The sequence below is a fragment of the Parasphingopyxis sp. genome (assembly GCF_028279465.1).
Taxonomy (GTDB): Bacteria; Pseudomonadota; Alphaproteobacteria; order Sphingomonadales; family Sphingomonadaceae; genus Parasphingopyxis.
Window position 1 is genome coordinate 115,344 of the sequence record NZ_JANQNS010000005.1, and the last position, 57,671, is coordinate 173,014.

Annotated in this window: 51 protein-coding genes and 1 tRNA gene (2 of these 52 cut by a window edge); 17 read left to right on the plus strand and 35 right to left on the minus strand. The window is 61.2% G+C overall.

Features of this window, described 5'->3' with window-relative positions; genetic code table 11:
- Positions 1 to 223 carry the 3' portion of a hydroxyneurosporene dehydrogenase gene (locus tag Q0974_RS03040; RefSeq protein ID WP_299322487.1) on the plus strand. 497 nt of this gene lie to the left of the window's left edge, so 223 of the gene's 720 nt are visible here — the last part of the coding sequence; its start codon lies off the left edge, out of view; its stop codon occupies positions 221 to 223.
- A 131-nt stretch (positions 224 to 354) separates the two neighbouring features.
- Here Q0974_RS03040 and bchO read toward each other — a convergent pair whose 3' ends face one another.
- The 14 genes from bchO to Q0974_RS03110 all read right to left on the minus strand — a co-directional run bounded on the left by bchO (position 355) and on the right by Q0974_RS03110 (position 15,482).
- On the minus strand, positions 355 to 1,260 hold the full coding sequence (gene bchO / locus Q0974_RS03045) for an alpha/beta fold hydrolase BchO (protein WP_299322490.1): 906 nt from the start codon (positions 1,258 to 1,260) through the stop codon (positions 355 to 357).
- The gene (locus tag Q0974_RS03050) at positions 1,257 to 3,014 is read right to left on the minus strand and encodes a magnesium chelatase subunit D (protein ID WP_299322492.1); all 1,758 of its coding nucleotides are present in this window, start codon (positions 3,012 to 3,014) and stop codon (positions 1,257 to 1,259) included. Before Q0974_RS03050 ends, bchO begins: the two co-directional genes overlap by 4 nt.
- Positions 3,011 to 4,012, minus strand: a complete 1,002-nt coding sequence (bchI, locus tag Q0974_RS03055) for a magnesium chelatase ATPase subunit I (RefSeq protein ID WP_299322495.1) — start codon at positions 4,010 to 4,012, stop codon at positions 3,011 to 3,013. The genes Q0974_RS03050 and bchI overlap by 4 nt, the downstream gene beginning before the upstream one ends.
- A 46-nt stretch (positions 4,013 to 4,058) precedes the next feature.
- Positions 4,059 to 4,505, minus strand: a complete 447-nt coding sequence (locus Q0974_RS03060) for a DUF1330 domain-containing protein (protein ID WP_299322497.1) — start codon at positions 4,503 to 4,505, stop codon at positions 4,059 to 4,061.
- A gap of 14 nt (positions 4,506 to 4,519) precedes the next feature.
- Positions 4,520 to 4,903 (minus strand): adenosylmethionine decarboxylase, encoded by a 384-nt coding sequence (speD, locus tag Q0974_RS03065; RefSeq protein ID WP_299322499.1) that lies wholly within the window; start codon positions 4,901 to 4,903, stop codon positions 4,520 to 4,522.
- Positions 4,893 to 6,425 carry a polyamine aminopropyltransferase gene (locus Q0974_RS03070; protein WP_299322500.1) on the minus strand — a complete coding sequence of 511 codons (1,533 nt, stop codon included), beginning with the start codon at positions 6,423 to 6,425 and terminating at the stop codon, positions 4,893 to 4,895. Before Q0974_RS03070 ends, speD begins: the two co-directional genes overlap by 11 nt.
- The gene (locus Q0974_RS03075) at positions 6,418 to 6,633 is read right to left on the minus strand and encodes a DUF350 domain-containing protein (RefSeq protein WP_299322504.1); all 216 of its coding nucleotides are present in this window, start codon (positions 6,631 to 6,633) and stop codon (positions 6,418 to 6,420) included. Before Q0974_RS03075 ends, Q0974_RS03070 begins: the two co-directional genes overlap by 8 nt.
- A 37-nt stretch (positions 6,634 to 6,670) precedes the next feature.
- The gene (locus tag Q0974_RS03080) at positions 6,671 to 6,838 is read right to left on the minus strand and encodes a hypothetical protein (RefSeq protein ID WP_299322506.1); all 168 of its coding nucleotides are present in this window, start codon (positions 6,836 to 6,838) and stop codon (positions 6,671 to 6,673) included.
- 12 nt (positions 6,839 to 6,850) lie between these two features.
- Positions 6,851 to 8,257, minus strand: a complete 1,407-nt coding sequence (locus Q0974_RS03085) for a DUF4178 domain-containing protein (protein WP_299322509.1) — start codon at positions 8,255 to 8,257, stop codon at positions 6,851 to 6,853.
- Positions 8,247 to 8,921 (minus strand): DUF4178 domain-containing protein, encoded by a 675-nt coding sequence (locus Q0974_RS03090; RefSeq protein WP_299322511.1) that lies wholly within the window; start codon positions 8,919 to 8,921, stop codon positions 8,247 to 8,249. The genes Q0974_RS03085 and Q0974_RS03090 overlap by 11 nt, the downstream gene beginning before the upstream one ends.
- A gap of 27 nt (positions 8,922 to 8,948) precedes the next feature.
- The gene (locus Q0974_RS03095) at positions 8,949 to 9,965 is read right to left on the minus strand and encodes an SPFH domain-containing protein (protein ID WP_299322514.1); all 1,017 of its coding nucleotides are present in this window, start codon (positions 9,963 to 9,965) and stop codon (positions 8,949 to 8,951) included.
- A 187-nt stretch (positions 9,966 to 10,152) separates the two neighbouring features.
- Positions 10,153 to 12,876: a TonB-dependent receptor gene (locus tag Q0974_RS03100; protein ID WP_299322515.1), complete on the minus strand. Its 2,724-nt coding sequence runs from the start codon at positions 12,874 to 12,876 to the stop codon at positions 10,153 to 10,155.
- A gap of 76 nt (positions 12,877 to 12,952) precedes the next feature.
- Positions 12,953 to 14,527 (minus strand): hypothetical protein, encoded by a 1,575-nt coding sequence (locus Q0974_RS03105; protein WP_299322516.1) that lies wholly within the window; start codon positions 14,525 to 14,527, stop codon positions 12,953 to 12,955.
- A 181-nt stretch (positions 14,528 to 14,708) separates the two neighbouring features.
- Positions 14,709 to 15,482, minus strand: a complete 774-nt coding sequence (locus Q0974_RS03110; RefSeq protein WP_299322518.1) for a type II secretion system protein N — start codon at positions 15,480 to 15,482, stop codon at positions 14,709 to 14,711.
- A gap of 162 nt (positions 15,483 to 15,644) precedes the next feature.
- On the opposite strand from Q0974_RS03110, the gene acs reads away from it, so the two are divergent.
- Together acs and Q0974_RS03120 are read left to right on the plus strand one after the other, a co-directional pair.
- On the plus strand, positions 15,645 to 17,585 hold the full coding sequence (gene acs / locus Q0974_RS03115) for an acetate--CoA ligase (RefSeq protein WP_299322519.1): 1,941 nt from the start codon (positions 15,645 to 15,647) through the stop codon (positions 17,583 to 17,585).
- Between the two features lie 69 nt (positions 17,586 to 17,654).
- Entirely contained in the window at positions 17,655 to 18,197 is a 543-nt protein-coding gene (locus Q0974_RS03120) for a hypothetical protein (protein ID WP_299322520.1), read from the plus strand.
- 28 nt (positions 18,198 to 18,225) lie between these two features.
- Here Q0974_RS03120 and Q0974_RS03125 read toward each other — a convergent pair whose 3' ends face one another.
- Together Q0974_RS03125 and Q0974_RS03130 are read right to left on the minus strand one after the other, a co-directional pair.
- Positions 18,226 to 19,284, minus strand: coding sequence for a cupin-like domain-containing protein (locus Q0974_RS03125; RefSeq protein ID WP_299322522.1), 1,059 nt, complete (start codon positions 19,282 to 19,284; stop codon positions 18,226 to 18,228).
- Positions 19,285 to 19,368: 84 nt separating this feature from the next.
- Positions 19,369 to 20,385: an aldehyde reductase gene (locus tag Q0974_RS03130; protein WP_299322524.1), complete on the minus strand. Its 1,017-nt coding sequence runs from the start codon at positions 20,383 to 20,385 to the stop codon at positions 19,369 to 19,371.
- Between the two features lie 79 nt (positions 20,386 to 20,464).
- On the opposite strand from Q0974_RS03130, the gene Q0974_RS03135 reads away from it, so the two are divergent.
- Positions 20,465 to 21,589 carry an FAD-dependent oxidoreductase gene (locus tag Q0974_RS03135; protein WP_299322526.1) on the plus strand — a complete coding sequence of 375 codons (1,125 nt, stop codon included), beginning with the start codon at positions 20,465 to 20,467 and terminating at the stop codon, positions 21,587 to 21,589.
- Here Q0974_RS03135 and gorA read toward each other — a convergent pair.
- The 5 genes from gorA to Q0974_RS03160 all read right to left on the minus strand — a co-directional run bounded on the left by gorA (position 21,586) and on the right by Q0974_RS03160 (position 27,391).
- Positions 21,586 to 22,935 (minus strand): glutathione-disulfide reductase, encoded by a 1,350-nt coding sequence (gene gorA / locus Q0974_RS03140; RefSeq protein WP_299322529.1) that lies wholly within the window; start codon positions 22,933 to 22,935, stop codon positions 21,586 to 21,588. The two genes, Q0974_RS03135 and gorA, sit on opposite strands and share 4 nt — an antisense overlap.
- A 102-nt stretch (positions 22,936 to 23,037) precedes the next feature.
- On the minus strand, positions 23,038 to 24,519 hold the full coding sequence (gene pgi / locus Q0974_RS03145) for a glucose-6-phosphate isomerase (protein ID WP_299322531.1): 1,482 nt from the start codon (positions 24,517 to 24,519) through the stop codon (positions 23,038 to 23,040).
- A 40-nt stretch (positions 24,520 to 24,559) separates the two neighbouring features.
- Positions 24,560 to 25,912, minus strand: coding sequence for a HAMP domain-containing sensor histidine kinase (locus tag Q0974_RS03150; RefSeq protein ID WP_299322534.1), 1,353 nt, complete (start codon positions 25,910 to 25,912; stop codon positions 24,560 to 24,562).
- On the minus strand, positions 25,909 to 26,628 hold the full coding sequence (locus Q0974_RS03155; protein ID WP_299322536.1) for a response regulator: 720 nt from the start codon (positions 26,626 to 26,628) through the stop codon (positions 25,909 to 25,911). Before Q0974_RS03155 ends, Q0974_RS03150 begins: the two co-directional genes overlap by 4 nt.
- Before the next feature lie 136 nt (positions 26,629 to 26,764).
- Complete coding sequence (locus tag Q0974_RS03160) at positions 26,765 to 27,391, minus strand: EF-hand domain-containing protein (protein ID WP_299322538.1); 627 nt, start codon at positions 27,389 to 27,391, stop codon at positions 26,765 to 26,767.
- A 170-nt stretch (positions 27,392 to 27,561) separates the two neighbouring features.
- On the opposite strand from Q0974_RS03160, the gene lepB reads away from it, so the two are divergent.
- The 3 genes from lepB (at position 27,562) to era (ending at position 30,212) form a co-directional block, all read left to right on the plus strand.
- Positions 27,562 to 28,419, plus strand: a complete 858-nt coding sequence (gene lepB / locus Q0974_RS03165) for a signal peptidase I (RefSeq protein ID WP_299322541.1) — start codon at positions 27,562 to 27,564, stop codon at positions 28,417 to 28,419.
- A 216-nt stretch (positions 28,420 to 28,635) separates the two neighbouring features.
- Positions 28,636 to 29,307 carry a ribonuclease III gene (gene rnc, locus Q0974_RS03170; RefSeq protein WP_299322542.1) on the plus strand — a complete coding sequence of 224 codons (672 nt, stop codon included), beginning with the start codon at positions 28,636 to 28,638 and terminating at the stop codon, positions 29,305 to 29,307.
- The gene (gene era / locus Q0974_RS03175; RefSeq protein WP_299322545.1) at positions 29,304 to 30,212 is read left to right on the plus strand and encodes a GTPase Era; all 909 of its coding nucleotides are present in this window, start codon (positions 29,304 to 29,306) and stop codon (positions 30,210 to 30,212) included. Before rnc ends, era begins: the two co-directional genes overlap by 4 nt.
- 1 nt (position 30,213) lies before the next feature.
- On the opposite strand, the gene Q0974_RS03180 is transcribed toward era, so the two are convergent.
- Complete coding sequence (locus Q0974_RS03180) at positions 30,214 to 30,918, minus strand: NAD-dependent deacylase (protein WP_299322547.1); 705 nt, start codon at positions 30,916 to 30,918, stop codon at positions 30,214 to 30,216.
- A gap of 79 nt (positions 30,919 to 30,997) precedes the next feature.
- Here Q0974_RS03180 and Q0974_RS03185 point away from each other — a divergent pair, with 79 nt between their 5' ends.
- The 5 genes from Q0974_RS03185 (at position 30,998) to Q0974_RS03205 (ending at position 35,134) form a co-directional block, all read left to right on the plus strand.
- Entirely contained in the window at positions 30,998 to 33,010 is a 2,013-nt protein-coding gene (locus tag Q0974_RS03185; protein ID WP_299322550.1) for a sulfatase-like hydrolase/transferase, read from the plus strand.
- A gap of 129 nt (positions 33,011 to 33,139) precedes the next feature.
- The gene (dapB, locus tag Q0974_RS03190) at positions 33,140 to 33,865 is read left to right on the plus strand and encodes a 4-hydroxy-tetrahydrodipicolinate reductase (protein ID WP_299322625.1); all 726 of its coding nucleotides are present in this window, start codon (positions 33,140 to 33,142) and stop codon (positions 33,863 to 33,865) included.
- A complete protein-coding gene (nth, locus tag Q0974_RS03195) occupies positions 33,866 to 34,537 on the plus strand; it encodes an endonuclease III (protein WP_299322552.1) in 672 nt (223 codons plus the stop codon). It begins immediately after the preceding gene.
- A 49-nt stretch (positions 34,538 to 34,586) separates the two neighbouring features.
- On the plus strand, positions 34,587 to 34,994 hold the full coding sequence (locus Q0974_RS03200) for a hypothetical protein (protein WP_299322555.1): 408 nt from the start codon (positions 34,587 to 34,589) through the stop codon (positions 34,992 to 34,994).
- Positions 34,995 to 35,057: 63 nt separating this feature from the next.
- Positions 35,058 to 35,134 (plus strand) — tRNA-Arg (locus Q0974_RS03205).
- A 457-nt stretch (positions 35,135 to 35,591) separates the two neighbouring features.
- Here Q0974_RS03205 and Q0974_RS03210 read toward each other — a convergent pair.
- The 6 genes from Q0974_RS03210 to Q0974_RS03235 all read right to left on the minus strand — a co-directional run bounded on the left by Q0974_RS03210 (position 35,592) and on the right by Q0974_RS03235 (position 41,964).
- Positions 35,592 to 36,980, minus strand: a complete 1,389-nt coding sequence (locus Q0974_RS03210) for an FAD-binding oxidoreductase (RefSeq protein WP_299322627.1) — start codon at positions 36,978 to 36,980, stop codon at positions 35,592 to 35,594.
- Entirely contained in the window at positions 36,902 to 37,351 is a 450-nt protein-coding gene (locus Q0974_RS03215) for an SRPBCC family protein (RefSeq protein ID WP_299322557.1), read from the minus strand. Before Q0974_RS03215 ends, Q0974_RS03210 begins: the two co-directional genes overlap by 79 nt.
- 11 nt (positions 37,352 to 37,362) lie before the next feature.
- Positions 37,363 to 38,388, minus strand: coding sequence for an aromatic ring-hydroxylating dioxygenase subunit alpha (locus tag Q0974_RS03220; RefSeq protein ID WP_299322560.1), 1,026 nt, complete (start codon positions 38,386 to 38,388; stop codon positions 37,363 to 37,365).
- 32 nt (positions 38,389 to 38,420) lie between these two features.
- Positions 38,421 to 38,873: an SRPBCC family protein gene (locus Q0974_RS03225; RefSeq protein ID WP_299322565.1), complete on the minus strand. Its 453-nt coding sequence runs from the start codon at positions 38,871 to 38,873 to the stop codon at positions 38,421 to 38,423.
- Between the two features lie 5 nt (positions 38,874 to 38,878).
- Entirely contained in the window at positions 38,879 to 41,245 is a 2,367-nt protein-coding gene (locus Q0974_RS03230; protein WP_299322566.1) for a TonB-dependent receptor, read from the minus strand.
- A gap of 158 nt (positions 41,246 to 41,403) precedes the next feature.
- On the minus strand, positions 41,404 to 41,964 hold the full coding sequence (locus tag Q0974_RS03235) for a TetR/AcrR family transcriptional regulator (RefSeq protein ID WP_299322567.1): 561 nt from the start codon (positions 41,962 to 41,964) through the stop codon (positions 41,404 to 41,406).
- 188 nt (positions 41,965 to 42,152) lie between these two features.
- On the opposite strand from Q0974_RS03235, the gene Q0974_RS03240 reads away from it, so the two are divergent.
- Genes Q0974_RS03240 through Q0974_RS03250 form a run of 3 tightly spaced genes read left to right on the plus strand, consistent with a single transcriptional unit; the run spans position 42,153 to position 44,839 of the window.
- On the plus strand, positions 42,153 to 42,533 hold the full coding sequence (locus tag Q0974_RS03240; RefSeq protein ID WP_299322568.1) for a RidA family protein: 381 nt from the start codon (positions 42,153 to 42,155) through the stop codon (positions 42,531 to 42,533).
- Between the two features lie 39 nt (positions 42,534 to 42,572).
- Positions 42,573 to 44,603: a dehydrogenase E1 component subunit alpha/beta gene (locus Q0974_RS03245; protein ID WP_299322570.1), complete on the plus strand. Its 2,031-nt coding sequence runs from the start codon at positions 42,573 to 42,575 to the stop codon at positions 44,601 to 44,603.
- On the plus strand, positions 44,603 to 44,839 hold the full coding sequence (locus tag Q0974_RS03250) for a biotin/lipoyl-containing protein (RefSeq protein WP_299322572.1): 237 nt from the start codon (positions 44,603 to 44,605) through the stop codon (positions 44,837 to 44,839). The genes Q0974_RS03245 and Q0974_RS03250 overlap by 1 nt, the downstream gene beginning before the upstream one ends.
- A 357-nt stretch (positions 44,840 to 45,196) precedes the next feature.
- Here Q0974_RS03250 and Q0974_RS03255 read toward each other — a convergent pair whose 3' ends face one another.
- The 3 genes from Q0974_RS03255 to Q0974_RS03265 are packed head-to-tail and all read right to left on the minus strand — an operon-like array spanning position 45,197 to position 48,269.
- Positions 45,197 to 45,514: a 2Fe-2S iron-sulfur cluster-binding protein gene (locus Q0974_RS03255; protein WP_299322574.1), complete on the minus strand. Its 318-nt coding sequence runs from the start codon at positions 45,512 to 45,514 to the stop codon at positions 45,197 to 45,199.
- A 23-nt stretch (positions 45,515 to 45,537) separates the two neighbouring features.
- Positions 45,538 to 46,785, minus strand: a complete 1,248-nt coding sequence (locus tag Q0974_RS03260) for a cytochrome P450 (protein ID WP_299322579.1) — start codon at positions 46,783 to 46,785, stop codon at positions 45,538 to 45,540.
- A gap of 26 nt (positions 46,786 to 46,811) precedes the next feature.
- Entirely contained in the window at positions 46,812 to 48,269 is a 1,458-nt protein-coding gene (locus Q0974_RS03265; protein WP_299322582.1) for a coniferyl aldehyde dehydrogenase, read from the minus strand.
- Positions 48,270 to 48,485: 216 nt separating this feature from the next.
- Between Q0974_RS03265 and Q0974_RS03270 the strand changes: the two genes are divergently transcribed.
- Complete coding sequence (locus Q0974_RS03270) at positions 48,486 to 49,004, plus strand: MarR family transcriptional regulator (protein ID WP_299322584.1); 519 nt, start codon at positions 48,486 to 48,488, stop codon at positions 49,002 to 49,004.
- Positions 49,005 to 49,024: 20 nt separating this feature from the next.
- On the opposite strand, the gene Q0974_RS03275 is transcribed toward Q0974_RS03270, so the two are convergent.
- Entirely contained in the window at positions 49,025 to 49,441 is a 417-nt protein-coding gene (locus tag Q0974_RS03275) for a nuclear transport factor 2 family protein (protein WP_299322587.1), read from the minus strand.
- Between the two features lie 29 nt (positions 49,442 to 49,470).
- Positions 49,471 to 51,915 (minus strand): TonB-dependent receptor, encoded by a 2,445-nt coding sequence (locus Q0974_RS03280; RefSeq protein ID WP_299322590.1) that lies wholly within the window; start codon positions 51,913 to 51,915, stop codon positions 49,471 to 49,473.
- A gap of 317 nt (positions 51,916 to 52,232) precedes the next feature.
- Between Q0974_RS03280 and Q0974_RS03285 the strand changes: the two genes are divergently transcribed.
- On the plus strand, positions 52,233 to 52,595 hold the full coding sequence (locus tag Q0974_RS03285) for a hypothetical protein (protein ID WP_299322593.1): 363 nt from the start codon (positions 52,233 to 52,235) through the stop codon (positions 52,593 to 52,595).
- Between the two features lie 341 nt (positions 52,596 to 52,936).
- Here the strand turns inward: Q0974_RS03285 and Q0974_RS03290 are convergent, their stop codons facing one another.
- Positions 52,937 to 56,617, minus strand: coding sequence for an SDR family oxidoreductase (locus Q0974_RS03290; protein WP_299322595.1), 3,681 nt, complete (start codon positions 56,615 to 56,617; stop codon positions 52,937 to 52,939).
- Between the two features lie 41 nt (positions 56,618 to 56,658).
- Positions 56,659 to 57,671, minus strand: the 3' end of a protein-coding gene (locus Q0974_RS03295) for an AMP-binding protein (protein ID WP_299322598.1). Its footprint extends 4,432 nt past the window's final position; 1,013 of the gene's 5,445 nt are visible here — the last part of the coding sequence; its start codon lies beyond the right edge, outside the window; its stop codon occupies positions 56,659 to 56,661.

A 57,671-nucleotide genomic window follows, 5' to 3' on the forward strand; every position in this document is an offset into this window, starting at 1 on the left:
CAACACATGGTGGCAGATGGAGCGCAAAAGCCGGGCCGATCGTGGCCATGCCGGCGTCATCAAGACCTGGGAGGATTCGCCCTTCTATGCGCGTTCGACGCTCGCGACGCGGCTCTATGGCGAACCGGTGACGGCTGTGCAGGAAAGCCTATCGCTCGACCGGTTCCGTTCGCCCGTCGTCCAGTGGATGCTCCCCTACAAGATGCCCCGCCGCAGCCTCTGATTCTTCTTGCGCCGCCTTTTCCTTGTCTTTGCGGATTTCGCGGTTGACCGACCAGAGCTGCCAAAAGGCGATGCCCAGCACGACCGTGTAGGTGAAGGCGATCTCGATCCAGCCGAAATTGTCCATCGCTGCTATGTCCCTTCGTCGATGCGCGCGTCGCCTATAGCATGATCGGCGGCAAATCGCTCGATGAGAGCAACAGCGAGGTCGGGCCGCTCTTCATGCGCCAGATGACCGAGCCCGTCGAGCATCTCGGTTTTTGCGTCCGGGATCAGGGCCGCGGCCTCGCCCATGGCCGATGCCGGAATGGCCGTATCGGCCGATCCGTGGACCAGCAGCATCGGAACATCGATCTGCGGCAAACGCTTTTTGAGCGTTTCGAGATCCCAGCTCGCCATCATGGCAAGCGCGCCACCGACATGCCCCGAACGACCGAGCAACGCCGCGTAACAGCGCAATCCTTCGGCATCGATATGCGACCCCGTGGATCGGACGATAAACTGCTCCACTTCGCCCGAGCGCCGCGCCACACCCGCGAAGATGCGCGGCACCAGCGGATTGACGAACAGCATCTTGGCCATGGCCGGGAACAGTTTCGCAGCCAGCCCGGGAAACGGCAGCAGAGCGGCATTAAGGGCAATGATGGGTACATCCACCGCCCCATCGAGCGCCATCCGCACGGCAATGGCGGCGCCCGCCGAATGCCCGACGATCATGGCCGGACTTGTATCCAACGCCTCCAGCAACGCCGTCACACCGCGCGCCGTCGCCGGGAGCGATTGACCGCCTCGCTGCCGGCCGCTGGTGAAACCATGGCCGGCCAGATCAGGCGCGATGACTGTGAACTGCTCCGCCAGCAATGGCGCCAGGGCGCGCCAGCTATGAGTCGCCGCGCCGGTGCCGTGGAGCAGCAGCAGGGCCGGCCCCTCCCCCATTATCTGGACATGCCAGCGCAGTCCGCCCGCCTCTATAAAACGGCTATGCGCGCGGTTGGGCCAGTCGCGCCCATCGCTCTCCCATTGCGGCGCGCTCGTCATGCGGCGACGGCCTGGTCCTGCAGGCTATCGACCACATCGTGCAGGGTCGCAGCGTCGGCACGTGGCAGGGCGAGATACTCCATGCGCAACGCCTCGGCGAGATCGGCCGCTTCTGGCTGAGCGCGCGGCGATATATCGACGACGACGCCGGACACACCCATCGCGGCGATCCGTTTCGCCACCGCCATGCTTTCATCACGCGCCTGCGCACGGCCCGGCGCGCCATCCCGGCCGACATTGGCCTTGCCATCGGTCAGCAGCACGAGGAACGGCGTGCGGCCGCGCCCCTGAACCATCTCCACCAGTTCGCACACCATATCGAGCCCGGCCGCAAGCGGCGTACCACCCCCGCCCGGCAGCTCGGCCAGCGCCCGGCGCGCGCGGGTCAGCGAGCGCGTCGGCGGCAGGAGCAGCTCCGCGCCCTCGCCCCGAAAGGCGATCATCGCGACTTCGGCGCGCTTCACATAGGCCTGGGCCAGCATGAGTTCGACAGCGCCCTTGGCTTCGGCGAGCCGCGCCAATGCCGACGATCCGGAGGCATCGACGGCAAAGATCGTCACGATGCCTGTCCGCTCCTCGAACCGGCGCACGCGCAGATCGGGCCGGCGGATACGGATACGGCGCGGTGCGTCCTCGCCCTCTTCCGCGCGGCGCAGCGTCTGCCAGGGCGCGGCGGCCCGCAGCGTATCGATCAGCGCCAGCCGCGCGCCGCCGCTCGGAATACCGGGCCGCGCGCCGAGCGGCCGGCCGCGCAGTTTCGACGTGCGCCGCTGACCCGCCGCGCCGCCGCTCGCGCCGCCGCGCTGCACATCGTCGGCGATCTTGCTCAGTATATCGGCCGGAACGGAGGCCGCAGCGGCGGCGAGCACCATATCCTCGAGCGACGGCGGATCGGGCTGTTGTTCGTCGGCATCACCGTCATGGCCATCTGATTCGGGATCGGGCGGCGGTGGCTCACTCTCGCTATCTTGCGGTTCATCGGTCGCGGGTATCTGCGTAGCGCGCGGGGCGAGCACGAGTTGCGCGGCGGTGACGATATCTGCGTCCGCTATCGTAGCGCGCCCGGCCAGTGCCGCGCTCGCTCGCGCCGCTCTTGCAGCGAAGAGCAATGCGCGCGCAGAGTGCACGCCGAGCGCCATCGCTGTACCGGCCAGTGTCCGCAGCACGGCATCGTCGGGTTCGGCAACTTCGGATATCGTATGCGCGTTCTTGCCGGATAGAGACGGCAGCGCGAGCGTGTCGATGGCCGACAGATCGCAATGAAAGGCCATGCGTTCTGTCAGCGACCAGGGCGGTTTTTCCTCGGCCCCGCGTCCATCGTCGAGCAAAACCAATCCGATTGTCGCCTCTGTCTCCGCAGCGATACCATCGCGTTCCACCTGTACGGCCCGCCAATCGAGCGCCTGACCGATGCGCCCGGCTATCGTCTCGGACAGCCGCTCGGCCATCGGCGCGATGATAACACCGCCATGGGTTTCGGCGAGCAATCCGGATTGCAGAACCGGCTTGCCCGCGTGCAGGCTTGCCGAGATATCGAGCCCGCCGAGCAAACGGTCATCGTCGATCGTTCCCGGCATTCGCCGAACGGGCATATCCGATGGCAAAGCATCCTTGAGCCGCTCCACCAGCGCATCGCGTACCGGCCCCGCCCCACGCAGCCAGATGCCGCCCAGGCCGTGTGGATCGCAGGCGAAAAGATCGATGGCCGTGACGGCGTGCGAAAGAGGGTCCGGAGCGGCGTCCGGCGCGGTCATCCGAACAGCTCTTCGATCGCGCGATCTATCCGGACCGTCGATCCCGTCTCGTCGAGCACGTCACGGCGTAGCCGGTGGCGCAGCGCCATCGGCGCGACAGCGATCAGATGCTCGCGCCGCACCTTGCGTTTGCCCTGCAGGGCAGTCAGCGCCTTGGAGGCGCGCATCAACGTAAGCTCTCCGCGCAGCCCGTCCGCGCCAACGGCCACGCACAGCTCGGCGGCATCGGTCAGGATAGCTTCGGGGACGTCGATCTTGTCCAATGCCTTCTGGCCGCGCGCGATCTGACGCAGGATATTGGTGTCAGCCGCCTTCCATTCCTCGGCGAACGCATCCGCATCCCGCTCCTGCGCATCGCAGCGGCGCATGATCTCGATCCGCTGCTCGATATCGTCGGGCGTCTTCACCTCGACCGACAGGCCGAAGCGATCCAGCAACTGCGGCCTGAGTTCGCCCTCCTCCGGATTGCCGCTGCCGATCAGCACGAAACGCGCGGGATGGCGAACCGACAGCCCTTCGCGTTCGACCAGATTTTCGCCCGAGGTAGCAACGTCGAGCAGCAGATCGACGAGATGATCCTCGAGCAGATTGATCTCGTCGATATAGAGAAAACCACGATGCGCGCGCGCCAGCAGGCCGGGCTCGAATGCCTTTTCGCCCTTGCCAAGCGCCCGTTCCAGGTCGAGCGCGCCGACCACCCGATCTTCGGTCGCACCCAGCGGCAGGTCGACGAACGGCACGGGTACGCGGCGTACGCGCTTGCTCGTCAACTCTTCGGGATAGTCCTCTCGATGGTCGGGATCACAATTGAAGCGGCTGCCTTCGACGATCCGCATCGGCGGCAGCAGCGCAGACAGCGCGCGCGCGGCGGTCGATTTGCCCGTTCCGCGATCGCCGAACACCATGACCCCGCCGATCCGCGGATCGACCGCGGAGATCAGCAAGGCCTGCTTCATCTCGTCCTGACCGACAATGGCGGAAAAGGGAAAAACGCTCATGCGGCGAGGCTTAGCATCTGGGCCGATAGCGGCAAGTCGCTGATCTTCAATCGTCCATCGCGTCTTGGACGCCTGCGAAATCGGACGGGGCGATCGTTTCGATATTGAGCTGCCCCTTTAACCCGGCGGTGCGATGCACGCTGATCTCCTGCCATTCGGGCGACATGGACATGCGGACCATGTCGGCACGCGACGGGTAGGAGGCGATGGCGATCTCGTCCCACAGCTCCTCGACCTGCCCGAGCGCCAGAAAAGTGACATCGCCCATGAAGACCGGTTTTCCGCCAAATTTCTTCAGGATATCCATCACAGCATTGCCGTAAATCGCATAGGCTTCCCGACCGGTCAGATCGGTTTCGCGGCCATCCTCATATTCGGCTTTGTCCTTGAATTTGAGCAGATTGACCATGAAGATCGGACCGCCCGGTCCCGGCTCCATAAATTGCTTCATCCGCTCGGGATCGGTCGGGCTCACTTCATTCACGACCTTCATGGTCTTTCCTTCCTTCACTCCACCAGCGCCGCGACGCCATAGCCGCGGGCGATCACGCGTTTCGCGATATCGGCAGGCGCGAAGCCATCGGCGAGCACCGCCAACGCCGCGTCGATATTATGCTGACGCCCGCACAAAAACAGATCGAGCGCCGCATAGTCATGTTCGGGCCAGGTGTGGATCGACATATGCGATTCCGCGAGCAGCGCGACGCCGGTCACCCCCTGCCCGTCGCCGAAATGATGCAGATTGAGATCGAGGATCGTTGCGCCGGCCGCATCAGACGCTGCCCGCAATGCGCGCTCGACCAGACCGATATCGTCGAGCCGCGCGGTGCAACCGTGAAAATCCGCCAGCACATGGCGACCGTCATAGGGGAGCGGCGGGCTAGCCGTCATAGCGTCGCCATTCATTGGCGAAGGTGCGCACGAGCAACTGATTATCGAGCCGGTTGGGTTCGGCTTCAACTGGCGCCATATCCGGCGGGAATTCGAACAGCGCGGCTTCGGAATCTGCCGTAACGAACCGTCCACCGGGGAGAATATTCGACTCCTCCGGGACGCCGGTTGGAGAAGCAAGGATAAAGCCCCATTCGCCGAAGCTCGGGACATAGGCATGATAGGGCCGGGTTTCGAAACCGGCTTCCTCGAGCGTCGCGGCGACGGTCCAGAAAGCTCCCGGCGCGACATAGGGCGAGCCGCTTTGCACCGAAACCATACCGCCCGGGGCGAGGCGATTGCGCAGCGCGCGGTAGAAGGTCGTGCTGTAGAGCTTGCCAAGCGAGAAATCGGTGGGATCGGGGAAATCGATGACGATCGCATCGTAGAGCCCGTCATCCTCGCGTACCCAGCGGAACCCGTCGGCATTGATGACCGTCATGCGCGGGTCGCTGAGCGAGCCTTCGTTAAGCCGCGCGAGCAGCGGCGTTTCGCGGAACAGTTCGGTCATCGCCGGATCGAGATCGACCAAGGTCACGCGTTCGACCGTCGGATGGCGCAGCACCTCGCGCGCGGCGAGACCGTCGCCGCCGCCGAGCACCAGCACGTTACGCGGATTGTCAACCCGTCCGAGATTGGGGAGCACCAAAGCTTCGTGATAACGATATTCATCGAGCGAAGAGAATTGCAGATTGCCGTTCAGAAAGAGCGAGATATTGTCGCCGCGCCGGGTTAGCACGATGCGCTGGAACGGCGTCGAGGTCGCATGGATGATCGGCTCGTCGAGGCTCGCCGTCTCGGTAAAACGTTGGAACCGTTCCGCACCGAAAAAGCCGATTACGAGCGAGGCGGCAACGGCGAGGCTAACCAGCATCTCGGTCGGCAGCCGCTTGCCTTTGGGCTGGATCGCGATCAGCGCGATCGCGACGAGAATGTTGAGGAAACCGAACAGAAAACCGGTGCGTATCATGCCGATAAAGGGCATCAGGATGAGTGGGAAGAGCAAGGACGCAGCAAGCGCGCCGACATAATCGAAGGTGAGCACGGTCGATACGGTTTCGCGGAAATCGAAATCCTCGCGCAGTATCTGCATGAGCAGCGGGATTTCGAGACCGACGAGAAAGCCGATGATCAGCACGAGTGCATAGAGGCCGATGCGAAACTCATCGACGACCGGGAACAGCATGAAGAGGATCGCCGCCGCCCAGCCGCCGATCAGCGCGATCAGGATTTCCGCGCGGATGAAGAGCCGGAGTTCATCCCGTTTGACGTATCGGGAAAACCAGCTGCCGATGCCCATCGCGAACAGATAGACGCCGATGATCGTGGAGAATTGTGTGACGCTGTCGCCGAGCAGATAGCTGGCAATGGTGCTGGCGAGCAGTTGATAGACGAGCCCGCATATCGCGACGACGAACACCGAGGCGATAAGGGCATAGGCGAGCGGCCCTGCCTTGCGCGGGGACGCGGCCGTGTCAGCCAACGATCGCAGCCGCCACGATGATCGACAGGCCAATGGCGATGCAGCCGGCAAAGGTTGCGACGGCGCTGTTCTGCTTCTTCTCGATCTCTTCCCACAGGCTGCCCGGAGTCAGCAGGTCGAGAATGACGAAGGCGACGACCATCACGAAGATGCCGATGGCTGCGTACATCAATGTACCGCCGACGAGATAGAGGCTGAATAGGTTCATGACTGGCTCTCCCTGTAAATTTCCCTGATGCTCGAAATCATTTGTGGCGCGGTCCCGCGCCCCGGCCGACAAAGACGCCGCCCGGCCCCGTCGCGCTCGCGCGCTGGCCGTCGGCGAAAGGCGAATAACCGCTGAACGACGCATAGGCGAAGCCCGACGTCACCAGCAGGCACCACATTCCGAAAATGAAAACTCCGCGGTTCATAGTCTCTCTCCGTCAATCATCATCGCCTCCGGCAAAATCGCTGTCCGACTTGCGCCGGGATTCGAAACTCAGATGCTTCCACCACTGCCAGAGCGCCGGCGCGAACACGACGAGCAGCGCGAGGAAGAGATTGGAATAGAAGGTTGCGCCCTTTTCTATGGTCACATCGACCTGCGCATTGCTGCTGCTGCCAAATTGGCTGCCCGTCCAGCGGCTGCCCGCCGCAAAGACGTTCAGTTCGTATGTGCCCGCCGGGATCATCGAAAATTTGCTGGTCGAGAAGCTGCTGCCTTCGGACCAGTTGCCCTCGCTGTCCCGCCCCGAATAGCGTTCGACGACGTCATTGGCTTCGAACACCTCGCCGGTCTCGCGGTTAGTGAGCGTATAGGTGAGATCGATCCAGCTATTTTCGATGCCCGGCGCCTGGGCCGACACGGTGACAGCCTGGCGCGGCCGCTCAAGCACGATCGGCCCGACCTTGGCCGTCTGTTCCACGCCATTGGTGGCGAGGTTGATACGGGTTGTCTGGGGATCGCTCGTCCCGCCGAACAATGAGGTGATAATCAGCAACGCCACGGCAACCGCCGCCGCAATTTTCATGAACTGGCCAGCCTTTTTGCGGTGGGGCGATGGCTGGTGCGGCAATGGGAGGCCGCCGCCTTTCGGCGGCTCGATACCGAAGGCATCGGTGATCTCGTTCGGCTCGAGCAGATGACTCAGCGTCCAGACAGTTTCCTTGGCGCTACGCTCCCATGTCAGCATGCTCCCGGGCCGTACGAAACTCGCGGTCAGCGCTTCTTCGCCAACATGCACGCGCCAGTAGAATTCGCCGAGCACATAGTCGACCTGCGCCCGCGCCTGCGCGTAGAAGGGTTCGTAAAATTCGTCATCGACCTCGAAACCGACCAGCGATTTTTTCTCCGGCGCGGCCGTCAGCTGACGACCCAGGCTCCAGCCACGGCCGTCGGTGTCGAGAAACGCATAGCCCTCATAGGGATTGAACAGCAGATATTCGTCCCACGGATATTGGCCGTTTTCCGACCGGCGCTGATAGCCGATCACTTCCCACTCGATACCGCGCAATTCGCCCCGGCTGCCGAGCGGCAGTTCGAGCTTGCGAACCTCGCCCTCATAACGCTGGATAATGCTGACATCGGGATTGCTGACATCGAGCGTCGAGCCGCAATATTGGCAGGCGATGCTGACCGAATGACCAGCCGCCTTGATCTCGATCGAGCCGCCGCAATTGGGGCAGTTAAACTGTTCGGCCGCCGGCGCGCTATCGCTTTCGGACGGCACGACCGTGCGCTTTGTCGTCGCGCCGGTGATCGCCGCCTCTATCGATTCCGCCTCATCCCGTCCCCAGGGACTCGGACGATCGTCCTCGCCCGATGTGTCTCGCGGCGGTTCAGGCGGCATAGTTGGGTATCTTCCAGCCGTGAATGGATCGTAGATTCTTCGGATTGAGTTCGGCCAGCGTCACATAGCGGCCCATATAGAAAGCCGGGTCCTCCCCTTCCTCATGCTCGAAATTGGCCGAAAAGCCTTGTGCGTCGCGCAGGTCGACATTGAACACTTCCCAGCCGGTTTCAGGTGCAAAAGGAAGCTCGCCTTCCGCGGCGACGCAACGCGCCGTGCGCGCATCGGCGACGACGAAGTCGGCACCGTCGATCTGCGTGCGGTCGCCGATCTTGGGCCGTTCGCCATTTGCCAGCCGCCGGATGAGTTTTGAGCGAATCTCGCTCAGCGGTCGCTCCACGACCATCTGGAACTGGCCATCGGATTCGCTGAGCCAGCCATGGGTCATGTCCGAAAACAGGCAGAGCCAATCGTTCCAGGCACCTTGGTCATAGGCGAGCCGGATGCGGCCAATCACGTCGAAATGCTTGCCGCCATATTCGCCGCGCGTGCCGATTTGGATCGGGCTGACGTCGAAGGGCAGTACGGCAACCTCGCCGGCCAGCTCGACGCCATCGGCAATCCGCTTCACGGTGCTATGGCAATAGTCGCAAATCCGCGCTGGCAGAGCAGGCGAGCGGAAGATGACTTCCGCGCCGCAATTCGGGCAGTTTTCCGATTGCATCGCCTCGCCTGTCCCCCGTCGCGCCGCTTAGATCTTGCTCAGCAGATCTGCCTTCTTCGCTTCGAACTCTTCGGCGCTGATCGCGCCCATTTCCTGCAGCTTGTGCAGTTTTTCGATGAGCTCGAACGGATCGGCTTCGGGCGCGGCGGGCGCAGCCGGAGCGGCCGGCGCCGCGGGCGCGGCAGCGGGTTGCTGCGCCATGGCGGTGGCCATGGTCTGGCCGATCGCCATGCCCGCACCGGCACCGGCACCGAGCCCGGCCATGCCGCCTTCCTGCTCGGCCGCCTTTTCGATGGCTTCAGCCGCTTGGAACTTCGCATATTGATCGAGATCACCAAGCACGCGCATCGAGCTCTTCTTGTCGAGATGTTCCTGCACGGCCTCGGGCAGCGACACGCTTTCGACGAAGAAGGTCGGCACTTCGAGCCCATATTGCGCGAAGGCCGGGCCGACCGCTTCCTTCAGCGCTTCGGACAGCTTCTGCTGATTGGCGGCGAGATCGAGAAACGGCACGCCGCCGCCACCAAGGCCCGTCGCCAGCGCGGTCATAATCGCGGCGCGCAATTGCGGTTCGATTGCGCCGACCGTCACCCGGTCGAGCGTACCCACGAGCGCGGCGTAGAAAGGCGCGACATCCTTGACCCGGAAGGAATAGGTGCCGAAGGCGCGCAAGCGCACCGGGCCAAGCTCCGGATCGCGGATGGTGACCGGCTGGGCCGTGCCCCATTTCAAATTCACCTGCTCCTTCTGCGAGAAGAAATAGACGTCCGTCTTGAACGGCGATTTGAAGGCCTTGTCCCAATTTTTGAGGTTCGTGAGGATCGGCATGTTGGACGTGTCGAGCGTGTGCAGGCCCGGCCCGAACATGTCGGCGAGCACGCCTTCGTCGATCACGACGGCGGCCTGCGTCTCGCGCACCGTCAACTGCGCGCCATTCTGGATTTCATTGTCCGCAAAATCGAGTTTTTCGGCGAGAAGCTCCGGCTCCTCTTCCCATTCGATGACGTCGATAAATTGTTTCGAGATGAAATCCCTGAGGCCCATTGCATCACTCCCTTTGTCAAACGGACATTAGCGTCGTTGCGCCGACGCGCCAACCATATTGCCGATATAGGGCGGCAACACGCGAATTTTTAGGGGCGGCAATCCGATACCAACGAAAAAGGGCGAAGAGCCGCAAAAACTCTCCGCCCTTTTTGTGGGACCGTGACCCAGTCCAAATGCGACCGGCCTAGAAAGTCGTGCTAACGCCCAGGGAGAAGCTGCGTCCCCGCTCATAAGCCAATGCCTGAATCTCCGAACCGTCCGGCGCCCGGTAGAATTCGTTGAAATCCTCGTTGAGGATATTGCGAATTTCGAGCGTACCCTGGAATTCCTGGCCGAAGATATCGAACGCCTGACGCCAGACAAAGTCGAGCTGTATCCGACCTTCTTCCTGAATATCGGGCCGATCATTAATCGGCGAACGGTTGGTAATCCGATCGCTTGTATAGGTCAGCAGGATCGATTGCTGCGAGAGCCGATCTTCATCCTCCAAACTGAGCTGGAGATTGACGATATGATCAGACTGTCCGGTCAGCGCGACACCGTCGATGAAATAGTCTGATGCAGGCTGCGGATCGGCGAAGCCCGGCACGATGGTTGTAGCGCCATCCGACACCGAAATTTCCGACTGCGTGTAGGTATAGTTGACCTGAGTCCGCAATCGCCGCGACGAGAATATCCCACCCCAGTCATAAAGCGGGAAGAACTTCACCAGCTCTGTCTCGAAACCGTAGAGCGTTGCCGCCGGCGCGTTGAGGAACGTCACGTTGACGTCATTATCGCCGCTCGTCGCCAGCTGCTCGATCGGGTTTTCAATGTCCTTGTAGAAGGCCGCGATGCTGAACAGCTCGTCACGCTCGAAATACCATTCGAACCGCGCTTCGGCATTGAACAATTCGGTATCGATCAGTCTCGGATTACCACGGAACGTGCGGTCATTGTCCGGATCGGTATAGGACGGCGCGGCAAGTTCGCGGAACTGGGGCCGGCCGATCGTGCGCGATGCGCCGAGACGCAACTGCATATCTTCGGCGAAGTTCCAGGTCAGCGTGGCTGCCGGCAGCCAATAATCATTTTCCAGCGGCGGTGCTATGAATAGCGGATTGATCGGAAAACCAAAGAAGGAAAGCGGCGTTACGACCTGCGTCGCATCCTCGTAGCGCACACCTGCCGCGATGCTGAATCCGTCGAAAATCTCGACATCGAGTTGGCCATAGCCGGCATTGACTTCGAGTTCCGCCGTATAGGCGTCGCCACCCTGCGCATCCGTCCGCTCCTCGACAAAAATGTCGTAAAAGCCAAGGATGGCGTCGGAGAACAGGAAATCGGGCCGTAGTTGCGCGACCGACAGCGGCAGGCCGCCCTGACGCTGCGTGACAAAGCGGAACGCCCGGCGTTCAAAATCGCGTTGGTTCAGATAATAGGCATAGCCGACGTTGATATCGAAGCGTCGACCGGTCGGAACGCTATAAGTCAAATCGATCTGACCGCCCCAGACATCGTCGTTGAGATCGGAGAAGCTCAGCTCATCAGTCTGACCGCCCGTTCGCGTATCGTGAATGAAATCGTTCGCGGTGGTATCGAAGGCATATTGGATCTCACGCTCATAAGGCGCTTCGCGCTGCGCATTGGCATAGCTGCCGCGCAGGTCGATGTTGAGATCGCCGAACTCGAATTCGCCAACCAGCTGTGTGCTGATCAACTGCCGCTCGAACCATTCCGTATTCTGGTTATTCTGAACACGGCCGGTGTTCCGGACCGGACCCACCGAGGTGCTGATCCGCGCTTCTTTCGCGGTATCGCGAATATAGAGATTGGTGAAGCGAATCTGGTGGTCGCCGAATTCCGCACCGATGCCGAGCAGGCCATTCACGACGATCCGGTTCTGCGTCGACAGGAAGCGGAAATCGGACACGTTCGGCGTAATCGTCTGACCGTCGTTGGTGAACTCGCCCTGCTGACGCAGTCCGCCGCGCGTTTCCCAGCTGTTACTCCATCCTGCGGTAGCGACAAAACCGAGCCGGAAATCGCTGCCAATATCGATATAGGTGCCGCCAGTGATATTCACGCTGCCGTTGAACGGAATGTTATCGTTCCGTTGGATAAGGTTGATGTTCGCGTTCTCAAAGCTCTGCGAGATATCGAGAATATCAGCGACGAAACCGGGCGCATTGGGATCGCGAAACTCGGGCTGGTCGAAACGGATACGGACGCCGCTATCCAACGCCTGCTGCACAAGCGGCGGAATATCGCGCGTGCCATCGTCGAAGCCCGTCCAGTCGGTATCGCTGCCGAAATAGGTATAACCAGTCTGCAGCGTCGTCTCCGAATTGCCGCTCAGGCTGCCACTGAATGTTATGAAGGGTTCGTCGGGGACGGCACGGGTCGTCAGGTTGATGACACCGCCGCCGAACTCGCCGGTATAGTTGGGCGAATAGGTTTTCTGGACCAGCGAACTTGCGAGGATGCTGGTCGGGAAGAGATCGAGCGGCACCGTCCGCTTGAGCGGCTCGGGCGACGGCAACGGCGAGCCGTTGAGCAAAGCCAGCGAGTAGCGCTCGCCAAGACCGCGCACATAGACAAAGCGTCCGCCGACCAGGCTGAGACCCGAAACACGCTGCAACGCGCCGGCGGCATCGCCTTCACCCGTACGCGCAAGGTCTTCGGTAGACAGGACCGAAAGGACTTCGGACGACTCACGGATCGGTTCGGGAATGTAGCGCCCGATAACGACGATCGGCGTGCCACTGCCGCCGCCCGTCGAGATGTCGACATCCTCTTCTTCTTGCTCGTCATCTTCCGCGACATCGGCGTCGGCCGGAGGCTGATCGGCAGTCTGCGCCATCGCCGATGGTGCGATGAGCGCGCTTGATACGAGCAGCAGGCCCGCAAGCGATAAATTCTTCGTCATGGCTCTTCTCTTCAATACGAGTGAAGACATGAAGGGGCGACGACCGGAAACGGCCGCCGCCCACTTACGGTCAAGCTTAGCTGTAGAACGGCGTCACCAGGCAGGAAGTCAACGCGTCTCCCGTACCCTGCGGGTCCGATCCGAACAGACCGCACGTCCAGTCCTGCGTCCAAGGCGTTGACGCGCCCTGATCCACCGCACCGATATAATCGACCGTTTCGATCGACGGATCGGTAAAGGCCGTCACCGCATCCTCGGCCGAGCCGTTGACGAAGCCGTCGGTCAGCGAGTTGGTGAACGCGGAGTCGTTGTTGGCGCCCATGTTGAAGAGCGTTTCAACGGTTGCCACGTCGACGCTTTCAGGGTTGCCCTGATTGCCGAATGCGGTCGGGCAATCCAGCACCACGGACTGGAAATCGGGCATACCGTTGTCCACCGTATCCTGATCGTCGATCGTCAGACAGGTTGGCTTACCGGTAACGACACCGTTCCAATACTGGCCGCCGATGCCCTGGCGGATCAGAATACCGAAGTCGTTTGCACCGCCACCGCCATAGAAGGTGAAGTTGGCCAGCGTCGGATCCGAACGCGGATCCCTGCCGAGCCGCGAGTCAGCCTCGATGAAGTGATCACCACCGGCAGCGCGCTGACGGACGATGATGAACTGGTTCGTGCCGATATAGCCATCATCAATGTCAAGACTGTCATCGTCCGCGCCCGTGATAACGATGTGATCGCCGTTGACCGTGCCGCCGAACCATTCGATGCCGTCATCCGAGCTGTTATGCACCTGGATATAGCTGAAATCGGTACCACTGCCGACGCCGCCGAGCGAAATACCGTTCAGTTCGTTGCCCTGACTGACTTCAAAGCCCGGATAGCGGACTTGGACATATTCCAGCGTACCGCTGTCGTCGTCTGGCTGATCGCCGCCGAAGAACGCGCCGGCCGCGCCTTCGATTTCAGTCTGACAGTCGGCAGAGCCGCCTGCGGCGGTACCGCTATCGCAGTTGCTGATCGGGCCGCGGCCGAGAATGACGAGACCACCGAACAGGCCAATCGAGTCAGCATTGACAGTACCCGATCCGTCCGCTTCGCCCTCAAAGTTCGCTCGCGCCGTAAAGACAATCGGTTGCGTCTGCGTACCGTCGGCATTCAACTGCGAACCGCGCTGCACAATGATGAAGTCGGCCGTGCCGGCTCCGATCACGACAACGCCGGGATCGATGTTGAGAATACCCTGCGTCCCGCCGGTCGCCTGACCGTCACCGCCGACATCCACGCCTACGTCGACACGTCCACCGAGTGAATAAACAACGCCATCGAGACGCTGCAGGGTCATCGTCCCTGTGACGGTTCCCGAAAGCTGACAGATGCGGAAATCAACCGTGCCATCATTGTCGCCATCGATCGTGCCATTGTTCGTCGTACCCATGGGGCAGTCAGCAGCCGGCGAAATGCTCGCGAACCGTTCCGTCGAAGGCGGTGTCGGCGTCGGTGGCGTTGGCGTCGGCGGGGCTGGCGAAGCCGGCGGCGCCGGCGGCGTCACAACGACGATATTGCCTTCGCCGGGCGATGCGACATCGTCGGCGCCACAAGCGGCAAGCGGAATGGCAGCGCTCATCATGAGCAGAATGCGAGTACGTGACATGAAGAAAAACCCCTTTTGAACCGATTAAAGGTCAGACGAACCGCAAGCGATGAGTGCCAACGATTTCTGAGGCCGCCACTATGGGGTCTGTGTGATTCCTTGATGACGGAGTCTTTGTGGTTTTGTTACAGTCGTCGAAACAAAAATGTCACAAGGGTTATCGTACGGCTAAAACGCGTCGCTAGCGCGCATCCATGACGATCGTCTGTTCTTCACCGTTTCTGAGAATTTCGATCTCGATCCATCCGCCTTGGCGAATGCGGCCTGGAATTGACGCAACATTCTCGCTGCTTTCGAGCCTGAACCCGCCGAATCGGAGAAGCACATCATCCGGTTGCACACCGGCTTCTTGAAATATCTCCGGCATCCGGCCTTCGCGGAACTGGTAGCCGGCATGGCGGCCATCGATCCGATAGGAGGTTAGCGCCGCCTGATACTCAATCGCCTCGCGGTCCGGGGCTTCGCTGCCCGGCTCGGCAGTGGAACCTCCAGACGAACTGCCAGCTGCGGTTGCGCCTTCCGCTTCAAAAGCAAGCCGCACCTCCCGGCCATTTTCGCGGACCAGTATGTGATCGCCCGCGACTGCAAGCAGCGGCACACCGGGCAGGACTTCGCGCCCAACCCGCACCAGCCGCTGCGGCCCGGCGCCGTTCGACACGATGGCGGCGCCGGTGTCGCCCAAGCCCATCACGCCATGCAGCCTCAGGCTCGCCACAGAATCGCCGGATGGCGGTGTCGGCGATTCGGCTGACGGCGCGGCAGGCGCGGGAGCTGCCGGTGCCGGTGGCGCGGTGCCAGCGTCCGGCGCGGCAGGTGGTGGGGCTTCGCCATCGCGGAATATCCAAAGCAGCAGAAACAGCGCGACAAGGCCGCCGCCGATCAGGATCGCCAAACGTCGCGGCGAGGTTTCCGCCTCGCGATCAAGCTGGAAAAGGCCGGCCTGCCGCTCAGCCATTCTGGGTCTCCTCCGCGCCTCGGTTACGGTCGCCATGACATGACGATGCCGCACCAGAATGCAAGCCGACTGCATCCACCACCATCTCGGGCGCAGAAAAACGGGCTTGCTATCACCCCCGCCATAGCGCCACTAAGACAGCGCAATGCAGGAGAGCGTCTGGTGAGCGAAGAAGAGACTTTTCCGGTTCCTGAGGAATGGGCGAAACGGGCTCATGCCGATACGGCGGAATATGAACTTCTCTATGGCCGGTCGCTCGCCGATCCGGGCACCTTCTGGCTCGAACAGGCGCGCACTCTGGACTGGATCAAGCGGCCCGAAATTTCTGGCGACTGGAGCTTCGACGCCAGCGATTTCCATATCAACTGGTTTACCGACGGGCAGATCAACGTCTCGGCCAATTGCCTGGATCGGCACCTCGCGACGCGCGGCGACGATATCGCGATCATCTGGGAACCGGACGACCCCGAAGAAGAGCCGAAGCGCTTCACCTACAAGCAACTCCATCGCGAGGTGTGCCGCTTCGCCAACGTCCTGAAGCAGGAAGGCGTGCGGCGCGGCGACCGGGTGACGATCTATATGCCGATGATCCCCGAGGCCGCATTCGCCGTACTAGCCTGCGCTCGGATCGGGGCGATCCACTCGGTCGTATTCGGCGGCTTTTCGCCCGAAGCGCTCGCTGGCCGGATCACGGATTGCGACAGCAGCCATGTCGTTACGGCCGATGAAGGCCGGCGGGGCGGCAAGCGGATCGCGCTCAAGGCCAATGTCGACAAGGCGGCCGCGCATGTAACGTGCCTGAAGAAGGTTATCACCGTCCAGGCGACGGGCGGCGATGTCGAAATGACTGCGGGCCGCGATGTCTGGTATCATGAAGCGGCCGAAACGGTGGATACCGAATGCCCGCCCGAAACCATGGGCGCGGAAGACCCGCTCTTCATCCTCTACACATCAGGCTCGACCGGCAAGCCCAAGGGTGTGCTCCACACCTCGGGCGGCTATCTGCTCTGGGCATCGCTCACGCATCGCTATGTCTTCGATTACAATCCGGGCGAGATTTACTGGTGCGCGGCCGATATCGGCTGGGTTACCGGCCACAGCTATATCATCTACGGCCCGCTCGCGAATGGCGCGACGACGCTGATGTATGAGGGCGTGCCTAACTGGCCGACGCCGAGCCGCATCTGGGAAGTCGCGGACCGGCACAATGTCGAGATACTCTATACCGCGCCCACGGCGCTGCGTGCCCTGATGCGCGAGGGCGATGATTATGTGACGCGCACGAGCCGGGCGAGCATCCGGCTGCTCGGCACGGTCGGCGAACCGATCAATCCCGAAGCCTGGCGCTGGTATTACAATGTCGTCGGCGAGGGTCGCTGCCCGATTATCGATACCTGGTGGCAGACCGAAACCGGCGCGGCAATGATCGCCCCCCTGCCTGGCGCCACCGCCCTCAAGCCGGGCAGCGCGACCAAGCCCTTTTTCGGCGTCGAGCCGCAGATCGTCGATGGCGAAGGGCAGGTCCTCCACGGCGCAACCGAGGGCAATTTGTGCATCGCCCGCTCCTGGCCCGGCCAGATGCGCACCGTCTATGGCGATCATAACCGCTTCTTCGAAACCTATTTCACGACCTTTCCCGGCAAATATTTCACCGGCGACGGCTGCCGGCGGGACGAAGACGGCTATTACTGGATCACGGGCCGGGTCGATGACGTCATCAACGTTTCGGGCCACCGGATGGGGACTGCCGAAGTCGAAAGCGCCCTCGTGCTCCACAAGGATGTCTCGGAGGCCGCCGTCGTTGGCATGCCGCATGACGTTAAAGGTCAGGGCATCTACGCCTATGTGACGCTCAACGCGAACACCGAGCCGAGCGAGGAACTGCGCAAGGAACTGGTCGGCTGGGTGCGCACCGAAATCGGCCCGATCGCCTCACCCGACGCGATCCAGTTCACCCCCGCCCTGCCCAAAACGCGGAGCGGCAAGATCATGCGCCGCATTCTGCGCAAGATCGCGGAAGGCGATGTCAGCAGCCTCGGCGATACGAGCACGCTCGCGGAGCCTACAGTCGTCGACGATCTGGTCGCGAACCGGTTGGGCTGAGTGCAAAAGCCGCAATCGGTCAGACCGCTCGAAGAGTTCGGTCGCGTAAGGCTTTCGAAGAGTTTCTTCATGCGCGATTTCCTGTTCTCGGACATCGCAGCGATCCACGGGTTCACCAACCTCCCCGATGACCCCGATCTGGCGATAGCCGCCGGCACGAAACTGTGCACCGAACTGCTCGAGCCGATCCAAGACAGGTTTGGGCGTATCGCCATCCGCTCCGCCTATCGGTCCAGCGAAGTCAACGCATTTGGCAACGCCAATGATCTCAGCTGTGCGTCGAACGAAGCAAATGCGGCGGGACATATCTGGGATATGCGCGACGTGGAGGGCCATATGGGCGCTACCGCCTGTATCGTGGTGCCGGGCTTTTGGGACAGGCATCAGGAAGAGGGCGACTGGCAGAAGCTGGCGTGGTGGATCCACGATCATCTGCCCTACAACTGGATGTATTTCTATCCGAAGCTATGGGCCTTCAACATAAACTGGCATGAGCAACCCAAGCGCTGGATCAAGAGCCACGCATCGCCCAAGGGGCTGCTCACAAAAGCTGGAATGGCGAACCATGACGGCAGTCATGAAGCCCATTGGCGAGATATTGTCGGCGACTGAAGCAGCGCCGTCATCTACATGCCGTCATCTACATATCGCCATGGGCCGCATAGTCTGAGAAATGGTCGTTCGGCCATACGAAATTGGTGAAGCTTGCGCCGATCGTCATGTCGAGCGCTTCGACATGGTGCCACCAGCCCACCGGAATGAAGAGCGCTTCGCCTTCCCCGAGAATGACTTCGATCACGCGCGGCTTGTTGCGTTTCGGCGGCCCGGCGGGGAGATCATCTCCACTCCACAGGCTGAAGCAATGCCGGTCGTTCCGCATCAACGCCGTGTCATGGGAAGCGACGAGCTTCACTTTCTTGCGGCCCCGGATCTGCACGAGCAGATTGTTCGTCAGATCATGATGAAAGGGCGTGATTGTGCCCTCCGGTCCCATCCAGAAAAAGCCGCCATTGCCGTCCTGCTCTTCCAATATTCCGGGCAGGTCGCCCATATCCTCCCAAAGCGGTTCGAGCAGTTCGCGATTATCCTCGTTTCCGGCCGTGACATAATAGTCGTTACTCGGCTCGCCCGTCCGCAGCCGCGCGGCGACCTCGGCAAACGGCATCACGCGACGATGCGCCTCCTTGTAGCGCTCATATTCCGGATTGCTCTCGCGGCCCCATTGTACCGAGACATCCGCATCGCCGAATAGCGCCTCGAAATAGTCGAGCGACCATTTCGTCATGGCGGGCCAGTGATCGATCATGCCGCGCAGCAGCACGGGCCGATGGGCAGCATAATAGCGCGTCAGAAAATCCCCCGGCGATAGTTCGGTCTCGACCGGCACCTCCTGCGCGGCGGGGTCCAGTTCGACAAGCTTGCGCTGGATCGCCGATTGCCATTCGCGCTTCATCAACCGTGTGCGCATGCGCGCCGATCCCTGATAGAAAGGATCGTTGACCGCGCGGCCGACCTCCTCCTTGATCGTCTGGGCGGGAAAGCCCTTGATCGACAGCCAGCGCGAGACATCGTCGGGGTTTTCGCCATTGACCATGCGCTCGACCATCTGCCGCCGAATTTCGTCGGTCATAATGGCCGTCGGCGCCATGTTCATCCGGGGCGCGGCGAGCCGGCCCGTGAAAATATTATCCTGTGTCATGCGGTGAAAGGTAGACCGGCAATATGGCATTTTTCCTACAGCGACGGTCCGGCGAACGAGGTCGCGCGCCGGACGGTTGGTGCGTCAGGTCGTCACGACGCCATGGTCGATCAGGCTGCGCGCCGTATCGACAATCGTCTCTTCCTCGTCGCGCGTCTGCCAGCCGAGCTTTTCCTTGGCATGGCTGGCGTCGGCATGCCGCACCTTGCCGAGTTCGGACTTCACCTGCCGCGCGACCGGATCCCAGATCGACACGACTTTCATCAGCCAGTCGGGGAGCTTGCGCGACGGCACCTTGCGGGCTTCGTCGCCGAGTCGCTCTTTCAGCAGCATCGCAATATCGTGCAGCTTAAAGAATTTACCCGCGGCGAAGAAGCGCTCGCCGTCCATGTCCGCTGCGGTGAGCGCGCGGACATGCAAGTCGGCAACATCGCGCACATCGACAACGCAGAAGCCGAGATCGGGCGCGCCGGGAAAGCTGCCGTCCATCATTTTCTTCACCGCTTCGAGCGAGGTCGAGAAATCGGGCGAGAGGATGGGTCCGAGCACCATGCTCGGATTGATCGAGCAATATTCCATCTCACCGCCATTGGCGTCCATCCAGTCGCGCGCGGCGCGCTCGGAAATCGTCTTGGATTTGACATAGGGATAGACGTCCGGGTGATCGAGGTTGGTCCAGTCCTTCTCGCTGAACGTATATTCGCCGCGATCCACACCATAGGCGATGGCCGCCATAGACGAGGTCATGACAACACGTTTGACGCCCGCTTCCTTGGCGAAGCGCAGCGCCCGGAGCGCTCCGTCGCGCGCTGGTATGATTAGTTCATCTTCGTCCTTGGGCGACGCATCGGGGAGCGGCGAGGCGAGATGCGCGACATGGGTGCAACCCTCCATCGCCTCTGCCCAGCCCGCGTCATCAGTCAGATCGGCCTCGAAAAAAGTCAGCTTGCTATTGTCGACGCTCAAGATGTCGCGCACCTGCTGTTCCTTGGCGAGCGAGCGGATCGTCGTGCGAACGATCCAGCCCTCGGCGATCAGCTGCCGGATTGTGAAGCCCGCGATATAGCCGCTGCCTCCGGTGACGAGTACGGTTCCGGCCATGCGAGATCTCCCAATTTAACTTTTCTATGCTGTCAGTTGAAATTAGTAGTAGGTTGCAACGCAATCAAGGAAGTGGTCGGTGCACTCCATAGACACTATCGTAATCGGCGGCGGGATCGCTGGTCTCTCGGCTGCCGCCCGGATCGCGGCGCATGGCGAGACGGTCGTGCTCGAGGCGGAAAGCGCGCCCGGTTATCATTCGTCCGGCCGCAGCGCGACCTTCTGCCATTTCGGTATCGGCGACGGGCTGGTCCACAAGCTGACAGCCGTCAGCAAAACCGTCTTCGCCGCCACACCCGACGGCGATTACCCGCCCCTCGCCCGGCGCATGGCGGCGCTATTCGTCGCGCGGGATCACGAACGGAGCGAACTGGACCGGCTGACCGAAACGACGCTAGCACATTCGCCGGATGCGGAGCGGATCGAAGAGAATGACCTATGCGCCATCGTGCCCATTCTCAAAACCGGCCCGGACGGATTTGCAGGCGGCCTCTATGACCCCGACGCATACAAGCTCGACAGCGATGCGATGCTCCAGGCCAATATCCGGGCGCTACGCGCAGCCGGGGGAATGCTCGCCACCGGCGCGCCCGTCGAAACAATGCAGCGAGAGTGCGAACGCTGGATCGTCGATACGCCGGGCGAGAGCTACACTGCGAAACGGATCGTCAATGCCGCGGGTTCCTGGGCCGATGGGATTGCTCAGAAAGCCGGTGTCGCGCCACTCGGCCTGACACCGCTCAAGCGCACGATCATCGCCTTTCGCCCGCCGGACGGTATGGACGTTTCGGGCTGGCCCTTCACCAAAACGGTCGGCGAAGGGTTCTATATGCTGCCTGAAGGATCGGGCCAACTGCTCGCTTCGCCCATGGACGAAAGCCCGAGCCAGCCATGCGATGCGCAGCCCGACGAGGAGACAGTCGCCCTCGCCGCCTGGCAGGTCGAGCAAGCGACAACGATGCCGATCAAGCGCATCGATCACAAATGGTCGGGCCTCAGAACCTTCTCGCCCGACAAGAGCCCGGTCGCCGGCTATGCGCCGGACGCGCCAGGTTTCTTCTGGCTTGCGGGACAGGGCGGCTTCGGCCTGCAAACCTCGCCGGCCATGGCGATGGCGGCCGAAGCTCTGGCGCTCGATCTCAACTGGCCGGAAGAACTGACGGCAATTGACATCCAGCCGGACATGCTGTCGCTGAGGCGCTAACGCAGCAGTACCAATTCCTCCGCCATAGTCGGATGGAGCGCCACGACATTGTCGAAATCGGCCTTGGTGAGCCCAGCTTTGACGGCAACGGCCGCCGCCTGCAGGATTTCCGGCGCATCGGGCCCGATCATATGCAATCCGACGACCCGATCCGTAACCGCATCGGTGATCATCTTGTAGAGCGCCCGTTCGTTGCGCTCGGCCAGCACGTCTTTCATCGCCCGGAAATCGGAGAGATAGACCTTGATCGAGCCCAGCTTGTTACGCGCCTCGCCCTCGGTCATGCCGACGGCGGCCAGCGGCGGATGGCTGAACACGGCCGAGGGGATCGCATCATAATCGACTGTCGTCGGGTTATCGTTGAACAGCGTTTCGGCCAGCGCATTGCCTTCGCGAATAGCGACCGGGGTCAGCTGCACACGGTCGGTCACATCGCCAACCGCATAGATGCTGTCGACATTGGTCTTCGAATAGTCGTCGACGATAATCGCGCCTGTATCGTCGAGTGCGACGCCCGCGTTTTCGAGCCCGAGGCCGGAGACGTTCGGCCGTCGGCCGGTCGCAATCAGCACCTGATCGAATTCGCGCGGGTCATAGCCTGTCGCCTTAACCAGCAACGATCCGTCCTCTTGCTTCTCGATCGACTCAAATTCGGCATTGAAGCAGAATTCGATGCCCTTGGTTATCGAAATCTGTAGCAGCCGGTCGCGGATCGACTGGTCATATTGGCGCAGAATCACATCGGTGCGGTTGATCAGCGTCACCCGGCTGCCGAGCTTGTTGAAGATACCGGCGAACTCGTTGGCGATATAGCCGCCGCCCGCGATCAAAATGCGCTTGGGCAGCTTCTCGAGATGAAACACTTCGTTCGAGCTGATCGCGTGTTCCGAACCCGGAAACTCGGGAATATGGGGCCAGGCGCCGGTCGCGATCAGGATATATTTCGCAGTCTTCGTCTCGCCGCTGGCAAACGTGATCGTGTTGGGACCCTCAACCGTCGCACGTTCAAGGAAGATTTCGACATCGTGATTTTTGAGCGTATCGGTATAGGCGCCATTGATCCGCTCCACCTCGGCCAGCACATTGTCGCGCAACGTCGGCCAGTCGAAATCGGGTTTGCTCGCAAGCTTCCAGCCGAATTTCTGCGCGTCCTTAAGATCTTCGGCGAAATGCGCGCCATAGACGAGCAGCTTTTTCGGCACGCAGCCGCGGATCACACAGGTACCGCCCACCTTATGTTCCTCGGCGATGGCAACCTTCGCGCCATGGGCCGCCGATACACGCGCCGCGCGAACGCCGCCCGAACCGGCGCCGATTACGAAAAGATCATAGTCAAATTCGGCCATGGGATATTCCTGATTTTATGCTGTTGCTTGAGCTACGATCTGGGAAGGCGCCGGGTTACACACAAGCCGGCATCGTCGATCACGGTGATCGCATCGCCCGCCTCATAAAGCCCGCTCGATCAGCGCCTGCGTAGATGGATCGAGGTCCAGCGCTTCCTCGTCATCGGCGATCGCCCGGGCGATATCCTTGCCCAGCTCCACGCCGAACTGGTCGAACGGATTGATCCCGAGCAGTGCGGCATTGGCGAAGGTGCGATGCTCGTAAAAGGCGAGCAAGGCGCCGAGGCTTGCCGGATCGAGCGTTTCGATGAGAATCGTGCTGGACGGGCGATCGCCCGGGAAATGGCGGTCGGGATCGTCAGACTCCCGCCCGGTCATCAGTGCCGAGCCTTGCGCGAAACAGTTGACGAGCAACTGCTCATGATGAGCCGGATCGCGATGATCACCTGCTTCCGCGACGGCGACGAATTCCGCCGGCACGAGATGCGTCCCCTGATGCAGCAGCTGGAACACGGCATGCTGCGCATCGGTGCCGACGCCGCCCCAGACGATCGGTGACGTCGCGCGATCCATCGCCTTGCCGTTCGATTCCATTTCGAGCTGCTGGAGATAGGGCGCGAGCAGGCGCAGCCGCTCGTCATAGGCGAAGACGGCCCGGGTCTCCGCGCCGCGCGTTTGGGTGTAGTAGAGATCGACAAAGGCTGCGAGTACGGGAGCATTGTCGCACCAGGCTGCGAGCCGGAAATGGCGATCCATCGCGGCCGCGCCTTCGAGCAGCTGCTCGAACGCATCCCAGCCCAGCGCCAGGGCGATCGGAAAACCGATTGACGACCAGAGCGAGTAGCGCCCGCCAACGGTTTCGGGAAAGGGCAGCACCCGCGTCTCGTCGATCCCGAAATCGACGGCCTTGTCGGGATCGGCCGTAAGCGCAACCATATGGCCATAAGGGTCGGCAATCCCTGCATTGCGCAGCCATTGTACCGTGCTCTGCGCATTGAGCATCGTTTCGGCCGTGGTGAAGCTTTTCGACGCGATGACGACGAGCGTATATTCTGGATCGAACAGGTGGAACGGCCCTTCGAGCGCTACACCGTCGACATTGGAGACGACCGCGACATCATAGGCCGGCTCTTCCCGGCCCAGCGCGTCGATCACGAAATCGGGACCCAGCGCGGACCCGCCAATGCCGAGATGCAGGATATGGCGGATTTCACCCAGCGCACCAGCCTCGATCGCATCGATCAGCGCGCGCATCCGCATATGCAGCGCGTTGGCGAGCGCGACGCTGTCGGGTGCGCCCTGCCCGCGCTGCGCCATATGTTCGGCCGCCCTGCCCTCACTCGCATTGACCGCTTCGCCCGCGAACAGCGCATCGCGCTTGCCCGCCAGATCCTGCGCGTCGGCCAGCGCCGCAAAACTGTCGAGCAACGCCGCATCAAGATGCGTCTTGGAAAAATCGAAATAGAGCCCGGCCTCTTCGACCGTCAGCCGTTCGAGGCGGTCGGGATCGGCGGCGAAAAGCGCGGTCAGGCGGGTCGGCGCGGCGCTTTCGATGGCCTGCCAGAGAGTCGCGGTGTCGGACATGGCCGCCCTTGTGACGCGCCGATAGCGCGGCGGCAAGCGGCTAAGCGCGCAAGGGCAACGACAGGATCGCGCGCAGGCCCTTCTCGGGCAAGTTCGCGAGCGTCAGTTCGCCGCCATGTTCGCGAACGATGGCGCGGGCGAGCGCCAGGCCGAGCCCGGACCCGCCCTTGGCGCGATTGCGCGAGCCTTCGAGTCGGGCGAAGGGTTCGAACACGGTTTCGAGCGCCGCATCATCGATTCCCGGTCCAGCATCGTCGATTTCGACGAGCGCCATGCCGTCCGCCTCGCGCACCCGTACAGTGACCACCTCGCCATAGCGGATGCCATTATCGATCAGATTGCGGATCGCACGCTTCAGAAGATTGGCCCGCCCATCGACGACTGCCTTGCCGCTTTCCTCGAAGGAGACCGGCGCGCCCACATCGCGAAAATCCTCGATCGCGCTGTCGACGAGCGCTGTGAGGTCGAGCGGTTCGGATTGCGCGTTGGGCCGGCCAAGCCGGGCGAGCGAGAGGATATCGTCGAGCGTTTCGGTCATATCCTCGATAGTCTCGACCATCCGGGCACGCTCGGTCGCGTCCTCGACATTTTCAGCATGGATGCGCAGCGCGGCGAGCGGTGTGCGCAGATCATGCCCGATGGCACCGAGCATATGGTCCTTCTCCCCCAGCATCGCCGCGATTCGGACCTGCATGGCGTTGAACGCCTCGATCAATCCCGCGACATCGCGCGGCCCCTCGACCGGAACCGCCGTCTCGGCATTGCCTTCGGAAAATTCGCGCACCGCCCCGGTCAGCGACCGCAAGGGCCGGGAAATCCGCCGCGCGAAGAGATAAAGCACGAACAGGAGCGCGCCGTAGAGGATGACGGTCTGAGCGACGATCGAAACCAACGCGCCGATCCCGGCGGGCCGTAGCCGCATCCAGCTGTTCAGCCATTGCCCGTTTTCAAGCTGGACGGACACGCGCAGAATATCGGGCGGACGGCGCCCTTCCATCCGGCGCTCGAACCGGCGAGGCAGCCGCATCGCCGATATATCGGCCCGCCCGACCTCTATGGCGCGGGGCGAGAAATCGACGGCCTCAAAATTGCTCGCAAGCCGGTGTTCGAAATGGGCAACGCGCGGATGCGATTCCGCGCGCACGGCGCTTTCGGAGTCGAGGTTCATGATACCCCGGCGGCGCGTGCGCTGCGCGCGCACGGGCAGTCCCGCCTCGATCCGTTCAGCCGCCGTCACGATCCGCGCGACGACCGGGCCCGACGCTTCGGCAAAGCGCAGCCGTTCCCCGGCGCGCACCAGCATCACCAGGTTGATCGCCTGCGCCACGAACAGCGCGAGCGCGACAAGCAGCATCAGCTGCCCGAACAGGCTTTTGGGCCAAAAACGTCTCACAATTTCCGGACGTCCGTTGCCAGCGTATAGCCACCGCCCCAGACCGTCTTGATCAGTTCGGGCGATTTTGGATCGCTTTCGATCTTGCGGCGCAAACGGCTGACCTGATTGTCGATCGCCCGGTCGAAGGCATGCGCTTCGCGGCCCTGGGTCAGATCGAGCAGCTGGTCGCGCGAGAGCACTTGCTGCGGGTGCGTGACGAGCGCGAGCAGCAGCTGATATTCGCCGGTCGATAGCGCGACGGACACGCCATCTCTGTCAATCAGTGTCCGCTCGCCGGCCTTCAGCACCCAACCACCAAAGCCATAGCTCTGCTGATCGGGCGCCCGCTGATGGACACCGCCTGCCCCGGCGCGGCGCAGGATCACTTTGATCCGCGCCAGCAATTCGCGCGGCGAAAAGGGTTTCACGACATAATCGTCCGCGCCCATTTCGAGGCCGATAATCCGTTCGGTCTCTTCCGATTTCGCGGTCAACAGGATGACGGGAATTTCGCCGGTCGCACGGATATGGCGCGTCAGGCTCAGCCCGTCTTCGCCCGGCATCATGATATCGCTGATCACGCAATCGATCGCATAACCGGCCAGCGCTTCGCGTGCCGCGTCTGCATCGGCAACCTGGGTAACACGATAGCCGTTCTTCGCGAGAAAACCGGCCAGCGGTTCGCGAATGCTGCGCTCGTCCTCAACGAGCAGGAGATGGGGCTTTGCGGTCATGGGAGGCTCATAGCGCGGTGAACCCCGGGACGCGATATGGCGGACAACCGGCCAGGGAAGTCACCGGTTGCCCGCCACGGGCCATGCGCGCTGAATTGGGAGGGGCAGCGCGCGGCCAGGAGTTGCGCGCCCGGGCTTATCCGCCCCGGCGCTCTGCACGGCGGGCGGCGCGTGCGGCCTGACGTTCCTCGCGGGTCACGACGCCGTCGCCATTCGTATCGGTGCGGTCGAAGCGGGCAAAGGCCAGCGTCGCCAATTCGTCGCGCGTGATGAGCCCATCGCCATTCGCATCGGGGTTCGGACGGTTGGCACGCCATTCGGCCCGGCGCTCACGCATCCGATTACGCGCCTCGGAGCGTTCAGCCTGATCGATCTGACCATCGCCATTGGTGTCCACGCGGTCGAAGATCGCGAGGCCGCGTTCGTGCGGCACTTCATCGCGCGTGATCACGCCATCGCCATTCGTATCGAGCCGTGCCATCCGGCCGCCGCGGCGTCCGTCACGGCCACGCTCGGCCCGGCGCTCGCGCATCCGCTCGCGGCGTTCCGCGCGGGCCGCGTCACGCTCCGCCTGATCGATCGCGCCATCGCCATTGGCGTCAGCCCGCGCGAAGCGTGCGTCGAGCGCGGCATTGAGCTCGGCGCGAGTCAGACTGCCGTCGCCATCGGCATCGGCCCGCATGCCATGCGGCTGGGCGATCGCGGCGGTGGCGGCAAGAAGCGCGGCAGCGCTCGAAACTAGGGCAATTTTTTTCATCATCATTTTCCTTACGCTAGACTATCCGGTTCGGCGGTCTCATCCGCCTTGATCGAAGAAATGAACCGGGATTGTCGCAGGCTTTTGTCGGATCGGCCGGAAAAGTGTCGCAAATTGTCGCAAAACGGCGTGGCGCGAGGCTTGACCGGACCCAGCCGCTCGGCGACAGGCGGGCGATGCTGAGAGAGTTGGACGAAAAGACGGGAGACGGGTCGCCCCAGCCTTTCCTGCCGGAACGCAGGCGCCGGACGCTGTTCGGCTGGCTGCGCTTCATCGTCTCGCTGGCGATCCTCGCGATTCTGCTGCGCAGCCTCGTCATCGCGCCGTTCAACATCCCCTCGCGCTCCATGACGCCGACAATGCTGGTCGGCGATTATCTGTTCGTCGCGAAATGGCCCTATGGTTATTCGCGCTACAGCTTTCCCTTCTCGCCCGACCTGTTCGACGGCCGCATCGGCGGCGGGCGGCCCGACCGCGGCGATATCATCGTCTTCCGCTCGCCGGCCGAACCCGACAGCAGCTATGTGAAGCGCGTCATCGGGCTGCCCGGAGACCGGGTGCAGATGATCGCGGGGGAACTAATCCTCAATGGCGAAGCCATAGCCCGCGAAGAAGTCAGCGAGTTCGTCGAACCTGTCGAAACGGCCAGCGATTGCGTGGGATCGGCGGGCAGCACAAGCCGGCTGGAAAGCGCGGACGACGGATCGATGATATGCTACACGCCGCGCTACCGGGAAACGCTGCCCGGCGGGCGCAGCTATATGATTCTCGATGCCGGCGACAGCACCGCCGATACGACCGAAGAGTTTGCCGTGCCCGAGGGCCACTATTTCCTGATGGGCGACGATCGCGACCGCAGCGCCGACAGCCGGTTCACGGCCGAACCCGGCGGCGGCATCGGCTTCGTGCCCGAGGATCATATCGTTGGCGAAGCGCTCGTCATCTTCTGGTCGACCGACGGCTCGGCGCGCTGGATCAACCCGATCAGCTGGTTCACCGCCGCGCGCTGGGACCGGATCGGTAGGGGATTTTGATGGTGGCGTTTTATTGTCAGACCTTCGCTTCGCTCAGGCGCGGCACCGGCCCGCTCCCCCTCCCGACCTCCCAATAAGTGTACCCTGTGGAAGGTCGGGAGGGGGAGCGGGCCGGTGCCGCGATTTCCCGATAGGGAAATTCTGACAAAAAGACTCTCCAGCACATAACCGATGAATCCATTGGCGCGTATCGCCAACCCCGCTAACACCCCCGCGATGACCGATAATCCCGACACTCCGGACTGGCTGACCGACACGCTGCGGCACCGGCCCAACGACATTACGCTTTTCACCCGTGCGCTCACCCATCCCAGTATGGGTGAACCCGATTATCAGCGGCTCGAATTTCTGGGCGACCGGGTGCTAGGTCTGATCGTTTCAACCTGGCTCTACGAACGCTACCAAAACGACCCTGAGGGCAAGCTCAACAGCCGCCTCGCCGCGCTCGTATCGCGGACGACCTGCGCGGAAATTGCCCGCGAGATCGGCGTCGCGCCGCATATCCGCCTCGGCAAGCAGGCGCGCGACGATGGGAGCGCGGACAGCGACAATGTGCTCGGCGATATCATGGAGGCGCTGATCGGCGCGCTCTATCGCGATGCCGGCTTCGATGCGGCGCGCTCCTTCGTCTACAAAAGCTGGGAAAGCCGGGTCGAGGGCATGGCCCGTGCGCCGCAGCATCCGAAAAGCGCACTACAGGAATGGGCGGCCGCCAACCGAGCGAAGCCGCCCGTCTACACGATCGTCGACCGCAGCGGTCCCGCTCACAATCCCCATTTCACGGTCCGCGTCGAAATCCCCAATCGCGACAGCGCAGAGGCTGAAGGATCCTCGAAACAGGAGGCGGAAAAGGCCGCCGCGCACGCGCTGCTGGAGAAACTGAAGTGAGTGATCAGGCATCCTCCAAACGATGCGGCTTCGTCGCCATTGTCGGCGCGCCCAATGCGGGCAAATCCACGCTCGTCAACGCGCTGGTCGGCCAGAAAGTCGCGATTACGAGCCCCAAGGCGCAGACTACGCGGACCCGCCTGATGGGGATCGCGATCGAAGGCGATACCCAGATCGTGCTGATCGATACGCCGGGCATCTTCGCGCCGAAACGCCGGCTTGACCGGGCGATGGTCGCAGCGGCCTGGGGCGGTGCGGAGGGCGCGGACCTGATCGCGCTGATCGTCGATGCCAAGGCCGGCGTGAAGGGCGGGATCGAGGCGATGGTGGAAACGCTGCGCAAGCGGCCCGAACCCAAGCTCTTGATCCTCAACAAGGTCGATATCGCGAAGAAGGACGAGCTGCTCAGGCTCGCCGCCGGGCTCAATGCGCTGCTCGAACCGCGCGACACCTTCTTTATCTCGGCGACGACCGGCGATGGCGTAGACGACCTGAAAACCGCGCTCGCCGAAGCCATGCCCGAAGGCGCCTGGCATTTTTCCGAAGATCAGGTGTCCGACGCCAGCCAACGCCTGATCGCCGCCGAAGTCACGCGCGAACAGCTTTACCACCAACTGCGCAACGAGCTCCCCTATGCAAGCGCCGTCGACACGGAGAGCTATAGCGAGCGCAAGGACGGTTCGGTTGAAATCCGCCAGCAGATCCTCGTCGCCCGCGATAGCCAGAAGGCCATCGTGCTCGGCAAGGGCGGCAGCCGGATCAAGCAGATCGGCTCGGCGGCAAGGCAGGAGCTGGGCGAGCTGCTCGGCCGCAAAGTGCATCTGTTCCTGCACGTGAAGGTGAAACCGGACTGGGAGGAAGATCGGACGCTGTATCGCGATATCGGGCTGGATTGGGTCGAATAGTTCAACCGGAGAGCAGCCCCTCCACCCATTCGGGGACCAGCTCCCCCGCCTTCCCCATCCGGCTTTCGTGGAAGAAAAAGCTGCCTTCGCTCGGGTCGAGATTCATCTCCAGCGTTTGCGCCCCGAATTGCCGGGCGGACTGGACGAAGCCGGCGGCGGGGTAGACGGCGCCGGACGTGCCGATGGAGACGAAGAGGTCGCAGGTCGATAGCGCCGCCTCGATCCGCTCCATCTGATAGGGCATCTCGCCAAACCACACGATATCGGGGCGGATATGGCCGCGTGCACCGCATGCCGGGCAGGTCGGCCGCTCCGCCATCTTGCCCTCGAACGGGCGTCGGTCGCCACAGGCCAGGCACCAGCCCGATTTGAGCTCGCCATGCATATGCAGCAGCCGCTTCGCCCCGCCCCGCTCGTGCAGATCATCGACATTCTGCGTCACGATCAAGAGCTCGCCCGGCCATTCCGCATCCAGCCGGCCCAATGCATCATGCGCCGGATTGGGTTCGACGGTATGTAGCTTCGCGCGCCGCTGATCGTAGAAATCGAGCACAAGATCGGGATCGCGGGCATAAGCTTGGGGCGTCGCCACATCCTCAACCCGGTGCCCTTCCCACAGCCCGTCCGGCCCGCGAAAGGTCGGCACACCGCTCTCGGCGGAGATTCCGGCACCGGTCAGGACGACGATATTGCGGATGTCTGCCATGGACACCGCCTTAGCCAAGCCATGCGCCGCGCCACAACAGCAATCTCTTTTTAATCAATAGTATTTATTTATCAGCAAGATGAAATCGAAAGCCGCCATTGGGGCCCGCGGCGGAAGCCGCCGGGGCGCGCTTGAACTTGCCGCACGCTTCACGCTGCCCGGCACGGTAGCGCTCGCGCTGATGTTCGAACTGCTGCTCGCCGAGCGCAAATTTGCGATCTTCGGCGGCGGGTTCGGCCAATCGCGCACGCTCGACACGCCGGTGGAGATTGGTGTTTTCCTGATCGCACTGCTGCTCTGCCAGGCGATGATCTTCTACCTGCTGTTCCGCTTCGTGCGGCGGCTGCACGGCCACCGGGCCGATACGGTGCGCTTCCATTTCAACTTCCTCTTCTTCGTGCTGCTCGGCTGGTGCGGGGTGCTGATCGCGAAATATCAAGCGCTCGCCTATTTCAGCGACGCGATGAGCTTTCAGATTATGCGGAATCTCGGCGGTGGCAGCCTGATCGATGCGCTGCTTTATGTGCTGAGCGAAACCGGATTGATCATGGTCGTCATCGGCGGCGCGGCGCTCTTCTACTGGATCTGCAACGCGCTCTTCCTGCGCCGCATGGCCGATGAGCCGCCATTTCCCGACCGCGCGATCATGACACGGCGGGAGTTGGTGCTCGCGCTGATCGTCCTGCCGTTGCTGCTGTTCGGGGCCAACCGGATCGATGATACGCGGTCGGCGCTTGTCCGGTTCAACGCCGTGCTGCTCTGGACCACGCCGCTCCAGCAGCTGACCGATTTCGACCGCGACGGCTGGAGCTTCTATTCGCATCCCATCGATCGCCAGCCCTTCGACAGCACGCTTCACCCTTACGCGCTCGACATACCGGGTAACGGCATCGACGAAGACGGCTTCGGCGGCGATTTCAGTTTCACCGCGCCGCCGCCCGATGCGGCGCCTGTCATCGCCGGCGAGCGGCCGCATGTCATAGTCATCGTGCTTGAAAGCGCGCGGCAAGATGTCATCGACCGGGTCGTCGACGGCCGCGAGCTCATGCCGACCGTCAACCGGATCGCCGCGAACGGCAGCCGGGCAGACGCGGCCTACAGCCATGTCGGCTTTACCAGTTTTTCGATGAAGAGCCTGTTCACCGGCCGGCTCGATCCCGCTCCAGGCGCCCCCTCGCTGATCGGCGACTTTATTGCAAACGGCTATGAGGTCGGCATCTTCTCCGGCCAGTCGGAGGATTTTGGTGGTGTCGCCGAAACGGTGGGTATGCGCCGGGCCAGCCATTTCGTCGACGCGAATACGTTACGCGAGGAACGTGCCTTCGGTTTTGCCGCCGAAGGATCGCTCTATGTCGATGGCCGGATCGTACTGCGCGAGTTCGACCGCCATCTGGGTGACCCGGAAATCTGGCGGACGCCGCAATTCCTCTACTTCAATTTCCAGTCGGCGCATTTCCCCTATCACGCGCCGGGCCGCGAATGGCTGCTCGATGGCGAACCGATTGCGCGCGGCGATATCAGTTACGCCAATCGCGATCGCGTTCGGCGCAACTATTGGAACGCGATGGCCTATAACGACCTGCTGGTCGCCGAACTGCTGGAGCGTCTCGACCGGCTCGGCGTGCGCGAAGACAGCCTGATTATCGTCACATCGGATCACGGCCAGTCGCTGTTCGAAGACGGCTTTCTCGGCCATGGCCATATGCTCAATGAAGAGCAGACGCGAATACCGTTCATTATCGACCGGCCGGGCATCGCAATAGGCCGGCCCGTCGGCCTCACTGATATGCGCGCAATCATTCTGCGTGCCGTCGGCGCCGATCTGCCGGTGCGGCCGCAAACGGAGATTTTCCAGTATCTCGGCACGCTCGAACAGCCGGGACGTATCGGCACGGTCGATGGCGATGGGCGCCGGACCGTGTTCGATCTGAGCCGGCAGGCGGTGCGCATCGATGACGGGCCGTGGCGCCGCTATGCCGATCTCCCCGCGCGATCTGCGATCCGGCAAGAAACCGATGGGCTCATCGATCGCTGGGCGCACCAACGCTGGCTCGGCGTGCTCGAGCGTCGCGACGCGCAAGCGGCCGACTAGGCACAACCTGTCCTACGCCTGCGGTTTCTGTCATGATCCGCTCGGCAATCATTGGCGATTCTCTTTTTTGAACCACGGAAGTTTCGGCTCTATGGCCCGTGACTTTTGTGGCCTTTGCAGAGGAAAATGATGACGGACATCGGCATTATCGGCAGCGAAGGACGGATGGGCCGGGCGATTGCGGTGCTGCTCGAGGACACGGCCGGGCTGGCCGGCGGCGTGGACGCGGGCGGCGATATCGCCGCGCTGGCCGGGTCGAGCGACGTGCTCGTCGATTTTTCCGCGCCCACCGCTCTTGAAAGCAACCTTGCCGCCGCGCGCGAAGCAGGCACCCCGATCCTGATCGGCACGACGGGCCTTGGCGAAACGCATCATGCGCAAATCGATGCGGCGGCGCAGAATATCGCCGTGCTCCAGGCAGCCAACACCTCGCTCGGCGTCAATCTGCTCGCCCATCTGGTGCGCAACGCCGCAGCACGTCTGGACGCGGATTGGGATATCGAGATCGTCGAAATGCATCACCGTCACAAGGTCGATGCGCCCTCGGGCACGGCGTTGCTGCTCGGCGAGGCGGCGGCTGCAGGCCGAAAACAGACGTTGGGCGATGTCGCCGAGAAAGGCCGGGCGGGACTGGACTGCGCCCGCACCGAGGGCGCGATCGGCTTTGCCTCGCTGCGCGGCGGGTCGGTCGCCGGCGATCATCAGGTCATCCTCGCCGCCGACGGCGAACGGATCGAACTCGGCCACCGCGCCGAAAGCCGCGAGATATTCGCGCGCGGCGCAATCAAAGCCGCGCTCTGGCTCGCCGATATGCCTGCCGGGCGCTACGTCATGGGCGATGTACTGGGGTTGTAAGTGAAGAAGGCCGATATCTACCAATTCTACGCGCGATTGGCCGAGGACATTCCCGAGCCGAAGACCGAGCTCAATTACGTCAACCCCTACACCCTGCTCGTCGCCGTCGCGCTGTCGGCGCAGGCCACCGATGTCGGGGTAAACAAAGCGACGAAAAAGCTGTTTGAGACAGTGACGACCCCCGAGGAGATGCTCGCGCTGGGCGAGGAGCAACTCAAAGAGCACATCAGGACGGTCGGCTTGTTCAACACCAAGGCGAAAAATGTGATCCGCGCCGCACAGCTACTCGTCGACGAACATGACGGCGCAGTTCCGGACGATCGTGACGCGCTCGAAGCGCTACCCGGTGTGGGGCGCAAGACGGCCAATGTCGTACTCAACGAAGCCTTCGGTATTCCGACCATCGCCGTCGACACGCATATCTTCCGCGTGTCGAACCGCACGGGATTGGCCCCGGGAAAGACACCGCTGGCGGTCGAGAAAAAGCTCGAAAAGGTTACGCCGGAGGATTTCAAGCAGCACGCCCATCACTGGCTGATCCTGCACGGCCGCTATCTGTGCAAGGCGCGCACGCCCGAATGCTGGCGCTGCCCCGTCGCGGAATTCTGCCGGTTCAAACCGAAAACGCCGGCGCCCAAGGCCAAGTCGAAAAACCGTGCCAAAACCGCTTAAACGTGTGTTCATCTGGCAGTCGCTATGCGGAAAGTTCAAGGAGATACCCATGCACCGTTCATTTCTTGCCCTGCCGCTCGCCGGCGCCGCCATTGCGCTGGCTGCCGTCGCGATCCCGACTCAATCTTCCGCTGAAGACGAAATCCCGCGTTGGCAACAAGCCGAAGCGGTCGGCGAAGCGGAAAACTGCATCTCGCTGAATCGGATCCGCAACACGCGCGTGCATGACGACCGGACCATCGATTTCCACATGAGCGGCGGCGATGTGTATCGCAACACGCTGCCGCAAGACTGCAACGGCCTCGGCTTCGAGGAAGCGTTCAGTTACCGGACGTCGCTCAGCCGACTCTGTTCGACGGACATCATCACGGTCGTACGTACAGGCGGCGGCGGGAATTTCGGCCCAAGCTGCGGCCTCGGCCAGTTCCAACCCATCGAACTACCCGAACGCGGCTAGCAGGCACCGCACCGAAAAACGGGCTAGCGGGCGCGAACGCTTCCTGCTAGGCGCTCGCCTCACGCACCCGTAGCTCAGCTGGATAGAGCGCTGCCCTCCGAAGGCAGAGGCCACAGGTTCGAATCCTGTCGGGTGCGCCATACGGTCTCCCTTACTAAGACTTTCCAAGCACTTTCCATTCCCGACTCCTCAAACGCCGCAATTCTGCGCCGCTTCTCGCGAGCACTGTTTTTCGTGTTCGCGCCTGAGACGCTCTTGGCGGCGCATTTTTCGCGATTGTCCCGATAGTCTCAGACCCCCAAAAACTGTCCACCAAAGCGATACGTTCACTTCGAGTTTTGTAGGCTGGCATCGGAAAGCGAGACTGGAACCGGTCGATCTACAATCAGCCCAACACTCTGACGCGCACTAGCGCGTCCCGTCCATGAATCAGGACAGCAATCCGAATGGTCTCGGACGATGGCTCGAGATGGTGGAATGGACTGACCAATTCTCAAGCTTTCGACATCGACTTTCTCCAGCCATTAGGACCCGAACTTCAATCAGATACACGTTAATCGGACAAGCCCTCGAATGGTCATTTTTGGGCGTGGCAGCTCATATCCGTGATGTCATGGCTCTGAATATCCGGGGGACAAGCTTCGGTGCCCAAAGCCGTGACGCGGCTCGGATAGGCACGGCGCAATTGTCGAGGTCGTCATTGCCAAGGGCCCGGCCGAGTTCCCTGCCGATGGCGAAGGTCGCAATGATACCGCTGCCGGAATAGCCAATCGGCGCCAGCAGTTTCGGCGCGAGTTCAACGATCCGGGGCAGGCGATCAGGTACGACATCGAGATAACCGCTCCAGGCGGTTTCCCACTCCGGCAGAGCGGCTTCGGGGTAATAGGCTTTCAGGTGCCGTTCGAACCTCGGCACCAGATCTTGCAATGATAGATTGTCAGACGAGGGAAGCACCGTTGATCCGATCAGCCTGTCCGCGCCGTCGGCCATCAGCCAAAACAGCCGCAGCGGATGGTTGCTGCCGATCGGCATGCCACCCGGCATCAAGCGCGCGGCTATCTCAGGTGCCGGTTTCGAGGCAAAGACCATGATCGGAATCTTGTATTGACTTGTCGACAGCGCCCGGACGAGCCCAGTCTCATATGCGCCTGTCGCCATGATGGCATGGCTAGACCTGACCGAACCTTTTGCGCAAAGCACGCGCCAGCCACCATCATCCGGCTCGATGCGAGCGACCTCCGACCGCACGAAGATTTGCGCGCCTGTTTCCGATGCAAGCCTTGCCAAGCCGTGACTGTAATTGACCGGATTCAGTGTGCCAGCGTTGCGATAGATCATGGCAGCGCAAAAAGCGTCGCTTCCGGTTATCGCGGACAGTTCGGCAGGCGCCACCGGGTCGATCGGCACGCCGAGCGCGTGCCATTGTTCGGCTATCGTGTCGAGACGCTTGGCCAGTTTCCGGGTAAGTGCACACATAGCAACGCCGGACGCGCGAAACTCAGGATCGAGCGCATGACTGATCGCGAAATCCGGAAAATCCCGCGCGGCGGACGCCAACATGCGATTGAGGCGCTCGCCCCGATCGCGGCCGAGCTTGTCGAGTACATCATCGGGGCTGGGCCCCGGCCATCCCGGTATCCAGCCGGCCGCGTTGCGTCCCGAAGCGCCTGATGCGATTGCTTCGCGTTCCAGAACGACGACCGACTTGCCTGCTTTTGCAAGATGAAATGCCGTCGAAAGCCCGGTGAAACCGCCGCCAACAATCGCGACATCGGCCTCCAATTCCTGCGCGAGACTTTCGCCATCGAAGTGGGTCGCGGCGGTGTCGCGCCATAAGGGCGTCGACGCTACGGGATCTGTCGGCCTGGCGTTCAAAGGCTCTGATCCTTGATCGTCACGTATGGCGTCTAGCCCGCCGCAATGCCAAGATGGTCCTTGATCCGGGCGACATCCATCAGACAATGGGTAATGAAGATATTGCGACATTCCTCGTCGGACATGTCGAGCGGCGTGATCTCGACGGCGAATTTCAGGGCACATGCGTCGGGACCGCAGGGAGTCACCCGGATCTCGCCCTTATAGTCAGTCCATGGCAGCGGCCCGTTATCGGCGATGATATATTGGTAAAAACGATGTTTCGGATCGATGAAGACTAGCTCTTCGACGATGCTGCCGCCACCCAGCCGTTCTTGGTCGAGCGCGAAAATGCGCCGGGCGCCGGGTCCGTCGCCTTCGAAACGCACGCTGTCCATCTGGCCAGGAATGGGCATCAGCGCCTCGCACCCTTTCCAGTTGACCAGAGCCCAGACATCGTCCGCCGGCGCTTCTATGCGTTTGGCGATGACGGCTTCGACCATCGGTCTTGCTCCTATTTGATGAATGGGCCCGAGATATGGCTGCGTGGATAGGATCGCAGGAAATCGAGATAGCGGCTAAGCGTCGTATCGCCCTTTGTCAGCGCACCCGGGCGGTAGTGGATCGTATTAAGGATATCCTTGTCCTCGCCGACCGTGCGATGCATCAGCGCTTCGACGATATCGAAGCGTTCGTCGATAAGCTTGGAATCGCCCACATCTTCGAGCGCGAGGATCGCGAAGGCCTCATGCTTGCCGACAACGGGCAAGCCGAAGCCGACCATCCCGCCCAGCCAAAAATCACCATAAGGGCCTTCCTGCCAGAACAGCGTCGTACCGCGAATGCCGACTGTCCACTCGATCGGGATTCCCTGCTGATGCGCTGCGATGACCTTGTAGCGAAAGCCCCAATCGTCCCAGTCAACGCCTGCATGGGGGTCTTCTGTAGCGAACTCGGTTTTATGCACGACCTTGAAATGCTGCATATCGGGCGTGTTGGCTGCGAACACCCAAGGGTCGCAGTTGAAATAATCCGGGAAACGGTATGTCCGGTAGACGATCTTGTCGTCGGGTACCTCGAAGCTCGGTATCTCCCAATGCGGTTTTTCGCCGTTGAAGACCCAGACGACTCCATAGACTTCCTGCGTCGGAAATTTGAACAGTCGCGCGCGTTTCGGAGCGGGATCGCCGATGCCCGTCTTCGCGCATACGCCGTCGCCGTCAAATTCCCAACGATGAAAAGCGCACTGGACATTGTTGCCAACGACCGCGCCGACGCCGAGATCGGCGCCGAGGTGGGGACAATAGGCGCTCATCGCCCGGGCGACGCCATCCTCACCTCGGAAGACGATGATCTTGCCATCAAGAAAGGTTTCGCTTCGCAGCTCTCCCTTTTTCAACTCGGACGACAGGCAGACCGGATACCAGGATTCTGCGAAGACGCCGTTTTCGCCTTCGGCCGGCATCAATTCGCCCAGCCGTTCGGTCGGATTATTCTGCGGCAGCTCTATGGTGCTGCGCGTGGCAGTTGCCTGTGTCATGGATCATCCTTTCGAGCTTGCGAGGGCCATACTTAGTTCGCCTGTGCGGTCACCAAGCGACGCATATTATCTTCTATCACATTAAGGATTGCGAGCGATCGCTCTCTGAAAGCCACGCCCTCTCCGGCAGGGGCCAGATAGCGGTTCGTCCAGAGGACAGACGTTGTATCGCGGCCGGTGGGAATGGCATGAGCCGATCCGTAATAATCGGCGAACGGCATCGGCCCATAATCGACAATTTCATAGGCATAGTAACAGCCCGCTTCATCTCGCGCCGCTTGCCGTTCGACGACGGCACCGCCGCCGAATTCCTCAGCGATGTGCAGCGTGCGCAAGGCGCCGACATGATTACCATCGGCGACGACTTTGCTGACGAAGCCCGAGCCAAGTTCGCCACTACCGAAATCACCGAGAACGGCCCAGACTTGCACAATCGGCGCGTCGATCTCGTGGATCACGTGGAGGAAGACGGGTTCGCGATCCATGGCGCTCAAAATCTCGCGCTCAGGCTCACACCCCATTCGCGGGGGCGGCCATAGGTGACATCAGTGGTACCCAGTGTATCGGCCTGGCTCAAACCGTTGGCGATGTATAGCTCGTCGGTGAGGTTGGTACCAAACACAGCAAGCTCCCAGCTTTCGTCGGACGGCCCGAAGGCGATACGCGCATTGAGCAGTCCATAACCCGATTGTTCGAGCAGCGGATTATTGTCCGGCACATGTTGAACCGTCGACCGGTAGGCATAGTCGGCGCGCAGCATAAGTTGCCAGTCGTCGGAGAGGTCGGCGGTATATTGCGCGCCTATCGAAAAACTCCATTCCGGCGTCTTGACCAGATCGTCGTCGAGAGTGATCGACGTTACGCTCGCGTCGAGCTGGCGATATTCGGCATCGAGATAGCCAAGACCGGCATCGAAGCGCAGCCCGGGAACCGGCATTGCCGTCAGCTCGAGTTCGAAACCCACGATCCGCGCCTTACCGGCATTCTCGACGAGCGCGACGATGCCGCCCTGCGGATCGGAGGTCACGCTTAGCAGCTGCAGATTTGTATAGTCGCTATAGAAAGCAGCGCCGTTGAGGATCACACGACGATCGGCAAACATCGAGTTGAAACCGGCCTCATAGGTCCAGACGAACTCCGGTGCGAAGGGCGTGCGAGCTACGAACTCGGTTGTCGGTCGGCCGTTGAAGCCGCCGGACTTGAAACCGCGTGCCACCGACGCATAGGTCATCAGATCGTCCGACCAGTCATATTCGATGCCAATTCTCGGTGTCCAGGCGTTCCAGCTATCACCGGTGTCGACATCATGTGTGGTCACCCCGGCCGAAAGCCGATCGAAGCGCGAGGTGAAATCCTTCTCGTCCGACGTATAGCGCAGGCCGCCGGAGATGCTGAAACGATCAGTCACGTCAAAGCTGAAATGGCCATAGGCGGAATAGCTGTCGCTATCGATCTCCGAGGTCAGCAAACCGTCAAAATCAAGTGATGGATGCACGGGATTTCCGGCTCCGCCAAGGCCGGGGATCACGCCGGGTGGCAGCGCTTCGAGCGCATCGAAAAGACCCGGGGCGAAGAGGATCCTGTATTCATTGAACCCCGTTTCATGGAAATACATCGCGCCCACAACCCAATCGAGCCGGTCGTCAATCGCTGTGCCCGACAGCTGGAACTCCTGCGAGAATTGTTCCTGGCGATCGACGACCGATTGTTCGAAAAAGCGCAACGGCGAATGATCCGAATCCTGCCCGAAAATGGCGTCCTGTTCCCGATAGGCGGTGATCGATTTGAAAGTGGCGCCGTCAAGATCGAGCGTTGCCGTTGCGGCGATACCCCATTGATCGAGATCGCTTTGGTTGAAGCCAGTGCCGAAGCTGACGAACGGGTCGTCCGGGACGAAACGATCATCGTAGATCGTACCCAACGCAGGCGCGACAAGGGCGTTGTAAAGTCCGATCAGGCTCCCCGACTGGTCGACATCGATGAGCGTGTTCGCGATACTGTCCTCACGTTTACGCGTATAGTCGCCGGTAATATGAAGCTCGAAATTGTCGGCCGGCTCCCACAACAGCTGGCCGCGGAATCCAGCCGAGTTGGTACCGCCGAGACGCGAGCCGTCGTTGACGCGGCGGACATAACCATCCCGTTCGCGTGACGAAAAGGCGAGGCTCGCGGCCAGCCGATCGGCGACGAGCGGCGCCGTGATGGAGCCGTTCACGTCGATCCGATCGAAGCTGCCATAGGTTGCCGAGGCGCGGCCGCCGAAATCATATTGTGGGCGCTGCGTCGTGATGTTGATAGCACCACCGACGCTGTTCTTTCCGAATAGGGTGCCTTGAGGACCGCGCAGAATCTCAACCCGCTCGAGATCGATCAAGTCCATGATCGAACCGATTGAGCGAGGCAGATAAACCCCATCCACATAAATCCCGACGCCGGGCTCGGTAGTGAACAGGAAGTCCGCCTGACCGATGCCACGGATAAAGATCTGCGAAGACGTACTGCCGCCGGTGTTGCCGTTGCCCTGGTCGAAAACGAGATTAGGCGTGAAATCACCGATGCCGGAAAGTTCTGTGATCCCGCGGTCGATCAGTGCATCGGAATCGAAGGCGGTGATCGACAGCGGGGTTTCCTGCAATGTCTCTTCGCGGCGGCGGGCGGTCACGATGATCGGGCTGAAACCGCTCTGGGCTTGCATGCCCGAGGAGTCCGCGCCGCTCGCAGTTTGACTGGCGGTTTGGCCTGCCGTTTGCGCCACGCCGTCGCTTTGCGCAATTGCCGGAAAAGCGGCCAACGCGGCTGTTGCCAGAGCTGTTGTGCCGAACAAGCCCCTCCGGATGGACTTCTTTTGATCAGTCATCGCGACCCCTTTCGGATAGCGCCGGCAAGCGCCAGAAAACCCAAATGATGAGCACGATGATTATATTTTTAGAGTATCATGTCAAATATTATATTTTGTTTCGGTCCAGAATGCCGGTAAAGATCGCCTGGCTGGCTTTCGCCTGACAAATGGCAGATTTATGTTTCCCAATATTCGAACATGACTCGCAGCCGCCGCTGCATATTCACCATCATCTCCTCGTACGGCATGGCGCCACGGGCCGCCAAATAGTCTTCAAAATGCGAGATCAGCAGCATGTAGAGGAGAGCGACGACGTCATCGAGATCAAGCGTGGGCGGGAACTTGCCCTGGTCGACGAGTCGATCCAGCAACTCCCGCAATTGGCGCTTTTTAACGCGCTCAAAGGCCTTGCGGATGTCTTCGAGCGCGGCGTCGCCACGGTCAGCCGAATCATGCGCGAAAGCAGCGAGGATGTTCAGCGATTTCCAATCATCGTTGAACCGGTAGGCCTCGAATATGGCCGCCATCGCGTCGACACCCCTTTCGGGCGGATTGTCAATGATCTTCGCGGCCCGGCGCTCCATCTGATCAACAATCGGCAGCATCAAAGCGCCGAGGACGCCACCCTTGCTTCCAAAATACGAATAGAGCGTGCCGACGCTGACGTCGGCGGATGTGGCGATCTCTTCGATCGTCGTCTGGCCGTAACCATTCTGCCTGATCAGCGTATCAGCCACGGCTAATATGGTCTGACGGCGCTTTTGCTTGGATCGCTCGCGAAGTCCTGCCACGTCTTCCTCCTTGCTAGCGACTCTTATCAGACCAAGGGCCTTCCACGAAACCCCAGAACGAACAACATATAACTTGTGCATTGATATTCTATATATGTAACGATATGCACGCTATTTCAAATAGGAGTGACGCAATGGAACGCATTCACCTGTCAGCAGATGCAGAAAGACAACTCGGCTTCTCCCAGGCCGTCAGGATCGATACGACTCTGTGGGTTTCGGGCACTGTCAGCTGGGATGAGCAACTCAATCCGCTGCACGTCGGAGATATGGCCGGCCAGATGCGTCAGATCTACGGCACGTTGAACGATATTTTGCAGCGGTATGATCGGGACATGGGCGCGATCGTCAAGGAAACGGTTTACGCGACCGATATCGGCCTCGCGCTCGAGCATGTCGGCGTGCGTCACGCTTTTTTTCCACAGGACTCATTTCCGGCCTCTACCTGGGTCGAAGTCGCCAGGCTGGCGCACCCCGATCTGCTTCTGGAAGTCGAAATCGTAGCCCAGCTTTGAAAACAACCTGGCATGGGCAACAGAGTGAAAGGACGAACGATGTCAGACGGCTTCGGTGAACTCGGGATCGCTGGCGATATCGCGATCGAAATTTATCGCACGATGTGCCGAATCCACGCCGCGGATCACACCATTCAACAACAGCTGGCGGCTGGCAATCTGCAGTTCCAATATTATCCATGTGGCGGCCAGGAGGCCATTCCCGCAGCGATCGCACCCTTGCTGAGCGGCGACGACAAGGCCGTGATCACCTATCGCTGCATCCACGACATCGTCGCCAAGGGTACGCCGATACGCGAGATACTCGCCGAGATGTTCGGCAAGGCGGCAGGGACATCAAAGGGCAAGGGTGGGCCCATGCATCTCTCCGATCCGCATTCGGGGCTGATGGTCACGACCGGCATCGTAGGTGCGGGCGCGCCGATCGCGACCGGGATTGCACTCGGCGAGGCACTCAAGAGCACAGGGCACGTTGTCCTATGTAGTTTCGGCGACGGCGCCGCAAATATCGGCGCGGTGCACGAAGCGTTGAATCTCGCTGCACTATGGCAGTTACCGGTCGTGTTTGTCTGCCAGAACAATCTCTATGCCGAATATACAAGCTTCGCCCAATCGACCCGCAGCGAGACTATTGCAGAACGCGCTCAGGCCTATGCCATGCCGGGAGAGCGTGTGGACGGCACCGACCCCCTACTCGTCTATCGAGCGGCGAAAACGGCAATCGAACGCGCCCGCAATGGCGGTGGTCCGACCTTGCTCGAATGCGTTGCGCATCGGCTGCAAGGCCATAGTTTCGGCTCCGAAGAAGCGCATATGGATGCAACCGCGCTCGCTGCCGCCCGCGAAACGCCGCCGGTCCCTCGCTTTCGCACGCGGCTGATCGAAGCAGGATTAGCGACCGAAGAAGAACTCATCGCAATCGAGGCGGACGCCAATGCTGAGGTGGCCGAAGCGCTCGAATTCGCACAGCGATCCGATCCGCCGGCAACCGCCGAACTGCGTGCCGATATCTTCGACGATCACTCTCATCTCCCCGACAGCTGCGATCAGCCCGCGGCGTCTTTCTCGCTGCCCGACGCATCCGGACGCAAGATCACCTACGGCGCAGCGATCAACGAAGCGCTCGACCAAGCGCTGGCCGGGGATGAAAATGTCGTATTGCTCGGCGAGGATATCGAGGATCCGGCCGGCGGTATCGTCAAGGCGACTGCCGGTCTTTCGACGAGATACGGTCGCGAGAGAGTGAGGGGCACGCCGATTTCGGAGCAAGCGATCGTCGGCGCTGCGATCGGTGCGAGCCTTGTCGGGCTTCGCCCGGTGGCGGAGGTGATGATCGTGGATTTCGCCATGGTATGCATGGACCAGATCGCCAACCATGCTGCCAAGCTGCGCTATATGTCGGGTGGCAGGACGAACGTGCCGATCACGCTGCGCATGTTGACCGCCGGCAATGTCGGTTCGTTCGGCGCACAGCATAGCCAATCGCTCGAGGCATGGTTCGCGCATATCCCCGGGCTCAAGATCGTGGCTCCGAGTAATCCGGCAGATGCGAAAGGACTGCTGCTATCCTGCATCGATGATCCCGACCCGTGTATCGTGCTCGAAGCGATGCGCTGTTACTTCACGCCGGGCGACGTACCCGCTGAAGCTTACCGGGTCCCGCTCGGACGGGCCAATATCGCCCGGCAAGGTAAGGACCTGACCATCGTCGCCTATGGCTGGGCCGTGGTCGAGGCGCTGACCGCGGCAGAAGCGCTTGCGGAAGCAGGGATCGAGGCAGAAGTCATCGATTTGCGGTCCATAGTGCCACTCGACATGGCCACCGTGCGCCAATCCGTCGCCAAAACGGGGCGCGCGCTCGTCACCCATGCGGCCGTCGAGTTCGGGGGCTTCGGCGCAGAGATCGTAGCGCGACTACAGTCCGAGTTATGGGAGGAACTGCAGGCGCCAGTGGCTAGGCTTGGCGCTCGCTATTCGCCGGTGCCGTTTGCCCAAAACCTCGAAGCCCAACATTTTCCCAATGCTGACCAGATCGCTGGTGCCGCCCGCGCTCTTCTGGAAGTCGCCTGATGGCAACCATGACCCTCAAAATGCCGAAGCTTGCGGTATCGATGCAGGAAGGTACGCTCGTGGAGTGGCTTGTTGAAACGGGGGAGTCGGTTAGGGTTGGCCAGGTAATCTATTCGGTCGAATCCGAAAAGACGACGTTCGAGGTCGAAAGCGCGTTTCAAGGCGAGCTCACGCAGATCGCATGTGAAGGAGAAACCTATGCGGTCGGCGCGCCGATAGCAAAGATAGTAACTTAGGAGCAGTATTTCGAACGACCTGGCGGCGGTCGTCCTCGATCAGATCGCAAATCTCGTGTTCACTCCAACGCGAAGCGAACGAAGACAATTTATGCGGTACAGGCCGCAGGTACCTATCTCGACAAGAGAGGCTCGGCTGACGATGGCCGTTTTGGTTTCCCAGTGAGCACTGCCAAGCTGATCTCCCAACCTTGAAACGGATTTCGGGGCGATCCTAGACGCTTGAGCGATATCATACGATCGCTGAACGAGCGAGTGCGACGAAGAGATTGCCGTAGTTGGAAGCGCTGGCATTCAAGGTGCAACTGTCAGGCTACACTGACCTTTGGATCTTGATCTCAAGTCCCGGTCTTTGCGTCAGCCTTCCGGCGGCGCAACGCGACAACGCAAACCCTCCAGATTCGGCGATATCATGATCTGACAGCTAAGCCGGCTTTCGGGGCGCGAATGCAGTTGATCGTCAAGAAGGTCGGCCTCCTCGCTGGGTCGTTCGCCGACGCGATCGAGCCATTTGGGATCGATATAAACATGACAGGTCAGGCACGACATTTCGCCACCGCAGACTGCCTCGACGTCGATATCGTTATCGCGCAACGCGACCATCAGCGGTTCACCCTCGACGGCATCAACACGATGCTCTTCGCCCTTCCGGTCGACGGCGATGATCGTCACCATAGCATTGCCTCCTTCACAAGATCTCAGCGAACGAGCCTGATTGGGCATGTTTCGAGACCATAGTTCAGTAGGCCGCCAGTCTGACGAAGCCGCGGTGCCAAGCCCGGTTCGATGGCGCTGTAGCGGTCGAGAATGCCGTTGAGCATCTGCGTCGCCTCGTTCCGGGCAATACCTGAGCCCATGCAATGATGGACGCCATGGCTGAAGGTCAGGTGCCGCCCGATATTGGAGCGCTTCAGGATGAAATCGTTCGGCCGATCCCAGATTTCCGGGTCGCGATTGCCGGAGGCGAAGAAGATCGCCACCCAATCACCTTCACGGATCTTGGTACCGCCAATCTCGGTATCCTGGGTGCAGACCCGGTGCAGCCTCTGAATCGGCCCATCGCGCCTAAGGCTTTCCTCGATAAACGGCCGTACGAGCGAACGGTCGGCCTTGAGATCATCGAAGAAATGCGGTTCCTCGACCAACGTATCGATCAGATTACCGAGCAGATACCCGGTCGTCTCCGCCCCAGCGACGACGAGCGTCACGCAGAAACGGATCACCTCTTCCTTGGTCAGCATGTTGCCGTCGGCCTCGGCCTGGATGAAGGCTGACATGAGATCATCCGGCACATCCTTGCCTGCAGCGATATCGGCATAACGCTGGCCGACCGCGTCCTGATAATAGTTCCACAGCTCGATATTGCACTGATTGCGCTCTTCGGTGGTGAAGTCGGACGTCACCATGAAGGCGTTGGCCCAGCGCCGGAGCAGCACATAATCCTCCTCCGGCGTGCCGATCAGCTTGGTCATCACGAGTGCCGGAAGGTCGGGCGCGAGATTGGCCATGAAATCCACCTCGCCTTCATCCTCCTCGTCGAGCAATCGGTCGACGACGCCCTGCATCCAAGGGGTAATATCGGCCTCGACCCGCTTCGGCTTGAACGCGATTTGTGCAATCTTGCGTAACTCGGCGTGGCGCGGGTCATCATGATTGACGAGCATCAGCGTCGGCGCATCCGATTCCTCCTGCATGATGTCGCGCGACGAGAATATCTGCGGCTTGCGGCAGACCTGGATGATGTCGTGATATTTGAGCACGACCCAGGCCGGATAGGGCTTGTCCTGACCCGGCACGGTGCCCGGCGGATAGTCCTCGAGACCGAACTGAATCGGTTTGTCGCGCAGTGCGTCATAATAGGGATAGGGATTGGCGATCACTTCAGGCGAATAAAGATTCTTCGCCTCGAAATCGTTGAGATCGGAAGCAACTGTCGCGCTGGCCATGGTCGTGAAATCCCCTGTCTGAAAAACTATCCGTGCTTGAGCAGGAAGCGTGAAACGCGCTCGAAAGTGCGCCCATAGGGCGGCCGGAGCGCGCCACCGATATCGAACGGGCTTTGCCGATAGATGGCGCGCGCATGGCTGAATTGTTTGAACCCGTCGAAGCCGTGATAGGCGCCCATGCCGCTCGCGCCGACACCGCCGAACGGAAGCGTGTCGATCGTATAGTGCATGATAACGTCGTTGATCGTGACGCCGCCCGACTGGGTGTTCTCGAGTACGGCGCGGATCTCGCCATCGTCAGAGCCGAAATAGTAGATGGCGAGCGGGCGCGATTGTCCCGCCATATAGGCGAAGACATCGTCCAGACTACGATAGCTTTTGATAGGCAGCAGAGGGCCGAAAATTTCCTCCTGCATCACGTCCATCTTCTCATCCGGGTTGAGTATCAGGGTGAGTGGAACGAGATTGTCGCCGCCTTCGCCGAGCCAGTCGAAACTGACGATTTCCGCGCCTTGGGTCCGCGCGTCAGCGATGTAGCTGCGCAACCGCTCGGCATGGCGGTCATTGACTATCGACACAAAGTCCGCCGCCTTACGATCTTCAGGCGCAGTCTTGCGCACAGCATCTTTGAGCGCCGTGACGAAATCATCGATTCCGTCCTCGGGCACGAAGATATGGTCGGGCGCGAGGCAGATCTGGCCGGCGTTGAGCATCTTGCCGAAAATCACCCGTTCGGCCGCAAGCCGCATATTGGCGCCCTTGCCGATCAGCACGGGCGATTTGCCACCGAGCTCGAGCGTCACAGGCGTCAGATTATCGGCCGCCGCGCGCATGACATGCTTCGCCACTGCCTCGCCACCAGTATAGAGAAGATGATCGAAAGGCAGCGCGGTGAAAGCGCGGGCGACATCCGGCCCACCATTGATCACAGCGACCTCATTTTCATCATAGCTGGCAGCGACCAACTCCGCGATCAGCGCGGCACAGACCGGCGTCGCTTCGGACGGCTTGATTATCGCACGGTTGCCGGCTGCCAGGATACCGGCGAGCGGCGCGAAGCTGAGATTGAAGGGGAAATTCCACGGACTGATACCGCCGACCACGCCTAGCGGCTGGTAACGCACCTCGGCGCGCGCGCCGGCCAGCCGGAACGGGGCGTCAACGGACCGCTTCTCCGGCTTCATCCACCGCCCGACCTTCTTGATTGCTTCCTTTATCGGTTTGGCCGTTGTCACGACTTCCACGAAGAAGCTTTGTTGAGGCGAGCGATAACCGAAATCGGCCATCGCCGCGTCCATTATGCGCTGCTCATTGTCAACAAGCAGATGGAGCAATCGGCGCAGCCTATCTTTCCGGACGGTGGCCGACGGATGGGTTTCAGCCTTGAAAGCAGCGCGCTGCACTTCGAACAGCCGGTCCATATCACCCTTGCTGTCGGCAAGCTCCAGATCGATCGCGGCAGAAGCGGATTGCGCGATGTTCAACACTGTTCTCCTCACAGCGGTTCCTGCGGATATGGGCCACGGCGTGCTTGCCTGATCATCTTCGAAATTTATGCTAGCTTGTGGACACTATAAGTCAATAGAAATTATGTCCTATAGACATTGTTTCAATTGCTGTTCTTTCCGCTATGCTCACGGTATGTAATCGGATCGGACTGCAGAGCCCGCCCACTCATGAGAAAGCCTGGAAAGAGAATAATGACGAAGGCCAAAGACCCTGCACTTGCTTATCTCGATCTGTTTTTTCCTATTCACTACATCGTCGGCATGCAGATCGAGGATACGCTGCGCAGCGGCGTGTTGACGCGCCAGCAAGCATGCATTCTCTGGACAATCCGTGTCCAAGGCGAGAATGGCCAGATGATGCGCCGCAAGGACATCGAGAAAGCGATGGCATCCTGGTACGAAGTAACGAGTTCAGCGATCTCGAAGTCGCTGAGAGCGCTGACCAAGCCGCCGCTGGACCTTCTACAGATTTCCGAAGATCCGCGTAGCGGGCGCGAGAAGCTCGTGCAGCTTACCCCGCGCGGACGAAAATTCGTCGAAGGCATGATCCGCAATGGTGTCGCGCTCATGGACATCATGATCGATCGATTGACCGATGAGGAAATCGCCAACGGTATCCATTTCCTGACCCGCGTGACCGAAGTGTATCAGGACATCCGGGAAGAGCATGGCGACCGTATCAACGAGGTCGCGGCGCAGTCCGCTGCCTGACGCTTACAGTTGCGAGAGCGTCAGCGCTCCGGCGTCTCGACATCGGTACACACGAAAGCCGCCTTGGCGCTATCCTGAAAATCGCGGAAGCGGACCACCTTGCCATCGGCAACGTCGATCACATGGACATAATCGGAATCATAGACCCGCCCATTGGTGTGCAGCTTGAGCGTGAGATGCCCGACCACGGCCGCCTTGCTGCCGTCGACGATAAATTCCTCCTGCCGGAAATCCTGAATCTCGACGTCATTGGCGACATGGCCGAAAAAGATTCGGCACTTCTCCTTGCCGCGGAAAATGCCGGCAAAGGGGATAACCGCCGGGCCATAATATTCGATCGTGCAATCGTCTGAGAGTATATCGAATAACGCATCGAAATGGCCGCCATGGATCGCGGCATAGAAGCTGTCCGCAATGGCTCGGGTATCGGCACTCATATTCCTTCTCCTTGCTCTTGCAGACCGGCTCAGAAGCGGGCGCGAAACTCAACGCCATAGGTCCGTGGTGGCCCCAGCGGCCCGACGAATTCGGCGCCGTAGACGGTGCCGGTCAGAATCTGGTTCGAGAAATAAACCTCGTCGGTCAGATTGTTACCGAATATTGCGAAACTGTAGCGCTCGTCCGCCGTGGTGAACGCGATGCGCGCATTCAGCAGGCCGTAACTGTCTTCCGACGCCGCATCGATGTTGAACACGGTGAAGAAGATCTTGCTCTGCCAGCCATAGTCGGCACGCAGCGTCAAATCGCCGGCTGTGCCGATCGGAATGTCGGCCTGCGCGCCGATATTGAACTTCCATTCGGGCGCGCGCGGCAGCCGCAGCCCGGACAGGTCGCGCAACAGCGTACCCGGCGGCTGCGATAGCGGCGCCGGCCGCAACGGCTCGGTCAGTTCACCTTCGGTGAACTCGGCATCGACATAGGTCAGGCTGCCATCAATCTGAAAATAGTCGCTCAGAGTTGCGACCGCCTCGACCTCGAAACCGGTTAAACGCGCAGCGCCCACATTGCGGATGATCGGTTGATTGCCAATCGAATCCTGCGCTTGAAGATTGGTATAATCATAGTGGAAGCCGGCCACGTTGAAGAGCAGCCGGTTGTCAAATAGCTGCGATTTCAGACCAATTTCATAGGCCCAAATCGTCTCGGGTTCGAAAGGCAAACGCTGACTGGAACCGATATTGTAAGCGCCGCTTTTGAATCCGCGTTGCACGGTCGCATAGAGCAGCACATCGGGCGTCACCTGCCAGTCGAGTCCGATCTTGGGCGTAAAGGCGTCGAAAGATTGAGGTCCATCGACCGGCGCGACGACGAAGCCGAACGGATCGGGCATCACATTGTCACGCCCGTCACTGATGGCGTTCGGGAACAGCTGAGCGTTCGGTGCAAAACGCACCTGTTGTCCGCCAGGCGTCGCCGGCAGAAATACTAGGTCGAAATTCTGAAAGCCGTCGCGCCGTTCCCAGCTATAGCGACCGCCAAGCTGCAATGTCAGCGTATCGGTAATCTCGTAGGACGTATCGAGATAGATCGCGAACGCTTCGGTTTCCTGACTGCCATTCAGATGCAACTCGCAGCACAGATTGGTATCGGGAATAACGATCGGGAAAACCGGAATGACGCCGGCGTCCTGCAGATCCTGAAGTCCCTGACGCAGGACCGGCTCCCAGAAATCGCCGAAGATATCGTTGGTGATGTCATTCTCTTCCTCGAAGTAATAGCCGCCCACTATCCATTGGAACCGGCGATTTTCAGGCGAAGTCAGTTGGACGTCGACGCTCCATTGCTGGTGATCTTCAGCCCGCCGGTAGATATTGACGAACTGATCGGAGAGATCGAACTCGTTCTGGAAATCGGGATTGCTGTCACGATAGCTGCCGATCACCGACAGCGTATAATCGCCAAGCGCCCATTCGAGATCGCCGGTGATGCCCCAGATTTCGGTGTCGTTGAAATATTCCGCGTCGGCGAAGATATCGCGCGACCGCGCCTCGGTGATCCGCCCCTGATTCTTGAGCGCGAAATAGGGAAGTGTCTGGCTGCCTTCGCGCGTCGCCAGCCAGTTCGGTACTTCGTCCTGATAGCCCAGGCTGGCGAAGTGGAAGACGTTCGCGGTGTCGTCGGCGCGATAATAGTCGCCGCGCAGGGTCAGCACCGCATCGGGGCCGAGATCGGCCTGCAGCGTGAGCCGCATGGCGATATCATCGCGCGCTTCGACGCGCCGCGTCGGATTGGGTTCGCTTGCCGGCAGATTGCCACGCGGCAGGTTGACGGTCGTGTAACCGTCGCGATTTTCATAATTGACGGCCACCCGTGCACGAAAACCGTCCGCAAGCGGTCCGCTTACGGCGCCGAAAAATCCCGTCCGATCATAATTGCCGAGGATGAACCGCGCCTCGGCCTCGAATTCGTCGGTCGGGTCGCGGGTAATGATATTGACCGCGCCGGCCGTCGCGTTGCGGCCGTAAAGCGTGCCTTGCGGACCGCGCAGAACCTCGAGCCGTTCCACATCGAAGAAGGCCGGGCCGATCGCCGCCGCACGCGATAGATAGACGCCGTTGAGATAGGTCGCGGTCGAACTGTCGCTACCCGCAATGATCACCGGCGTTCCGACGCCGCGAATGAAGATCGAAGTATCGCCCTGATAAGTCGATATCTGGACACCCGGCGTAAGCGCGGCGATCTGATCGACGGACTGAACGGACCGCGTCTCGAGTGCGTCATCGGTGAAGGCGGAAACGGAGAGCGGCGTGCTCTGCAAATCCTCTTCGCGCCGGCTGGCCGTCACGACGATCGGCGTTCCGGAAAACGGCTCGGCTCCGGCAGAACCATTCTCGACCTGTGCGTTGGCCTGACCCGCAAAACCCATAGCCAAAGCGACCCAAGACGCACACGCATAACGATAGCGCACCATCGCAGCACCTCCTCCCCATACTTATTATGTCTTTGAGACACTATTATTTGTGGACATATTTCATGTCAAGACATGATAAACTGCGACTGCCGTCTCGAAGTTTCACATTTCTTCGCAGTGGCGGAAGATCCATGCGGCCGCCGGATGCAGTTCGGAGCGACACCGGCAACGATCTGCTGTCTGGCACAGCTATCTGGCCTTGAGTCAGTTCACAGCATTTGGCTATTCCGGAACGATGCCGCTTTCCGCGAACTCGAATCTGTATTCAAGGTTGATCCCGGCGCTTTGCCCGGACCTATGCCTTTCTATCGTCGGTCTTGCCCTTCAGCAGCCCTGAATGGGAGAAATTGTCGATCTTCTTGAACTTTCTGATCCCGAAGCTGCCCGCGCCCCGTGATGAGAATTTATCGAAGGGAATACTCGAAACCGTCGATATGGACAGCTATCGGGTCGAAAAACAAACAGCCCAACGACTGACCCTCGCCGACGAAGACAGGCAGATTGAGCCAGTTCCGTTGGAGGGCGGAGGTCAGAGATCGGAACCTGAGCTTGAACGGCTGTCAGCCATCATCCAGTCTTTCAACGACCTGTTCGGCAATATCGACTGGGCGGACAGCGATCGCATCCGCAAGCTCATCACTGAAGAGATACCGCAGCGTGCGGCGGCGGACGAAGCCTAACAGAACGCCCGGATCGAACTGGATAAGGCGCTGCGAACAGTGATTGTCGGACTGATGAAGGACGACACATAGCTATTCAAACAGTTCAGCGATAATACCGACTTCCGGCGTTGGCTGTCCGACAGCATTTTCGATGCGACCTATCGGCCAGATGAGGGCGCACCTACTGCTTAGCTTGCAGGCAAACTATACAATCGCACGCACGGAGCCTCTGTTGGAGCTCTGCCTTGGCGGCCTGAACGGAAATCGTTTCCGGCTCGCGTCGTTCGTTCGCAGACCTGTCAGCAGCGGTGATAAGCTGTGCCGCATACCATTATAGTCATCGCACGATCTTTGACAGATTACACCGTCATCGATGTGCCGCGATAGATGCGCGAGCGGTAGCGCGAGTCCTCGGCATCGGGGAGCGGTGCGCCGACGAGAAGGACCGCCCGGGCGAAGCGCGAGAGTTCCTCCTGATGTTCTTCCTCGTTGCGCGGTTCTTCGGACCGGACACGGCGCGTCAGGTTGATCTGGTTGGCCGCGACGTCATGGACCAATCGCTCATTCTCGACCGCCAGCGTGGCCGTGAAGGCGTGGAGCGTCGTCTTGATGAAATTGGCGAGCGCAAAGGCCGGGCCCTTCTTGCCGAAGGGCACATCGGGGGACACGAGCACGAGCTGGCAGCCATCATAGAGCGACGCCTTGCGCGAGACGCGGAAATGATGTGTCAGATTCTGTTCGACCATATGCCGGAATTCCTCCGGCGACAAAGGTTCGTCGCTCTCGAACAGCCTGTCGGGCAGGCCCTCATAGGGCATCGAGACGACGGTCGTCGGCCGACCCCATTTCTGCAGCGCCTCGTCCATCGCCGGTTCGATATCTTCCCCCGCGACGATCGTATGGACATTGTCCGCCGGGCAATCGCAGAGCTTGTTGACGATCGCCTGCCCGCCAGTCTTGCTCTGGGTCAGCAGGACCACTTTCGCGACACCGAGATCGCCGATCAGGTGGCGGACGGTCGCCGCGATATAGTCGGCGAGGTGCTGGCAGACGATCCAGACCGCCTTGCCCTTCATCGCCTCGAGGCGCTCGGCTTTGGGGCTACCGAACATTTCGCGCTCCACGGTCGAGCGTTCGACTGCAAGGCCGCCCGAGGGCATGAAGGTTTCCCCGCTGACCGCACGATCGGCAAGGTAGAAAACCGTCGCCTGCGCGACATCGGCCTCGGTCGGCATCGCGCCGAGATGCAGCTGGGAGGTCACACCCTTGCCGATCTTCTCGGCATCCTCTTCGATGCGCTGCTGCGGCAGGAAGGGCACTTCGTCCGGCGGTACGACGGCCAGCCAGTCTTCGCCTTTCTCGGCGCGCGCGCTCCATTCGGGCAGGTCGAGCAGATAGCCGCCCATCGCAATCCTCTTGAGCAGCCGGGCGGCGAGTTCCTGCGTCATCAGGAACCGGTCCCAGGTACAGGTGCCGTCGCCATCGCGCGCGCAATCGAGGACGAGCTTGCGCAGTGCGTCCGGCGTCGCCTTGTCGTGCGAGAGATAGGCGATGTCATTGCGCATCAGCCGGCCGAGCACATGATCGACATCGGCGCCGTCGCGTACGGCGCGGATCACAGCCGCATAGATCGCGTTGAGCCGCTTATTCTCGAGGATCAGCCGGGCGCGCCGCTTGAACAGGCCGGGCTTGCCGCCCGTGCCCGCCAGCCGGTCTCCGGCCACCGGACCCGGCGCAATCGCATTGCACTGGATTTCCGGGCCGAGATAGCGCGAGAAGCTCTCGACCATGGCGCGTTGCCCGGCCTTGGAGACCGCATAGTCGGCGCGGTTGGGATAGGCGACGGCGAGGAACTTTTCGCCGCCGAAATAGGAGGAAACGTTAAGGATATAGCCGCTGCGCTGGGCGCGCATGAACGGCACAGCATGATGCATCAGCAGATAGTTGGAGACGAGATTGGCATCGAGCGTGAAGCGCCAATCGTCGAGCGCCATATCGACGACCATATCCTCGGCCCCGGCGACGCCCGCATTGTTGATGAGATAATCGACGCGACCGAATATCTCCATCGTCTCGTCGAAGGCGGCGCGCAGCGATTCAAAATCGCTGACATCGACATTGGCGATATATTTGACCCGGCGATCGACGCCGGAAAAGCCGACATCCTGCAATTCACCGACGATCCGATCGCGGGCGGCAACGAGCTGGTCCTCGCTGCGCGCGACCATCATCACCTTGGCGCCGGCCAGCGCGAGCAGCCGCGCGACCTGCCCACCGATCCCGGCAGAACCGCCGGTAATGAAGGCAACCTTGCCGAGATGCAGTCCGGTGATATTTTCTGCAAAGCCGACCATGGCGCTGCTCGCCCCGGCTTCCTCGCCGATATTGCCCGGCAGATAGAGCTTGGTCTCGGCGATCTTCTGTTCCTTGAAGACGATCCGCGTCGCATGACCGCCGGCGAAGCGCAGATTCTCTTCTTCGGCATTGGTGTGGCGGACGATCAGATTGCCCCATGCGGCGCGCTCGATCCGTTTCTGCTCGCGTTCGACCCGCGATTCGTCGCGCCAGATCGTGATAAGCTGCGCGATGCCGGCCCCGTAGATTTCGCTGTAGATATCGTCCTTGCCGTCGCTCTTGTTCGTCATGAACACGAAGCGCGGGTCTTGCAGCAGATCCGGATGCAGCTTCCAGTAGCGGCTCAGCGTGCGGCCGAGCGCGATGGCGCCGACCAGTTCCTGGTCCATGAAATTCTCGACCGTTTCGTCATCGGCCTCGAGCAGCGGATCGGCATAATATCCGGCCGGCTTGAGCGGCAGGACGATGGCGCTGGTGATCGGCCCATGCTCGGCGCTGTAACCGGCGAGTACCTCTTCCATGCCCGTCGCCTCGGAGCGGCGCAGGCGGACGATGGTGAGGCCGTCGCCGGCCGGATGCGCCATCACGCGCGCCGTCGCCTGGGCGACATCGGCCGCGCGCGGCAGGCCGAGCAGCACTTTCGCACCGCACGCAATCTGGATGCGCGCCATTTCGAGCGCATCTTCCCAATCTTCCCCGGCGACGATCAGCACGGTGAGTCCGGCCCCGTCGAGCGAGCGCATCGAGGGGCGGTTGAGATAGGTGGAACGCGAATCCTTGCGCGCGCGCATGCCGTGCGTGACGTCGATCTCGTTGCCATTCATGCCCGCCGATTCCTCGCTGGCGAGGAAGGTGCAGGCGCCGGCGATATCGACGGGAAGCGGCAGCGTCTTTTTGGGCTCCGTCCCGCCGATCGAGCGGCTGAGCGACATGCGGCCGGTGAAATGATTGGCGGTCGCGCCTTCCGCATCGCCCTGCAGCTCGTCCATCGCCGCGAAGACGGTCCGGATGCGGTCACTTTCGATCGGGCCGGGAAATACCGTGTTGACGCGGATGCCGCGCGGACCGCATTCCTCCGCCAGCCGCCGCGACAATGCGTTGAGCGCGGCCTTGGGCACGACATAGGCGGTGCGGCCATAATAGCGGGTGTGCGAGAAAATCGTCGAGATATTGATGACCGAACCGCCGGGCGGGATCAGCGGCGCGACAATACGGGAGAGATTCCAGGTGACACCGAAGATATTGCGCATCGCATCGGCGACGGTTTCGGTGTCGCCACTGGCGTTCATTTCTTCCGCGTCTAGCGGCACATTTTCGAGCAGCTGTTTGGGGCCGGCCGATCCGGCATTGTTGACGAGGATATTGATCCGGCTGTGTTTTTTCTTGATCGCATCCATCGCGGCGCGGATCGAGTCCGGTTCGCCGCCGTCAAGGATCGCGGTATCGACCTTGTCCGCCGCCACGCCGGTATCTTTGACGACGGCTTCGCGCGCCGCCTCGATCCGGTCCTTGGTCCGCCCGGTCATGATGACGGTCGCGCCCTCGCACGCATAGGCGCGGGCGATCTCGCCGCCGAGATTGCCGGCCGCCCCGGTGATCAGAGCGACCTTGCCCGCAAGGCGCCCATCTACCCCCTTGGCCGCCCCGGCCTTTGCCGCAGCGGTCTTCTTTTTTGTTTCGGCCATAGATTCCTGTCTCCGATACAGCGCGCCGCTTGCGAGCGTCGTTATTCTTGTTGGGGCGGTTCGGCCTCGGCCGCCGCCCAATATTCGAACAATTCGTCTTTGCTGCGCAGGCCCATGGCGGGCAGCGCGTGGTTCACGACATAGGTCGCGCCGGAATGTTTATTGTCCCACATCGATTGATGCGCGTCGGGAAGGCCTTCCCAGGGGACAACCAGCGGCTCGGTCACATCGAGCAATCCCGCTGATACCATATTATTCATCAAAGTCACCTCATGCGCGTTGCACAGGTGCGTCCCGAAGATATTGGCGGTCGGCATGAAAATCCGCCGCTGCCGCGTCCAGACCTGCGGCGCGTAGAAGGTGTAGCGCCGCCCGGCCATCTCCTCGGCATAGACGACGCGGCCACCGAACGGTTTGACGAGCGATGTCGAGACGCCGAGCGTATCCTGCCCGGCCCGCTCGAACACGATGTCAGGCACGCCGCGCGGGTTGCCGGGCGATCTTAGCAGCTTGCCAATCGCCGTACCGAAGGGCTTCATCGTCTTCTGCTGGTAATCGCGCACGCCGATCTTGAAATTCTCGATATCCTGTTTGGCATCGGGCAGGCGCGGCAGCGTATCGGGCCAATGGAAATTCGCGCCGTCGCGGCGTTTCAATGTTTCGAGACTGACGACGCCCTCGATCGATTCCTCGAGGCCTAGCGACTGGAGGAATTCGCGCTGGCCGTCGGTCGTCGAGACGACCACGATCCGCGCCTTGAACAGCCGCGCCGCCTCGATCATTTCGAGGCCTGTCTCATCGGCGAGATCGCGGCTGTTGGGTCCGTAGTAGAGGAGCACGGACTCGCCGCCACGCAGATTGGCCCGCTGCAGCATCTCCTCGGGCCGCGCCGCGCCGGCCTTACCCATGAAGCTGAAATGATAGCCCGAGGATGCGCCGTAAAAGGCCAGCGTGCCATGCTCTTCGAGCAGCTGAAAACTGCGCGGGAAAGCGCGCTCGCCGGCATGGCTAACGACATAATCGGCGAGCTTGCCGCCGGTCATTTCGCGATACG

Coding starts and splice junctions, on each gene's coding strand:
- bchO (WP_299322490.1), bottom strand. CDS start 1,260: ATGACGAGCGCGCCGCAATGGGAGAGCGATGGGCGCGACTGGCCCAAC.
- Q0974_RS03050 (WP_299322492.1), bottom strand. CDS start 3,014: ATGACCGCGCCGGACGCCGCTCCGGACCCTCTTTCGCACGCCGTCACG.
- bchI (WP_299322495.1), bottom strand. CDS start 4,012: ATGAGCGTTTTTCCCTTTTCCGCCATTGTCGGTCAGGACGAGATGAAG.
- Q0974_RS03060 (WP_299322497.1), bottom strand. CDS start 4,505: ATGAAGGTCGTGAATGAAGTGAGCCCGACCGATCCCGAGCGGATGAAG.
- speD (WP_299322499.1), bottom strand. CDS start 4,903: ATGACGGCTAGCCCGCCGCTCCCCTATGACGGTCGCCATGTGCTGGCG.
- Q0974_RS03075 (WP_299322504.1), bottom strand. CDS start 6,633: ATGAACCTATTCAGCCTCTATCTCGTCGGCGGTACATTGATGTACGCA.
- Q0974_RS03080 (WP_299322506.1), bottom strand. CDS start 6,838: ATGAACCGCGGAGTTTTCATTTTCGGAATGTGGTGCCTGCTGGTGACG.
- Q0974_RS03085 (WP_299322509.1), bottom strand. CDS start 8,257: ATGCCGCCTGAACCGCCGCGAGACACATCGGGCGAGGACGATCGTCCG.
- Q0974_RS03090 (WP_299322511.1), bottom strand. CDS start 8,921: ATGCAATCGGAAAACTGCCCGAATTGCGGCGCGGAAGTCATCTTCCGC.
- Q0974_RS03095 (WP_299322514.1), bottom strand. CDS start 9,965: ATGGGCCTCAGGGATTTCATCTCGAAACAATTTATCGACGTCATCGAA.
- Q0974_RS03100 (WP_299322515.1), bottom strand. CDS start 12,876: ATGACGAAGAATTTATCGCTTGCGGGCCTGCTGCTCGTATCAAGCGCG.
- Q0974_RS03105 (WP_299322516.1), bottom strand. CDS start 14,527: ATGTCACGTACTCGCATTCTGCTCATGATGAGCGCTGCCATTCCGCTT.
- Q0974_RS03110 (WP_299322518.1), bottom strand. CDS start 15,482: ATGGCTGAGCGGCAGGCCGGCCTTTTCCAGCTTGATCGCGAGGCGGAA.
- Q0974_RS03120 (WP_299322520.1), top strand. CDS start 17,655: ATGCGCGATTTCCTGTTCTCGGACATCGCAGCGATCCACGGGTTCACC.
- Q0974_RS03125 (WP_299322522.1), bottom strand. CDS start 19,284: ATGACACAGGATAATATTTTCACGGGCCGGCTCGCCGCGCCCCGGATG.
- Q0974_RS03130 (WP_299322524.1), bottom strand. CDS start 20,385: ATGGCCGGAACCGTACTCGTCACCGGAGGCAGCGGCTATATCGCGGGC.
- gorA (WP_299322529.1), bottom strand. CDS start 22,935: ATGGCCGAATTTGACTATGATCTTTTCGTAATCGGCGCCGGTTCGGGC.
- pgi (WP_299322531.1), bottom strand. CDS start 24,519: ATGTCCGACACCGCGACTCTCTGGCAGGCCATCGAAAGCGCCGCGCCG.
- Q0974_RS03155 (WP_299322536.1), bottom strand. CDS start 26,628: ATGACCGCAAAGCCCCATCTCCTGCTCGTTGAGGACGAGCGCAGCATT.
- Q0974_RS03160 (WP_299322538.1), bottom strand. CDS start 27,391: ATGATGATGAAAAAAATTGCCCTAGTTTCGAGCGCTGCCGCGCTTCTT.
- lepB (WP_299322541.1), top strand. CDS start 27,562: ATGCTGAGAGAGTTGGACGAAAAGACGGGAGACGGGTCGCCCCAGCCT.
- rnc (WP_299322542.1), top strand. CDS start 28,636: ATGACCGATAATCCCGACACTCCGGACTGGCTGACCGACACGCTGCGG.
- Q0974_RS03180 (WP_299322547.1), bottom strand. CDS start 30,918: ATGGCAGACATCCGCAATATCGTCGTCCTGACCGGTGCCGGAATCTCC.
- Q0974_RS03185 (WP_299322550.1), top strand. CDS start 30,998: ATGAAATCGAAAGCCGCCATTGGGGCCCGCGGCGGAAGCCGCCGGGGC.
- dapB (WP_299322625.1), top strand. CDS start 33,140: ATGACGGACATCGGCATTATCGGCAGCGAAGGACGGATGGGCCGGGCG.
- Q0974_RS03200 (WP_299322555.1), top strand. CDS start 34,587: ATGCACCGTTCATTTCTTGCCCTGCCGCTCGCCGGCGCCGCCATTGCG.
- Q0974_RS03210 (WP_299322627.1), bottom strand. CDS start 36,980: ATGTCGCAATATCTTCATTACCCATTGTCTGATGGATGTCGCCCGGAT.
- Q0974_RS03215 (WP_299322557.1), bottom strand. CDS start 37,351: ATGGTCGAAGCCGTCATCGCCAAACGCATAGAAGCGCCGGCGGACGAT.
- Q0974_RS03220 (WP_299322560.1), bottom strand. CDS start 38,388: ATGACACAGGCAACTGCCACGCGCAGCACCATAGAGCTGCCGCAGAAT.
- Q0974_RS03225 (WP_299322565.1), bottom strand. CDS start 38,873: ATGGATCGCGAACCCGTCTTCCTCCACGTGATCCACGAGATCGACGCG.
- Q0974_RS03230 (WP_299322566.1), bottom strand. CDS start 41,245: ATGACTGATCAAAAGAAGTCCATCCGGAGGGGCTTGTTCGGCACAACA.
- Q0974_RS03240 (WP_299322568.1), top strand. CDS start 42,153: ATGGAACGCATTCACCTGTCAGCAGATGCAGAAAGACAACTCGGCTTC.
- Q0974_RS03245 (WP_299322570.1), top strand. CDS start 42,573: ATGTCAGACGGCTTCGGTGAACTCGGGATCGCTGGCGATATCGCGATC.
- Q0974_RS03250 (WP_299322572.1), top strand. CDS start 44,603: ATGGCAACCATGACCCTCAAAATGCCGAAGCTTGCGGTATCGATGCAG.
- Q0974_RS03255 (WP_299322574.1), bottom strand. CDS start 45,514: ATGGTGACGATCATCGCCGTCGACCGGAAGGGCGAAGAGCATCGTGTT.
- Q0974_RS03260 (WP_299322579.1), bottom strand. CDS start 46,785: ATGGCCAGCGCGACAGTTGCTTCCGATCTCAACGATTTCGAGGCGAAG.
- Q0974_RS03270 (WP_299322584.1), top strand. CDS start 48,486: ATGACGAAGGCCAAAGACCCTGCACTTGCTTATCTCGATCTGTTTTTT.
- Q0974_RS03275 (WP_299322587.1), bottom strand. CDS start 49,441: ATGAGTGCCGATACCCGAGCCATTGCGGACAGCTTCTATGCCGCGATC.
- Q0974_RS03280 (WP_299322590.1), bottom strand. CDS start 51,915: ATGGTGCGCTATCGTTATGCGTGTGCGTCTTGGGTCGCTTTGGCTATG.
- Q0974_RS03290 (WP_299322595.1), bottom strand. CDS start 56,617: ATGGCCGAAACAAAAAAGAAGACCGCTGCGGCAAAGGCCGGGGCGGCC.